Below are 57,671 nucleotides of genomic sequence, written 5' to 3'. Positions count from 1 at the left end.
AACGGCCGGGCCGGGGCCCGTGCTCACCGCAGCTCGTCGAAGACCGTCGCCAGGGCCGCCAGAGCCGTCGCGACCTGCGGAAGTTCCAGCGGCGCGGGCGAGGTCAGCGTCTCCAGCCGGGCCTCCGGGTCGGGCCCGGCGAGCGGCGCGACCGGCAGCCGGGCCCGGAGCGCGCCGAGTTCGTCGCCGAACCGATGACCTCCGGGTACGGAGACCCCCAGGCGGCCTGTCAGATACTCCTCCAGCTCCATCGAGTCGTTGACGCCCCGGGCCGCGAGCCCGGCGCGCAGCGGGCCCAGATCCGCGTACACATGGCGTCCCGCCCGGGGCGGCCGGGCCAGCGCGCCCGCCGCGAGCACCGCGAGATGGGCGGCCTCGGCGAGCCGGCCGTACATCGTGGCGGCGGTCTCCGAGCGGGCCGTGACGGGTGCGGGCTCGTCCAGCGCGACGGCGGCGGCCGCCGCGACCGGCTCGGCGACGGCCGCGCCGAGCGCCGTCAGCACATCGAGCGCCCTGGCCCGGTGGGGGCCCTCCGCCGCCGGGAATCTGGCGACCGCGGCGGGCCAGGCCGACGGCAGCAGGGCACCCGCGAGATCCTGCACCACCGTCACCGCGTCCGGGTACATCTCCGCCGGGCTGACCAGTACGGTCTCCCGCGGTCTGTGCACGGTGTCGCGCCAGGTCTCGTCGCTGACGATGTGCAGCCCCTCCGCCACGGCCGCCTCGCACGCCTCCAGGACCAGTTCGGGCGGCGCGACGGTCGCGGTCGGATCGTCGGCGACCGACAGCAGCAGGAGCCGGGGCACGCCGCCCTCCGCCCGGACCCGGCGCACCGTCTCCAGCAGGGCGTACGGATCCGGTACGCCGCCGCTCTCCGCCGGAGTCGGTACGTGATACGCGCCCCGGCGCAGCATCCGCGCCTGCGGGGTCCACCAGGCGGGGCTCGGCCGGGGCATCAGCACATCGCCGTCGTGCGCGGCGATCAGGGCGCACAGCAGGGCGGGAGCGCCGGGCGCGGCCACGACGTCGGCGGCGCCGGTACGGAGCCCCCGGCGGGTCCAGTACCCGGCGGCGGCCTCCCGCAGCACCGCCGAACCGCCGGTCGGGCCGACGGACGGCCGCTCCGAGGCCGCGACGGCGGCGGCGCGGAGTTCGGGCAGCACGGGGAGAGCGGCGTCGGGCGCGTGCGGGCTGTGCCGCACGGTCCCCGGGCCGTCCGGAGCTGCGCGGTCCGTCACGGGATCCTCCTCGCCCTGGGATTCCCCACCCTTGTACGAACCCCACACTCCCGCCACCCGTGCGCCCGGGTCGCCTCGCCTGTCCGGGCCGCGCCCGGCGCCCTGATGTCGTTTCGCGGTCTGCGACCCGCCTGTGGCTGTTCGCACAGTTCCTCCCCCTATGCCTTCGGCGATGGGGGGACCCCCAGCGCCTTGGCCCTCCGGGTGAGGCCCACAACCCGGGCCGCGCCCGGCGACCTGATGTTGTCGGCGGTCTGCGGACCGCCTGTGGCTGGTCGCGCAGTTCCCCGCGCCCCTAAATGCTCTCCCCAGCGCCGCCCCTGAAAAGGCACCGCCCCACCAATCAAGGGCCTGCCACTTACTGAGGGCGGTCAGGAGGGCAACCCAGGGGCGCGGGGAACTGCGCGACAAGCCACGGACGGGCCGCAGTCGCCCGACAAACATCAGGCCGCTGCTCCTGCTGCGCACCCGGGAGCCCCCTCGGCGAGGGGCTGCAAAGGTGGCGGGCCCCACAGCGGGAGGCGACCACGCGTGAAAGGGAGGCGCCCGGGGTAACCGCGTGGAATGAGTGACGAAACGCGGAGATCCTGGGCAGGCCGACTGGACCGGCGGGTGTTTCATGCCGTCGCGGACCGGGCCTGGCCCGCCGCCGAGCCCGTGTTGCCGAGGCTCAGCCGGGCCGCCGACCACGGTGTGCTGTGGTTCGCGACGGCCGCGGGCATCGCGCTCGCGGGCCGGGACCCGCGGGCCCGCCGGGCCGCCGCCCGGGGTGTGGCGTCGCTCGCCGTGGCCTCCGCGCTGATCAATACCGTGGGCAAGCGGAGCGTCCGCCGGACCCGGCCGGTCCTGGATGCGGTGCCCCAGGTCCGCAGGTTGCGCAGGCAGCCGATCACCTCGTCGTTCCCGTCGGGGCACTCCGCGTCGGCCGCCGCTTTCGCGACGGGGGTGGCGATGGAGTCGAAGGGCTGGGGCGCGGTCGTCGCTCCGGTCGCGTTCTCGGTGGCCTTCTCCAGGATCTATACGGGTGTCCACTACCCGGGTGATGTGGTGGCGGGCGCGGCGCTCGGGGTCGGTGCGGCGCTCGCGGTCCGGGGAATCGTTCCGGCCCGGTCGCAGCTCGTTCCGCCGGTGGCCCGGCCCGTCCGGCCGCCCGTTCTGCCGGACGGCGACGGTCTGGTGGTGGTCGCGAACCGGCGTTCGGGCTCGTCGGCCCTGGTGGGTCTGGTGGGCGCGGCGCTGCCGCGGGCCGAGGTGGTGGAGTGCGAGCCGGGCGATGTGGTCCGGGAGTTGGAGAAGGCGGCGGGCCGGGCCCGGGTGCTCGGGGTCTACGGCGGCGACGGCACGATCAACGCCGCCGCGACGGTCGCGGTGGCGCACAGTCTGCCGCTGGCCGTGTTCCCCGGCGGCACGCTCAACCATTTCGCCCTGGACCTCGGTATCGAGTCCGTCGACGACACGTGCCGGGCGCTGGCGGCCGGGGACGCGGTCAAGGTGGATCTGGGCCGGTTCACCCCCGGTCCGGTCACCCCGGAGGGCGTCCGGGCGCCGTGGGGGTACTTTCTGAACACCTTCAGTCTGGGGGTCTATCCGGAGCTGGTGACGTTCCGGGAGCGCTGGTCGCCACGGGTCGGCGGCTGGACGGCGCAAGTACTTGCCGCGGCGAAGGTACTGCGGCACGGCCGTCCGCTGGAGGCAGAGGTGGCGGGCCGCCGCCGTCCGCTGTGGCTGCTCTTCGCGGGCAACGGCATCTATCAGCGTTCGGGGCCCGCGCCCGGCAACCGGCAGAACCTGGCGGACGGTCTGCTCGATGTCCGGATCGTGCACGGCGGCGCCCATCCGGGGCTGCGGCTGATCGCCGCCGCGCTCGCGGGCCCGCTGAGCCGGTCCCCGGTCCACGCCGCGCAGCAGCGCCGCCGGGTCCGGATCGCGGGTCTCGCGCCGGGGACCCCGCTGGCGTACGACGGTGAGGTCACCGAGGCCCCGGAGGAGTTGCTGATCGACAAGGTGCCGCAGGTCCTCACGGTCTACCGGCCCGGCACGCTGACCTGATCAGCCCCGGCGGCCGAATCGGACCGCCGCGGCCCGATACCGAACAAGTCCATATAGCAAGACGGGTATCCCGCAATACGATACGCGCGCCCTAGGGTTGGAGCATCGAAGGCTCCAGCCCCGGAGGTCCGTATGCGGGAAACCGCCGTCTACACCCATGGCCATCACGAGTCCGTACTGCGCTCGCACTCCTGGCGCACGGCCGCCAACTCCGCCGCCTACCTCATCGCCGAGCTGACACCCGACGCGCGGGTCCTCGACATCGGCTGCGGCCCCGGCACCATCACCGCCGACCTGGCCGAGCTGGTCCCCGACGGCCGGGTCACCGGTGTCGATCTGGCGCCCGGGATCGTGGACCGGGCCCGGGAGTACGCCGCCGGACGCGGGCTGGAGAACACGGACTTCGCCGTCGCCGACGTCAACGCGCTCGACTATCCCGACGGTTCCTTCGACGTGGTCCACGCCCATCAGGTGCTCCAGCATCTGGGCGATCCGGTGGGCGCCCTGCGCGAGATGCGCCGGGTCTGCCGCCCCGGCGGTCTGGTGGCCGTCCGCGACAGCGACTACGCCGCCTTCACCTGGTTCCCCGAGATCCCGGCGCTCGACGACTGGCAGACGCTCTACCGGCGAGTGGCCCGCGCGAACGGCGGCGAGCCCGACGCCGGCCGCAGACTGCTCTCCTGGGCCCGGGAGGCCGGTTTCACCGACATCCGGCCGTCCGCGGGCGTCTGGTGTTTCGCCGAGCCGGACGACCGTGCCTGGTGGAGCGGGCTGTGGGCGGATCGTACGACCGACTCCGAGTACGCGCGGATCGCGGTCGACGGCGGCCATACGACCCCGGAGGGGCTGGCCGCCGTCGCGGACGGCTGGCGCGCCTGGGGCGTGGCGGACGACGCCTGGTTCTCCGTCCTCCACGGCGAGCTGCTCTGCCGGGTGTGACCCCGCCGCCGCCCCGCCCGGGGCGGCGGCGACCACGGCGAAGGCCGCGCGCGGGCCACGGGGGTGTGCCGTTCCCGCCGCGCCCGGCCGCGAACTACCCTCCCCCGTATGGAAATTCTGGGAACGACCCTCCGTATCTGCGTCGACGACCTCGACACCGCGACCACCTTCTACGCCCGGCTGACGGGCGCCACCCCGCAGCGCTTCGACCGGGGCGGGGTGTCGGCGGCGGCCGTGGGCTGCTTTCTGCTGATGAGCGGGCCGGAGCGGGAGCTGGAGGTGTTGCGGAAGGTGACGGCCACGATCGCGGTGGACGACGTGGACCAGACGTACGCCACCCTCTCCGAAGTCGGCGCCCAGGTCCTGGCGGGGCCGGTGGCGACACCCGTGGGCCGTAATCTGCTCGCCGTCCACCCGGACGGCTCGATCTTCGAGTACGCGGACCGCAAGCCCGGCTGACGGGCGGACGGAGACGGCGACAGGCCGGTGCCGGGCGGTACGGCACCGGCCGCCCCGGGCGTCAGTCGCCCGGCCGCATCCGGTACTCGTACGCGTCCGGCAGCGGCTCGTCGCTCAGCCGGGCCCACACCTCGTTCAGCTCCTCCGAGCCCTCCCGCAGATCCGCCACCTCGAACCCCTCGTCGAAGATGGCCCGCGCCTCCTCCAGCAGCCCCTCGGCGACCAGCAGCCGGGCGTGGATCAGCCGGAACCGGCCGCGCCCCCGGACCGTCGGCGTCAGCCGGGCCCAGACCGACCTGGCGTCCGCGACCCGGTCCAGCGCGAGCAGCGCCCGGATCGCCTCCCGGCCGAGCGCGGCGGTGGCCGCCGTCCAGCTCTCGCCGCTGTCCCGGCGCTCCTGGCAGAGGTCGTCGAACGCCTCCAGCCAGCGGTCGGCGGCCCGCAGGGGATGGCCGCCCTCCTGGTCGGCGACGGCGAGACAGCGCAGCAGCGGCCAGCGCGACGGGGCGAGTTCGAGGCCGCGCTCCCAGCTCCGTACCGCCTGCGCCCGGTCGTCGGCCTGCCACTGCGCCACCCCGAGGTGATACTCCGTCAGCGGGTCGGCGGGCGCGGTCTCCAGCATGTCCCGCCAGGCCGGGGCGGTGAGTGAGGGACCGGGCGGGGCGACCCGGCGCGGCTGCGGCAGGGCGCCGGTGGTGAGCAGCTCGCGCCAGGGCGCCTCCTCCTCACCGATGGCCGACTCGTCGAAGGGCGTCCCGGGCAGCTTCGTCCCCGTCCGCAGGGTCTCCAGCGCGCCCCAGCCGGAACCGGTGGCCAGAACGCGTACGGGTTCCGTGTCGGCGGCCGTCAGCCACTCCTCGTACGCCGTGTCGACGTCCGCCCTCGGCAGCGCCCCCTCCAGCCGCCGCTCGACCTCCGCGACGGCGGCGGCCCAGTTGTCGCCGTGTACGGTCCCGGCGTCGGCGGCCAGCGGCCCGTACGCCTCCAGCCAGCTGAACTCGGCGCCCGCCTCCAGGCGGACGTGTTCGAGCTGGGTACGGGCCAGCCCCGCCTGGATCTCCGCGTAGCCCGCGGTCTCCGGCTCCGTCAGCCAGCTCTGCCAGCGCCGCCCCGCCCGGCCCGCGCCCCAGACGAAGAGCTTGCGCCCCCGCAGGGTGTCCGTGGACGTCTGGACCAGGCCGTGCCCGTCCTCGTCCAGGGCAGTGATCCACTTCCGGGCCGCCGTCGGCACCTCGTAGAAGTAGTCGGCGGGATGCTCCCCGCGCAGCGGATACGTACGGTCCTCGTCCCGGTACTCGGGAACGGGGATCCGGCGCAGGGCACGCTCGTAGCCGTAGTACCAGGACTCGTCGGCGGGGGCGAGCACCCGGGTCCTGGGATGCTCCTCGACGGCGATGTTGGACCACCAGTAGACCGGGACCGCGCGCTCGTGCGGATTGCGGATCCGGACCCCCACCCGCAGGAAGTCGGAGTCGGCGGGCAGCCACAGATCGACCTGGAACGGCAGATCGCGCAGCCGCTCCCACTCCCACAGCCGCAGCATCTCCCCGCCGTCGGGCGCCGGGACGACCGCGGCGTGCACCGGCGCGCAGGAGAGCGCCGAATGGCCGGTGGCGCCGATGTTCCACTCGATGCCGCCGGAGAACCAGGCGCCGTTGAGGGCGAAGTCCGCAGGCTGGAAGACGGGATTGCGGTACACCAGCTCACGGCCCGTCGGCTTGTGGCGCAGGGAGTGCACCCGGCCGCCGAACCCGGGCAGGACCGTTGCCCGCAGCCGGTCGTTCTCGATCACGATCGCGTCGAGGTCGGCGGGGGAACGGTCCCGTCCGTAGCCGTCCATGATCCGGACCGGCAGCAGGGTACGCAGCGGCTCGTACCCGATCTGCCGGGCCATCTCGCGCGGCAGCTCCCGCCGGGTGCGTTCGTCGACCGTATGGGTCTCGTCCAGCGGCCGGAGCGCCGGCAGCGGATTGGCGGGACCCACGGGGGCCGCGGGCAGGGTCAGTACGGTGCGCCGCACGGTCGTGGCCAAGGCAACCTCGTTTCGTTCGCGGTCGTACGTGGTCGTTCGCAGTCTTACGCGGCACCGCGGCGCCGACGGGGCGAAGCGCTGCCGCTGTTGGCGACCATCGAACAGCCTCGGGCGCGAGCGGGCCAGATCCCTTGCGCCCCAGATCTTCGTCAAACCGCGCGCTTTCCGGCCGCCCGAGCCGCGCTCCCCCGAAGCGCCGTCCACGATCCGGGCCGCGCCCGGCGACCTGCTGTCGCACGCGGCCTGCGGACCGGATGTGGCTGGTCGCGCAGTTCCGCCCCCTATGCCTTCGGCAATGGGGGGACCCCCAGCGCCCCTGAGCACCTCCACCTGCCCCTGCCTTGTGGAGTAAGCCCGGCTCCGAGGCCAAGGCCCTCCTCGGGAGCGGTGGTCGGGAGGGCCGGGGCGCTGGGATCCGAGCAACCCACGACCGCCTGCGGACCGCGGACGAACTTCAGCCGCCGAGCGTTCCGGGGCCGAGCAACCCCACGGGAAGCCGTCAGCCGGTCGCGGCGGCCCCGAAGCGGCCCGACGTACCGAACGCGTGGACCACTGTGTCCGTCAGGACGTCTCCCGCCGCGCCGTCCGGGTCGCGGTCCGGGTCGTAGATCGTCACGTTCATGCCGACACAGTGCGGCGACGCCAGCAGCGCCGTCAGTACCGGGGCGAGTTCGTCGGGCCGCAGCCCGTCCGGGTCGGCGCTGTCCACCGCGGGCATCACCGCCGGGTCGAGGACGTCGGCGTCGAGGTGGAGCCAGAAGCCGTCGACGACCTCCGTCCCCAGGCTCGTCGCCACGGCCTTCGCCGCGTCGGCCGGGCCCAGTCGGCGCAGTTCGCCGACGGTCAGGGCCGGGATCCTCAGCTCCGCGAACTCCGCCAGGTCCTCGTCGCCGTCCCTGATGCCGATGAACCGGATGTCCTCGTCGCGCAGATAGGGCTTTCGGCCCTCCAGGTCGGCGAGGTCGTCCTGGCCGCGTCCGGTGGCGATGGCGACCTCCTCGCCGCCGGACGCGCCGATGCTGTCGGCGGGCGAGTTGCCGAGGTGCCGGAAGTCCGCGGAGGCGTCGACGGCGACGAGTCCGTAGTGGCCGACCCGGCGCAGCGCGAGGGACGCGCCGAGCTGGATCGAGCAGTCGCCGCCGAGGACGAGGGGGAACCGTCCGGCCCGGATGTGCTGTTCGATCCGGTCGGCGAGGCGGGGGGTGTACTCGGCGACGGCCGCGGCGTTGAACACCCCGTCGCCGGGCCGCCAGTCGCCCAGGTCGTAGCGGGGCGGCACGACGACCCCGCCGTCGGTGGCGCCGATCCGCCGGACGATGCCCCGGTCGCGGAGCGCCCCGGCGAGCTTGTAGCAGCCGGGGACGACTCCCGGCGCGGGCGGCCGGAGACCGAGGTTGGAGGGGGCGTCGATGACCACGATGTCGTCCATCGGGCCATCCTCGTCCGCGCGGGCGCCCGGCTCAAGCCGGTCGCGAAGACCGGCCCGCGTGATCGGCCGCCGTGCGCCAGGCCCGGGTGACGGCCGCGTGGGCTTCCGCCGTGGCCGCCTTCGTATCGGCCGGGAGCCGTAGCGGCGTACCGATGTGGACATGCAGCCGGGGGCGGCGTACCGGCGCCGTGAGCAGGCCCGCGACCTGCTTGGGGACCGTACCGGACGTTACCCGGCGGGCGCCCGCCTGGCCGACGGGGACGACCGGCGCCCCGGTGAGGGCCGCCAGCCGGGCGGGGCCCGAGCGGAACGGGCCCGGTGGCAGCTCCCCCGAATCGGGCCGGTCCGCGATGCCGCCCTCCGCGTAGACCAGCACCACCCGGCCGCTCGCCAGGACCGCCGCCGCGTCCTCCACGGCCCGGGCGGCACGCCGGTCGTGCCGGTAGACGCGGATATGGCCGCCACGGGTGAGCACGGCACCGAGGAGGGGAATCCGCCACAGCCCGGCGGCGGCCATCACGACGGGTTCGACACCCCGGCCCCGCAGGGCGGCGAGGACCACGGCTGGGTCGGCGAGTGACGTGTGGTTGGCGACGACGAGGCTCCCGGGGGCGACGACGGCACCCGGGTCCGTCGTCACGGACAGCCGTCCGACGGCGGGTATCAGGGCGCCCGCGAACCGACTGAGCATGAGGGGTCCTTCCGGGATCCGGCCGGAAACGGCCTGCGGTGACGTCCCTCATCCTGGGGCGGCCGACGGGCGCCGCGCCTGAGTGCGCGTACTCAATCCGCCTCGTCCGCCCGATCGGCCGCCGCGAGGTCGTCAGCGGGCCGGGAGCATGTCCGAGGTGATCGCCCAGCGCTCGTGGTCGCGCCACGCGCCGTCGATGAAGAGGAAGTCGGGCGAATAGCCCTCCAGCCGGAAACCGGCGCCGCGTACCAGGGCGATGGACGCGGTGTTGCCGGGCTGGACGTTGGCCTCCAGACGGTGGAGGTCCAGCGCCGGGCCGAAGGCGTACGCGAGGACGAGGCCGAGGGCCTCCCGCATCAGGCCGCGCCCGGCGGCGTGCGCGAAGGCGCCGTACCCCAGCGCTCCGCTGCGGAACGCGCCGCCGACGATGTTGTTGACGGTGATGAAACCGGTGATCCGCCCGCCGTCGTCCGTGCGGCCGGCCGCCGTGTCCGTGCCGCTCCCGGTGGTCTCCCGGACGAGGAAGCCCGCCCGGCCGGGCTCCTCGGTGAACCGGGCCGCGTACCGCGCGTACTCCTCCGGGGTGCGCGGCGGGAAGAGCCAGGGGTGGTGCAGGGCAGTGGAGGCACGGGCGGCCGCGGTGAACTCGTCGGCGTCCGAGGCGGTGAACGGGCGGAGCGAGACCCGGGGGCCGGTGGCGAGAGAGGGCATCGGGCCACCCTGCGGCCCGCGCCCGGTGCCGGTCAACCGGAATCAGCGGTGGCGCCGGGCGGCGGTACGCGGCCGGGGGTCACCGGGGTGAGCGGCGGCGGAAGAAGAGCGCCCCGCAGAGCGCCCCGATCACAAACATCAGCAGCAGCGCCAGATACAGCGGCATGGTCACCAGCGGGATGATCAGCCGGATCCGGACCTGCTCGGTGTTCTCGGCCATGAAGACGATCGCGAGGACCAGAAGGACGACGACGGCGGTCCGCGCGGGGGTGAACCAGTCGCCGACCCGGCCGCTCCTGCCGCCGCTCCTGCCCCTGCCCCTGCCCCTGGTACGGGGCGCGTCCTTGGGATTCATGGCACCAGAATGGCCGCGAGCCGCCCCGGGGACGCGTCGGCGGAGTCCGAACGGGTGACACGCCGAAGGCGGCACCTCCCCCTCCGCCCGGCCGCTGTCTGACAAGCTGGCGGCTGTCATCATTCCCGATCGAGGAGGAGCAGCGTGACGAGCAGCCGACGGCAGCGCCGCCCCGTCGTCGTCCTGTACGAGCGGATCGCGGAGGCGATCAACCAGGGCGTCTGGCCGCCCGGCTCCACCCTCCCCTCCGAACCCCGGCTCGCCGCCGAGCTGGGCGTCAGCCGCCCCGCCCTGCGGGAGGCGCTGCTGCTGCTCCAGGAGGACGGACTGCTGTCGGTCCGGCGCGGAGTGGGCCGTACGGTGAACGACGCGCCGCCCCGGCGCGGCTACGAACACCTCCAGCCGCTGGAGGAACTGCTCACCCCCGGCACGGCACTCCGGGTTCGCCCGGTCGCCAGGACAGAGGAGGAACCCACCGACTTCTCCACCCAGCATCTGCACGCCCCGGCCGGAACGGAACTGCGATTCTGGGAATCTGTGCTGGTCACGGATGGGGTCTCGGCGGCGCTCAGCCAGGAGTGGGCGGCCCCCGACAGCGTTCTGGAGTCGGCGCACCCCACCTTCGCCCGCGCGCTGCGCGAACCGTCGGCCCCCGAGGGGTCGATGCTCGCGACCCTGCTGGCGGCCTCCCGCGAGACCCCGCTGACCGGCCACAGCGGGGTGACGGCGACGCTTCTCGGCGAACGCAGGGGCGAACAGCTCGACCGCCCGGCGCAGACCCCGGCGGTCCTGGTGACCCAGGTCGTCCGGGCCGGTGACGTCCCCGTACTCGCGGCCAAACACATGCTGCCGACCGGGTCCCCGGCACTGCCCGTACTCCAGTCCGGCTGAGCCGGGGCGCGGCACGGCGGTAGGGCGCTCCGGCCGGTGTGACGTACGCCGGGGCGCCCGGGGTCCGTGTCGCGTACACTCCCACCGCATGCACTTGTCTGACATCCTCCGCGCACCCAAGGTGGTACTCCACGACCACCTCGACGGCGGCCTGCGCCCCGCCACGATCATCGAGCTGGCCCGGGAGTGCGGCTACCGCGAGCTGCCCACCGAGGACCCCGCCGAGCTGGCGGTCTGGTTCCGCGACGCCGCGGACTCCGGCTCCCTGGAGCGCTATCTGGAGACCTTCGCCCACACCTGCGCGGTGATGCAGACCCGGGCCGCACTGGAGCGGGTCGCGACCGAGTGCGCCGAGGACCTGGCCGCCGACGGCGTCGTCTACGCGGAGATCCGCTACGCCCCCGAACAGCACCAGGAAGCCGGACTCACCCTCGACGAGGTCGTCGACGCGGTGAACGCGGGCTTCCGCGAGGGCGAGCGCCGCACTGGCGGCCGGATCACCGTACGGGCGCTGCTCACCGGAATGCGCCACACCGACCGGTCGCTGGAGATCGCCGAACTCACCGTCGCCCACCGCGACCGGGGCGTCGCGGGCTTCGACATCGCGGGCGGCGAGATCGGCAACCCGCCCGCGCGGCACCTCCCCGCGTTCCAGCACCTGCGGCGGCACAACTGCCACTACACCATCCACGCCGGTGAGGCCGTGGGCGCGGAATCCATCCACGAGGCGGTGCAGATCTGCGGCGCGGAACGGATCGGACACGGGGTCAGGATCACCGACGACATCACCGTCCACGACGACGGTACGGCGACCCTCGGCGCGCTCGCGGCATACGTCCGCGACAACCGCATCGCCCTGGAGATCTGCCCCACGTCCAACCTTCAGACCGGCGCGGCCAAGGACTACGCGACCCATCCGATCGACCTGCTGCGGCGGGCGGGCTTCCGGGTCACCCTGAACACGGACAACCGGCTGGTCTCCGGGACCACCATGAGCGACGAGTTCGCCCACATGGTGACGGCGTTCGGCTACGGCCCCGAGGTCTTCGAGGAGTTCACGGTCGCGGCGGCGGAGTCCGCGTTCCTTCCGCTCCCGGAGCGTCGCCGCCTGATCGACGACGTGATCCGGCCGGGCTACGCGGCTCTCGCCTCCCGCTGAGGGTCGCCTTGTCCCTGGGGCCGTGAGTGGTTCCCACCCGCCATCGCCACCCGCGCCCCGGTGGTCGGCTTGTCTCGCAGTTCCCCGAGCCCCTAATTGCCTCTCCCCGGCACCGCCCCTGAAAAGAGGCCCGCCTCTCCGCGAGGGCGAACAGGAGAGCACCCCAGGTGGCGCTGGGGGTCCCCCCATTGCCGAAGGCATAGGGGGTGGAACTCCGAGACAAGCGACCCGCGGTCCGCGAACAACGGCAGGTCGCGGGCCGGGCGGCGGCGGGCACTTCGGGCTACAGGAGCGCCGGGGTGTCCAGGGTCAGGGTGGATGCCTCCGGGTCCGCCGAGAGTGTGGCGGGGACGCCCAGGGGGATCGTCAGGTTCGTCGGGCCGTGGCCGAAGCCGAGTTCCTCGACCACGGGGATACCGAGACCGCCCAGCCGGTCGCGGAGGATCTCGCGGAGGTGGTCGTAGGGGCCGCATTCCGCCCAGGAGCCGAGGGCGATGCCCGTCGCCCCGTCGAGCCATCCGGCGCGCAGGAGTTGGGTGAGGATGCGGTCGATCCGGTAGTCGTCCTCGCCGACGTCCTCCAGGAGGAGGAGTCCGCCGCCGGTGCCGGGGCGGGCGTGCCGGGTGCCGAGGTCGGCGGCGAGGATGCTGGCGCAGCCGCCGAGGGTGATGCCGCGGCCCCGGCCGGGGACGAGCGCGCGGGCGGTCGGCAGGCCGAGGGTGAGCCGGGATTCGGGTTCGAAGAGGGTGGCGCGGAGGGATTCCCGGGTGGCCTCGTCCTTGAGGAAGGTCATCGCGCCGGGCATCGGACCGTGGAGCGTGGCGAATCCGGCGCGTACGGCGATCGCCTCGTGCAGGGCGGTGATGTCGCTGTATCCGGCGAAGACCTTGGGCCCGGCGGCCCGGATCGCGGCCCAGTCGACGAGGTCGGTCATGCGCTGGGCGCCGTAGCCGCCGCGGGCGCAGAACACGGCGGCGTACGACGGGTCGCACCATGCCTGGGTGAGGTCGGCGGCGCGCTGTTCGTCGGTGGCGGAAAGGTAGCCGAACCGGCGGTGGCTACCGCGGACGTGCGGCATCACGACGGGCAGCAGGTCCCAGCCGCGCAGTACGCCGAGGCCCTCGTCGAGTACGTCGTCGGGGACGGGCCCGCTGGGGGCGACGATGGCGACGCGGTCGCCGGGCCGCAGCCGCCGGGCTCGGGCGAGGGGGCGCAGGTCGGGCCCGGCGGCGGGGTGGGCGTGGGGGTTCAGCCCGGTCATGGGGTCAGCTCCAGCGGTGGGACGTCGGGCCGTTCGAAGCCGAAGGTCCGGGCGTACAGCGACAGCTCGGCCTCCAGTGCGCGGATCATGGTCTCGGCGCGCCGGAAGCCGTGGCTCTCGCCGGGGAAGGTGAGGTACGCGTGGGGGACGCCGCGTCCGGCGACCGCGGCCAGCAGCCGTTCGGACTGTTCCGGGGGGCAGATGGCGTCGTCCAGTCCCTGGAGCAGCAGGAAGGGCGCGGTGATCCGGTCGGCCCGGTGCAGGGGCGACTGTTCGCGGTAGCGGTCGGGTTCGGAGTCGTACGGTCCGATCAGGGATTCGAGGTACTGGGATTCGAAGTCGTGGGTGCCGCCGGTGCGCCAGACGACGGGGTCGAGTACGGGGTAGGAGATGGTGGCGCAGGCGTAGGGGAAGGCGTCGGGCCTGCCGAGGGAGGCGGTCGCGGTCCAGCCCCCGGCGCTGCCGCCGCTGATGGCGATCCGGTCGCCGTCGGCGGTTCCATCGTCGGCGAGGGCGTGGGCGACGGCGGCGCAGTCGGCGACGTCGACCAGGCCCCAGGAGGAGCGGAGCCGTTCGCGGTAGGCGCGTCCGTAGCCGGTGGAGCCGCCGTAGTTGACCTCGGCGACGCCGATGCCGCGGGAGGTGAGGTAGGCGACTTCGAGGTCGAGGGCGACGGGGTAGCGGCCGGTGGGTCCGCCGTGGGCCCGTACGACGTAGGGCGGGCGTTCGTCGTCGGGGGCGCGGTGGCCGGGGTTGCGGGGCGGGTGGACGACGGCGTGGATCTCGCGCCCGTCGGGGCCGGTGAAGGTCCGGGGTTCGGGGACGGGGTAGTACGCGGGGTCGACCGGGTCGTGGTGGGCGGCGCCGACGACCCGGGTGTGGCCGGTACGGGTGTCGAGTTCGACGATCTCGTAGCCGCGGCCGGGTCCGGCGGCGACGCCGGTGACCCGTTCGCCCCAGGCGACCAGGTCGGGGGCCCATTCGGTCCAGGGTCCGGGGGTTTCGGCGAGTTCGCCGGTGGCGGGATCGAGGATGCCGAGTCCGGTGGTGCCCCGGCCGTGGACGACGGCGATCAGTCCGTCGTCGAGGGGGGCGAACCAGCGGAGGCCGACCTTCCACAGGGCGCCGCCGAACTCCTCGTCGCGGTCGGCGCAGAGGACGGTGGCGGGTCCTTCGCCGCCTTCGCCGTCGAGGTCGAGCCGGTGGGGCCGCCACCAGCCGCCGCTGTCGGAGGAGTAGAGCAGGGCTCCGTCGGGGGCCCATTCGGCCTGGCAGACGGATTCCTCGGGGCCTCCGGCCACGGTTCGGGTCCCGGTGATCCGGCCGTCGTCGGTGATGTCGCCGACGAGGAGTTCGGTGCCGTCCCAGGGCATCCGGGGGTGGTCCCAGACGAGCCGGGCCAGCCGTCGGCCGTCGGGGGAGAGCCGGGGTCCGGTGGTGAAGCGGTGCCGGTCGTCGGTGAGTTCGCGGACGGCCGTACGGTCGGCGGCGGCGGAGCCGTCGAGGGGGACGGCGGCGACGGTCCGGCGGACGTCGGTGGGCGCGTCGCCGGTGGACTCCTCCAGGACGCACCAGACCTCGCCCCGCGCGGGCAGGATCACGGGGTCGGCCCAGCGCAGTCCGTCGCCGGTGCCGGAGAGGGGCGTGAGGGGGCGCGGTTCGGTGCCGGGCGTGCCGGGGTCGTAGGCGTAGAGCCGCTGGTCGGGATGGTGGACGAAGACGACGAGGGTCCGCCCGTCGGGTCCAGTGGCCCCGGCCCAGGGCCGGCCGCCGTATTCGATGACCCGGCTGCGGACGTTCCACGGGGCGGGGAGGACGGTCTCCTCGGCGCCGTCGTCGGCCCGGCGGCGGACCAGGGCGCGGCGGCCGCCCTCGGCGGGCCGGGGCGCGGTCCACCAGAGTTCGTCGCCGACGGCGCCCAGGTACTCGGGCCGGCCGTCGTGGGCGGCGGCGAGGTCGGCGCCGACGGGGGACGGCCAGCTGCCGTAGGGGGCGGTGGTGACGGTGGTGGCCGGGTCGGGTACGGACGTCATGGCGGGCCCCTTCCTCATGGTCCTCACGCCGACCGGAGGTAGTGGTCGAGGACGTCGACGCCGAAGTGGAGGGCTTCGACGGGGACGCGTTCGTCGACGCCGTGGAAGAGGGCGGCGTAGTCGAAGCCGGGCGGCAGCTTCAGCGGGGAGAAGCCGTAGCCGGTGATGCCGAGCCGGGAGAACTGCTTGGCGTCGGTGCCGCCCGCCATGCAGTAGGGGATGGTGTGGCCGTCGGGGTCGAAGTGTTCGACGGCGGCGCGCAGCTTGGCGAAGGTCGGCGAGTCGACCGGGGCCGTCAGCGGCACTTCGCGGTGCTGGAACCGCCATTCGACGTCGGGTCCGGTGAGCCGGTCGAGGGTGGCGGCGAACTCGTCCTCGCCGCCGGGCAGCATCCGGCCGTCGATATGGGCGGTGGCGTGCCCCGGAATGACGTTGATCTTGTATCCGGCGGAGAGCATCGTCGGATTGGCGCTGTTGCGGACGGTCGGTTCCACGAGGGCGGCGGCCCGGCCGAGCCGGGAGACCAGTTCGTCGGGGTCGAAGCCGTCGGCGTGGGGGTCGGCGTCGATGCCGTAGAGCCGGGCGAGTTCGGCGAGGGCGGCGCGTACGGTCGGGGTGAGCCGGACGGGCCACTCGTGCTCGCCGATCCGGGCGACGGCGGCGGCGAGCCTGCTGACCGCGTTGGACCGGTTGACCTTGGAGCCGTGTCCGGCGCGGCCGTGGGCGGTGAGTTCCAGCCAGGCGGTGCCGCGTTCGCCCGCGCCGATCGGGTAGAGCGTCATGCCGTTGTCGGCGTGGAAGCTGAAGGCGCCCGATTCGCTGATGCCCTCGGTACAGCCCTCGAAGAGGGCGGCGTGCCGGTCGGCGAGGAATCCGGCGCCGTCGACGGCGCTGGCCTCCTCGTCGGCGGTGAAGGCGATCACGATGTCGCGGCGGGGGGTGACCCCGGCCCTGGCCCAGGCCCGGACGACGGCCAGGATCATCGCGTCCATGTTCTTCATGTCGACGGCGCCCCGGCCCCAGACGACACCGTCGGCGACCTCGCCGGAGAAGGGGTGGACGCTCCAGTCGGCGGCTTCGGCGGGGACGACGTCGAGATGGCCGTGGACCAGCAGGGCGTCGGCCGTGGGGTCGCTGCCCGCGATCCGGGCGACGACGTTGGTCCGGCCCGGGACGCGTTCGAGGAGTACGGGTTCGAGTCCGGCGGCGGCGAGCCGCTCGGCCGCGTACTCGGCGGCGGGCCGCTCGCGGCAGTCACCGCCGCCCCGGTTGGTGGTGTCGATCCTGATCAGCTCGGAGGTGAAGGTCACCACCTCGTCGTAGGCGGTGGCGTCCACGGGGGACGCGGTCATGGTGGTGGTGGCCCGGTCAGCCATACTGCTCCTCCGTCGCGGCCGAGACGACGGTCGTGACCGCCTTGAACGTCCTGATGGCCTCGTACATGGTCGGACTGGTGTACGCGACCCTGCGCTCACCGGGCGCGCCGCTGGGCTCGACTCCGGGGACGACGGTCGCGGAGCCCGCGAGATGTTCGGCGTCGAACTCCAGCTCGACGGTGAAGGGCCCGGCGGCGACCGGGTCGCGGCGGACCGCGAGCGCCGTGGCCTCCTTGGCGGCGGCCCGGATGTCGGCGGCGGTCCTGGTGGGTGTCCGGCAGACGGCCGCGTACCGGGATACGTAGTCCTTGACGGCCACGGTACGGGCCTCGGGCGCGTAGCCCCCGGCGTCGACGCAGGTCAGATCGTCGCCGGTGACGAGGACGACGGGGACGCCGTACTCGGCGACGACATGCGCGTTGAGCCAGCCCTCGCTCGCCCGGTCGCCGTTGAGCCAGACCCCGGTGATGGAGTTGGCGAGATAGGTATGGGCGAGGACGCCCTCGGTGCCCGCGCCGGTGTGGTAGCCGATGAAGGCGATACCGTCGACGTCGCCGTGCTGGACGCCCTCGACCATGGCGAGGGCCTTGTGGCGGCCTGTGAGCATCTGGACCCGCTCGTCCAGCCGCTCCAGCAGCAGATTGCGCTGGGTCCAGTGGGCCTCGTTGACGAGGACCTCGTCGGCGCCGCCGTCGAAGAATCCGAGCGCCGCGGCGTTCACGTCCGAGGTGAACATGGAGCGGCAGCGCTCCCACTGGGGCGTGCCGGGCAGTACGTCCGCCGGCCAGGTCACTCCGGTGGCGCCTTCCATATCGGCGCTGATGAGGATCTTCATGGCTCAATCTAACCGCACGGGGTCAAGCCCCGCGGAGCGGTCCCACCGGGCGCGCCCCGGCCGGTCCCGGGCGGCCCGCAGGGCGGGCGCGGGGCCGGTCCGGATCCGGTCCGGGGCTCTTACCAGGCCAGGTCAGCGGGGGCGGCCCACCACCAGCCAGAGGGAGGGCAGTTCGATCCGGGAGCCGTCGGGCTCGTACTCGGTGGTGGTCAGCGGCAGCTCGCCGCCCGCGAGGACGGTCAGCCCGGCGGCCGTGAAGTAGTCGGCGACATCGGAGTCGGCGACGGCACCCGGCACGATGCCGTGGCGGAACACGGGCCGCAGTTTGGGCGGAGGTCCGGCCGGGGACTGGGCGAGCCGGGCCAGCCGTCGGCCCGCGGCCTCGGCGAGTTCCACGACGAAGGCCCGGCCGCGGTCGCCGACGAGCAGGGCGATGCCGTCGGCGAGGGCCCGGCGGTCCTTGGGGTCGGACTGGTGGAGCACTCCGCGCATATAGACATTGCAGTCGCCGGTCTCGGCGCGGAGGGCGGCGACGGCGTCCTGGTCGGTGGCGTCGAGGACCCGGAATCCGGTCTCACCGGCGGGACCGTCACCGGAGCCGTCGCGACCGGCGGACTCGGCGGAATCCGCCGCGGAGTCGGCAGCGGTCCGGGCGGTTTCGGCCAGGGCGATCGCGGCGGGTGAGAGATCGACCCCGAGTACGCGCGGAAAGCGGTCGGCGAGATAGAAGGTCTGGGTCCCGTTGCCGCAGCCCAGGTCGACCAGGGTGAGCCCGGGGGCCTCGATATGCGGCTCGTACAGGGCGAGATGCTGACCCGCGGTCAGGGCCGGGTCGGCGTCCCAGAACACTTCCCCGGGCTCCTCGCCGGGCACCTCGGCCCAGAACCCTTCCCACGCGTCCCTGTATCTGCTCGTCACGCCCATCGAACAGCTCCCCCCATCGTTCCCGGGTCGACCGGTCGGCCCGCGGTCGGCTCGCAGCGCCGGGCGCCGGGGCACGGCGCCATGATCGGTCTATCGCGCCGGGCCGGGCACGGCAAGTACGAAGACCACACTTTCGTACGATTTCTCCGGCGTGACGTGTCCTGGCGGCGGTCGGCCGGATGAACGGACGGCCTATCCCAAGGCGGTCTCGAACCAGACGGTCTTGCCGTCCCGGGTCCGGCTGGCGCCCCACTCCCGGGCCAGAGTGCTGATCACCCGCAGCCCCCGCCCGGCCTCGTCGCCGGGACCGGCGTCCCGGAGCGCCGGGAGGGTGTGGTCCTCGTCGTAGAGTTCGCACAGCAGGGTCCCCGAGCGGACCAGTCGCAGTTCGGCGCGGCGCCCGGAGGCGTACCGCACGGCGTTGGCGACCACCTCGCCGACCAGCAGTTCCACCGTTTCCGTGATGGCGTCGAGGCCCCAGTGGCGGAGCTGGCCTCGGACCAGCCGCCGGGCGCGGGCGGCCTCGCGGGGTTCGAGACCCAGCTCCCAGACGGCGACCGACTCGGCGGGGACGCCGTTGAGCCGGGCCATCAGCAGGGCGACGTCGTCCTTCCGGCCGCCCCGGGTGTTCAGGGCGCGGATGATGGTGTCGCAGGCGTCGTCCATGGACGCGGCGGGATGGGCGGCGGACTCGCAGAGGGTGGCGAGTCCGACGCCGATGTCCTCGCCGCGCACCTCCACCAGGCCGTCGGTGCACATCACCAGCCGGTCCCCGGGCGCGACCCGGATCCGGCGGGACTCGAAGGGCACCCCGCCGACGCCGATCGGCGCGCCGGTGGGCAGCTCCAGCAGCTCGCTGGAGCCGTCGGCGGCGCGGACCAGGACCGGCGGGACATGACCGGCGTTGGCGATCACCAGTTCATGGCCGATGGGGTCGTAGACGGCGTAGAGGCAGGTCGCGAGGTAGTTCTCGCCGAGGCGCTGGGCGAGGTCGTCCAGATTGCGCAGCAGCTGTTCGGGCGGCAGATCGAGGGCGGCCATGGTCTGGACGGCGGTCCGCAGCTGGCCCATCATCGCGGCGGAGTTCAGCCCGTGGCCCATGACGTCGCCGACGACCAGGGCGACCCGGGAGCCGGGGAGTTTCACCGAGTCGAACCAGTCGCCGCCGACCCGGCCGAGGAGGGTGCCGGGCAGATAGCGGGTGGCGATGTCGCATCCGGCCAGCCGGGCCGGGACCTGCGGCAGCATCGAGTCCTGAAGGGTCTCGGCGACATTCTCCTGGTAGGTGTACATCCGGGCGTTGTCGAGGACGAGACCGGCCCGGGCGGCGAGTTCGGCGCCGGTGACCCGGTCCATGTCGTTGAAGACGGTACGTTCGGGATGGCGCAGCAGGATCATGAAGCCGAGCACCACATTGCGCGCCTTCAGCGGGACCACCAGCATCGACCGGCCGTTGATCAGCGGCCGGATGTCCCGCTTCTCGAACTGGGACGCGATGGCCGTCCCCATCTGGTCGCTGATCCTCGGCACCAGCACCGGATGGCCGGTGGTCATGCACTGGAAGAACGGGGTGTGTTCGGGGAAGGGCATGGACTCGCCGACGGGGACGACGTCGTCCCAGCGGCCCGGTTCGTCCACATGCTCGATGGCGACCCGGTGCCAGAGGGTGGTGGCGTCCGGCGGGCCGTCGGGGAAGCCCTCGCCCGCGACGACCTGCTCCCTGAGATAGGTGCCCGCGACATCGGTGAACCGGGGTACGACGGCGGCGCTGACCTCGTGGATCGTCCGGGCCAGATCGAGCGACGAGCCGATCCGGCCGCTGACCTCGTTGAGGAATTCCAGCCGTTCGCGGACGGCGGCGTATTCGAGGTCCTCCGCGAGATCGGCCCTGGCGTCGGCGTCGAGGGTGTGGCCCGCGGCGAAGGCCGCCTCGGCGACCCGGCGGCGGGCCCGGCGCTCGGCCCGCCGGGGCACACCCCAGTCGGGGGTGACGGGTACGCGGTCGTGGTGGCTGAACTCCAGGACCGGATAGCCCAGTTCGAGGATCTGGGAGACGATCCGGGTCGCCTCGGTGACGCTCATGCTGGGCAGAATCTCGGGGAGCCGCCGGGCGAGTTCGTCGGCGCCGGGGAAGTCGGTGTGCCGGGCGAATCCGGGGGAAACCCGATCAACGCCGCCGACGCCGTCACCGCCGCGGTCGTCTTCGGTGAACTGGGCCGCGTCGGCGGCCAGTACGATCATCCGCTCGGGGCCGGGGCCGACCATGGGATAGGCCCACCACAGCACGTCGACGGGGTCCCGGCCCGGGTCCGAGAGCCGGGCCCGGCCCGCGGTGGCGTACGAGGTACCGCCGGTCAGGGACGCGTACAGACCGGGGCCGATCTCGTCGGAGCCGTCGAGATCTTCGAGGCGGTCGGGGTCTTCGGGACCTTCGATTCCGATGGTGGTGTCAGCGGCGTCGGCGATGTCAGCAATGCCGGTGGTGTCGCCGGTGCCCGTACGGGACGGAGCGCCGGGGCCGCCCGGGGTGCCGTCGCCGGGTCGCTGGGCGGGGATCGGTCCGGTCCGCCCCGTACCGCCGTCGCGGACGGCGACCCGCTCGAACGCGCCGGTGCCGCCGAACTCCCCACCGGGGGACAGCGCCGCCCGATACGTGTTCCGGTACGCGTCCGGCGCCAGCGCCCCGCCGACCGGCAGGAGATCGGTCGCGGGCCTGCCGACGGCCTCTTCGCGACCGTGCCCGAACAGCCGTCGCGCACCGGTCGACCAGTGGGAGACCCGGCCGCCGCCGTCCACGACGACCACGGCCAGCGGAATCCGGCCGTCCACGGCGTACTGCCGCGGCGCTGTCGGCGGAACGCCACTGTCCATGGCTGGCTGGCTCCTTCCCCGCCGCGGGGGTACGCGGCCTGTGACCACCGTACGGCGCGTGGCACTCGGTGCGTGGCGCAACGGCCGAATAGGTCGTGCGCCCGCGCGAATCCGGCGGACGACACACCCTTGCGGATCCGTCGTCGCGGGTGGGGGCGGGCGCGCGACGACCCCGCCCGGTCACCGGACGGGGTCGCGAAGGCGGCCGGAACGGGTCAGTCCGCGTGGCCGAGTTGGAGATCGCGTTCGGTCCGGCCACCACCCGCCATCTGGAGGACCGTCGCCACCGGCGGGTACCCGGCGGCAATGACCGTGTACTCGCCGGACGACAGGTCCACGAAGCGGAACGTGCCGTCGGGGCCGGTCGTCAAGGTGTCGACCACGTTCCCGGCCGCGTCCAGCAGGGTGACCCTGGCCTCTTCGACGGGCCGGCCGCCCCCGGCGCGCACGGTGCCCCGCAGTACCGCGCCCCCGGCGAGTTCGACGTCCTGCCGGGTCTCGCGGGACGCCTGCACACTGACCATGAGCGCGGCCGGGCGGTACGCCGGGGCGCTGGCGGCCAGGGTGTACTCCCCCGCCACCAGTTCGGTCATCACATAGCCGCCCTCGCGTCCGCTGCGGGCGGTGGCGACGACGTCCCCGCGGACGTCGGTGAGGGTGACGGTGGCGTCCCGGACCGGAATGCCGTCGGCGGTCCGGACCGCTCCGGCGAGCCGTCCCGCGCCGCCGAGCACCACATCGAGGTCGACCGGGCGCTCCCCGACGGTGACGGTGACGGCCTGCGGCTGGTGCCCGCCCGCAGCGGCGATCATCACATACGACCCCGGCCCCGGCACGCTCAGCGCGTACCGCCCGTCGTCCCCGGAGGCGCCCCGGCCGATCTGCTGCCCGCGGACGTCGATCAGCGTCAGCGCCGCGCGGGGCACGCTGGAGCCGTCGTGGTGCTGGACGGTGCCGCAGACCGGGACGCCGAAGGCGGACGACGACGGTACGGGCGCGCTGCGGGCCGGGGGCACGGCGACGGCGGGGGGCGCGTACGGGAAGCTCTCGGTGATCCCGGCGGGCTCGGTGGTCTCGGCGGTGGGGACGTTCTGGGACACCAGTGGTTTCTCCTTGAGGAAGCAGGCGATGAGGAGGCCGAGCAGCAGGACGGGCACCAGATAGAGGAAGATCCTCGGCATGGCGTCGGCGTAGGCGGCGATATACGCGTCGCGGACCCCGGGCGGCAGACCGTGGACCAATTCGGGGGTAACCGACTCCGGTTCGATCCCGGGCGGCAGGCCGGTACCGCCGGGCAGCCGGTCGGCGAGGGCGTCGGTGAGCCTGGCCGCGAACAGGGTGCCGAAGACGGCGGCCCCGACACTGCCGCCGATCTGCCGGAAGTAGGTACTGGCGCTGGTGGCGGTGCCGAGATCGGCGGGGCGTACCGAGTTCTGGACGGCCAGGATCAGTACCGGGATCACCAGTCCGACGCCGACCCCGAGTACGGCCTGTCCGACGCTGTACTCCAGCCGGGAGGTACCGGCCTCCAGCCGGGACAGCAGCCACATGCCGACGGCCGAGATCAGCCCGCCGAGTACGGGGTACTTGCGGTAGCGGCCGGTACGGCTGGTGAGTTGCCCGGCGACGATCGAGGCGATCACCAGACCGCCCATCATCGGCAGCATCAGCAGCCCCGACTCGGTGGCGGACGCGCCGTCGACCATCTGGAGAAAGGTCGGCAGATAGCTGCCCGCGCCGAACAGGGCGATCCCGATCACCGCGCCGACCAGGCCGGTCACATTGAAGACGGAGTCCCGGAAGAGCCGCAGCGGGATGATCGGTTCGGGGGCGTACGCCTCCACGACGACGAAGAGCAGAGTCGTTACGGCGGCCCCGGCGGCAAGACCCAGGATCGTCGGCGACCCCCAGGCGTACTCGGTACCGCCCCAGCTGGTGAGCAGGACGAGACAGGTCGACGCGGCGGCCAGCAGTACGGTCCCGAGCACGTCGAGCCGGGCCCGGCCGGTCCGTTTCGGCAGCTTCAGTACGACGGTGACGACGAGCAGGGTCACCAGGCCGAACGGGACGTTGAAGTAGAAGCACCAGCGCCAGGAGACATGGTCGGTGAAGAAGCCGCCGAGCAGCGGTCCCGCGACGGAGGCCACGCCGAACACGGCGCCGATCAGCCCCATGTAGCGGCCCCGGTCCCGGGCCGGGACGATATCGGCGATGATCGCCTGGACGCCGATCATCAGACCACCGGCGCCGACGCCCTGGAGGGCACGGAAGGCGATCAGCTGGTCCATCGTGCGGGACCAGCCTGCCAGGGCCGAGCCGATCACGAAGACGACGATGGCGAACTGGAAGACGCCCTTACGGCCGAAGAGGTCGCCCAGCTTGCCGTAGACCGGCAGGGTGATGGTGGAGGTCAGCAGATAGGCCGTCACGGCCCAGGACATCCGGTCCAGACCCTGCAACTCGCCGACGATCTTCGGCAACGCGGTGGCGACGATCATCTGCTCCAGCGCCGCGAGCAGCAGGGCGAGCATCAGCCCGAGGAAGACGAGGCGGATCCGGCGGGGGCTGAGGCCCGGGGCGCCGTCCGGGCCGCCGTCCGGGCCGCCGGGCCCCGGTGGTGGTACGGGCGGCCCGGGCCCGCCGGAGAGAACCGGCGGTACGGCCTGCCCGCCCTTCACCAGAGTGCTGCCGCCCACGTCCTCGCTCCCCTCGATCGGCGCCGCGTTCCGCGCGGGCGCCATTCTGGGGTGGCCGACCGGAGCCGTACGACGCGGTTGACGGGCCGCCCGGCCCCCGCGCCCACGTTCGACGTCCATGTGTCGGGGCGCCGAGCAGGGCCTTTCGAAAAGCGCCCCGGGAGAGGCGGTGCACATCCGTTTCCCCCGAACGGGGGACCCCAGCGCCTCGGCTTTTTCGGGTACCGCCCCGATACCCGGTCCGCGCCCGGCGACCGGGGCGTTGTCGGCGGTCTGCGGACCGTCTGTGGCTGTTCGCGCAGTTCCCCGCGCCCCTAAATGCTCTCCCGAGCACCGCCCCTGAGGAGGGCACCGGCCTCAGGGCTGCCGGGCTCCCTTCACAAGGAAGGGGCAGGCGGAGGTGTTCAAGGGCGCGGGGAACTGCGCGACAAGCCACGGCCGGTCCGCAGACCGCAAACAACATCAGGCCGCCGAGCGAGACCCGGGTTTTCGGGCAGCAACCCGGAGAGCCAAGGCGCTGGGGGTCCCCCCGTCGCCGAAGGCACAGGGGGCGGAACTGCGCGACAAGCCACGGCCGGTCCGCAGACCGCAAACAACAGCAGGTCGCCGGGCGGGACCCGGGTTTTCGGGCGGCAACCCGGAGAGCCAAGGCGCTGGGGTCCCCCGAAAACACCTGCCGCGGAACTGCGCGACCAGCCACAGGCGGGCCGCAGGCCACCCGGCGCGGCGGGGCTCGTAGGGGCGAAAAGGGCCGCGCCCCGGGCCGAGGGGGCTCCGGGGCGCGGCGCGGTCGGTGGGAGATCAGGCGGCGCCGGACTCGGTCTCCGCGGCGAGGCGCTCCAGCACACCGTCGTAGATCCGGGCCAGCCCCTTCGGCGCGAACGTGCGCTCGAAGAAGCCGCCGATCCCGCCCGCGCCGTTCCAGACCGATGTGACGACGGCCTTCGACTTGCCCTCGCCCGCCGGAGTGACGGTCCAGGTCGTCACCATCGAGGAGTTGCGGTCCTTCTCGACCAGCTGGCCGTCCGTGGGCTCGGTGACCTCCAGCAGGCAGTCCCGGACACGCTTGCTGGTCGCCTGGAGCCGCCAGTGGACGAGGGTGCCCTCGCCGTCGCCGCCCTCCCGGACCTCGTACTCGCTGAAGTGCTCGGTCAGAAGCTTGCCGCGGCTGTTCTCGTAGTCGGCCAGGGTGTCGAAGACGGTCTCCGCCTTCGCCGCGATGATCCGTTCCGTGGTGGCCTCGACCTGCGCCATTGCCGTTCCTCCAGCCTTCGGTACTTCCGGGGGTGGCGCTAGCCAACCACCTCGCCCGCGCGGGCCCAAATCCGGGGTCCCGCCGGGGCCGCGCCATCGGGCGCCGGGCGGCGTGCCCCGCGGCCCGCCCCCGGCGATCATGGGAACACATGTTCTATTGTGTTGTTCGAGCACCACCGAGGAGGCCGACCGATGCGCTGGAACCACCTGGCCGAAGAACCCGACCCCGCCGCGGGGGCCGTGAACCCCGCCCTGTTCGGTACGTCCGCGGTGACGACCCGCACCTTCGACACCCCCGAGTTCCGGGGGATCACCTTCCACGAGGTACGGGCGCGTTCGATCGTGAACCGGGTGCCCGGGGCGTCCCGGATGCCGTTCGAATGGACGGTCAACCCGTACCGCGGCTGCTCGCACGCGTGTGTCTACTGTTTCGCCCGCAAGACGCACGGCTATCTCGACCTCGACACCGGGATCGGCTTCGACTCGCAGATCGTGGTGAAGGTCAACGCCCCCGAACTGCTCCGGCGCGAGCTGTCGTCCCGCCAGTGGCGGGGCGCGCATATCGCCATGGGCACCAATGTGGACTGCTACCAGCGGGCGGAGGGCCGGTATCAGTTGATGCCCGGCATCATTGAGGCGCTGACGAACCACGCCAATCCCTTCTCGATCCTCACCAAGGGGACGCTGATCCTCCGCGATCTGGACACGCTCCGGCGCGCCGCCGATGTCACCGAGGTCGGGATATCCGTCTCGGTCGGCTTTCTCGACGCCGAGCTGTGGCGCACCGTCGAACCCGGCACCCCGGCCCCCGAGCGCCGGCTGGACGTGGTCCGGACCCTCACCGCCCGCGGCCTGGGCTGCGGGGTGCTGATGGCGCCGGTGATCCCGTTCCTCGGCGACCGCCCCGAGCAGTTGCGCGCCACGGTCCGGGCCATCGCCGAGGCGGGCGCGGTCTCGGTGACCCCGCTGGTACTGCATCTGCGGCCCGGCGCCCGCGAGTGGTTCATGGCCTGGCTGGCCCGCCACCACCCCGGACTGGTCGCCCGGTACGAGCGGATGTACGCGGCCGGGGCCTACGCCCCCACGTGGTACCAGCGGCGGATCACCCGGCAGGTGCACGAACTGGCCGCCGAATACGGCATCGGGCCCGCCGGACGGGGCGCGTCCCGCCGGATCGCCCCGCCGCGGCCACCGGTCCCCGCCCCGGAGGCCGCGTCCGCCGGGCCGACCCAGCTCACCCTGCTGTGAGACCGCCGCCCGCCCCGCGCCGGGTCCCCTTCCCCGTCCTTCCCGCCGTCCCCGTGCCCCGTCCAGGCCCCGGAACCCCGGTAATCCAGTGGCTCACCCGGCCGCGTCCGCGCGAGGATGCCGGGATGGGTACGAACCTCCTGATCAGGGCACTGACACCGGACGACTGCGGGGCGGTGGCCGAGATCCGGGTCCGGGGCTGGCAGTACGCCTACGCCGGTCTGGTGCCGCAGCCCTACCTCGACTCGATGGACGTCGCCGAGGAGACCGTACGGCTGCGCGGCCTGGTCGCGGGGGCCGCCGACGGCGTCAGCCATCTCGTCGCCGAACGGGACGGCACGGTGGTGGGCTGGGGCTGTACCGGCCCGGCCCGGGACGACGACACTCCACCGGGCGAGAGCGAGCTGTACGCGCTCTACGTCCGCCCGGCCCAGCTCTCCACCGGCGTCGGCCGGGCTCTGCTCACCGAACTCACCGCCCGCGCCGAGGCCGCCGGACACCCCGCGATACGGCTCTGGGTCCTCCGCGACAACGCCCGTGCCCGCCGCTTCTACCAGCGGGCCGGGTTCCGCCCCGACGGCGCCGAGGAGCCGTTCGAAGTGAGCGGGGCCCGGATCCCGGAGGTGCGGTACGTCCGCGATCTCACCCCCGCTACACCGCCCGGGACATCCTGAATACCGGTCAGGAGCCGGGTCGCCGGGCCGGATCCGCGTCGGCGTCGGCGTCGGCGTCTGGACCTTCCGGTCGGCCCGCCGCCGACGACGGGCCGACGGCCGCCGGATCCGGCGTGCCGTCCTGGTCCCCGGCCGGGATCCAGCGCCGGGCCTCCGTGTCGTACTCGTGTACGGGCCGCCCCGCGACCCCGCTGGTACGGAACGGCCGCCCTGCCTCGTCGATCCGTACGACACCCCGGCGCCCGCCGCTCGACCACTCCAGCTCCAGGTACCAGTCGCAGTCGCAGTCCCGCGCGGAGGCCGTGACCAGCAGTACCTCCGGGTCGGACGCCGATACCCGGTACGGGAAGGAGACCGCGGGGATCGGGCCGTTCTCGCCGTACCCCGGCACGGAACGGGCCAGGGGCCGCCGCCGGTCGAGATCCACCGCGAACGTACGGGGCGTCAGCGCTCCCCCACAGCCCCGGTCCATCCGGTACACCCGGCCGGCACCCGGCGGTTCCCGCCGGGCAGCCGTCCGCACCTGGAGGCCGTGCAGGACGACCGCCCGTTCGTCGGTGCCCTGGAGGGTGATCCGCACCCGGGTCTCCCCGCCGTGTACGGCCCCGACCGAGCGGGCCCACTGCGGGGCGTCGGCCTCGACGGGCGGCGGAGGCACGTCCGAGGGCTCCCGGCCCACGAGATAGGCGTGATCGCAGCCGTACGCCCACACGTGCTGCTCGGCCGCCCAGGTGAACGGCGCCCCCTTGACCGGGGTACGCCCTCCGGAGTCGGCGGGCCCGTCAACGGCGCCGCCGCTGTTCGTGCCGGTGCCGGGACCCGGCGATGTGCCCGGAGCGCTCTTCGTACCGCTACCACCGGCACTGCCGACGGCTCCGGACGCCGATCCGGTGGCCGGTGACTTCGACGGGCCCGTCGACGGGTCTGTTGACGGGCTTGTCGACGGCACCGCCGACGGACCCGGACCGCCGCGCACGTCCTCGCCCCGCTCCGCCCCGGCCACGGACCGCTCGTCGGGCCGGTTCCCGTACCCGACGAGCCCGACGACGAGTCCGACCGCCAGCACCATCACGACGACGGCGACCCGGGTCCGGCGTACGACACCCCACGGCCGCCGGGTCCCGGCCCGTGGCGGATCCCCGAGGACGACGGTGGCACCGGCCTCGGTCGCGGGCGCGGTGGTCTCCGGCTCCTCCGACGGGGCCGGTACCGGGACCGGTACGACCGGAGGGACCGCGGCCCGGGGCGCGGATGACGCCGCCTCCTGGCGTCGGGTCCGCTCCTCGTCCGCGAGCACCCAGGCCCGGTGGAGGGCGACCAGTTCGTCCCCCGTACAGCCGCTGAACCGGGCGAGCCGTTCGACCGGGGCGAACTCGGCGGGGACCGTCGCGCCCGAGCAGTAGCGGTGCAGGGTGGAGGCGCTGACACCGATCCGGCGCGCGAGAGAGCCGTAGCTCCGCCCCGATCCGTCGCGCAGCTCCCGCAGCCGCCGGGCCAACTCCCCGGCGGCCGGGCCGTCCGGCGTCCCCACGAGCGCCCCACCCTCCCCGCGCGTGCCGCGTATCGCGTTCCGGGGCGGCGTTCCACCCCTCTGCCTTCTCCCACGTCAGCGGGGGTGGAACGGTTCCAGCGGCGCGGAGACTTGTGAACGGGCCGCCGCACTCCCGAAGCTGATGGTCAATCCACGGCGCACCGGCGGCCCGGCGACCAGGCCGGGCCGGGCCGGACCCTCGCGCCTGCACCGATCGAGCGACCTCGATCGACTTCGAGCAAACGGGGATCATCAGATGAAGACGCTTCGCTCCGCCGCCGTGACCACCGCGGCCGTCGGCCTCACGTTCACCTCGCTCTCCTGGGCGAGCGCCGCCCCCGGCCCGGCGTTCCTCGCCGCGTCCCAGCTGCCGCCGTCGCTCACCGCCTGGGCGGCGGGCCCGGTGACGGCCGGTCTCCCGGACGACTTCTGCACCGGCAACACGGCCCCGAAGGCCGCCAGCAAGTACCGCCTGTTCCACACCGAGCTGGACACCAACGCCCGCCAGACCATCACCGTGGCGGCGAGCGAGGCGAAGGCGAAGCAGCTCGTCACCAACCTCCGCAACCGGATCGAGACCTGCTTCGACCGACTGCGGGCCGAGAACCCGAACCTCGACGGCGAGGCGTTCTACTGGGGCGCCCTGCCGGTGGAAGAGGGCGCCCATGTCTACAGCATCGACACCTTCGACCCGGTGGGCGGTGCGAACGACGTATCGCTGTACTCCGTGGGCCGCGACGGCCGCACGGTGACGGTGGTGGCGTGGGGCCAGCTCGGCGACGCGTCGGACGCGGCGGTCAAGGCGTTCCAGAAGACCACGACGACGGCGGTCAACAAGCTCTACTGACCACGCCCCGAGCAGAGGCGCTGGGGGAACCCCAGCGCCTCGGCCCTCCGGCTGAGGTCTACAGCCCCGGGTCCCACCCGGCGGCCTGGTGTTGTTCGCGGCCCGCGCCACCATCGTGGCTGTTCCCGCAGTTCCGCCCCCTATGCCTTCGGCAATGGAGGGACCCCCAGCGCCTTGGCCCTCCAGGTGAGGCCCACACCCCCGGGCCGCGCCCGGCAGCCTGGTCTAGTTCGCGGTCTGCGGACCGTGGTGGGCTTGTCGCGCAGTTCCCCGCGCCCCTGGGTTGCCCCCCTCGTCGCCCTCGTAGCGAGACGACGCCTTCTCAGGGGCGAGGAGCGGGAGAGCATTTAGGGGCGCGGGGAACTGCGCGAACGGCCCACCTCGGCTCGCAGGCGAAACACCTCCGGAGGAGGCACGCCCCCCTGCCAGGAGGGCGCCCCCCTCCCGAAGGGCGGTCGGGAAAGCAACCCAGGTGGCGCTGGCGGTCCCCCATTGCCGAAGGCATCGGGGCGTGCGACAAGCCACAGGCGGGCGGCGGGCCGCGAACAACACCAGGCGGCCGGGCGCGGCCCGGTTCTTCGGGGCGGTGCCCCGGAGGGCCAGGGCGCTGGGGGGTCTCCCCGTGGAGGCGCCTCAGAACGCGGCGGGCCCCCCGGCGGGAGGCGTCCGCGCCAGGGCCGCCTCTGCCGCCGCCGCCAGGGAGGGGTGCGTGCCCGCCGAGGTGAGGACGTCGCGGGCCCGGGCGTCGCCCAGTGCGCCCAGGCCCTCCACACAGGCCAGGGCGAGGCGCCGGTACGGGTCGCCCGGTGCCAGCCGCCGACGGAGGACGGTGATGAGCGCGGGCGCGGATTCCGGGGCCCGGAGCCGGATCAGGAGCCGTACGGGCACCAGCGCGTACGCGACCCGCAGTTCATTGGTGGCGAGTGCCGCCGCCGCTCTCGCCGTCCTCGGGTCGGCGAGTTCGTGGAGCGCGTGCGCCGCCGACGCGCACCGCTCCGGGTCCCGGTGGTTCAGCAGCAGGACCAGCGCTTCGAATGCCCGCCGGTCCCCCGCGCGGCCGAGCCGGAACGCGGCCAGTTCCCGTGCCCACAGCGGCTGCCCCGGCGCGGTGAGGACGGCCGCCAGCTCTTCCTGGTCCACCGTCACGAGGAGGCGTTCGTACTCCGTCGAGCCGCCCGACTCGCGCCGCAGCCGCCGGGCCAGCGACCGTAACTCGTCGTCCATGGTCGAAAGCGTAGCGACGATCCGTGGCGGTCCGGTCGCGGATCGCGACCCAGATCACACCGGAGGGGGCCGCCCGGGGTCTGGCGCGCTCGTTACCCGCCGGTTAACCTCAACTGAGCGGGGATTCCCCGTGATACGCCCTGCGGCGGCCTGGTGACGCAGCCGCCGCGAGTGCGGTCGGTTCGGCGAACAGCACAGTACGGCGCGTGAGTCGGTCACGCGCCGCGTACGGCACGGCCCGGGACGGGGCCGCCGTTCTCACGCACCCCGCGCGACAACCGGGTGCGCCCCGCACAGCTCTGGGCGGCACCGCGCCGCGCGCCGGTCTCCGCTCGAACGGCGCGCGGACCTCCGCCGCCTTCCGTTGAGTCGTCACTCACCCCTTGGAGTCCCCGGATGGACCCGATGGACATCTCCACCACCCCCCTGCGGACCGTCGCCGTCGTCGGTCTCGGCACCATGGGCACCGGTATCGCGGAGGTGCTCGCCCTGGCCGGCCGTGAGGTCGTCGGTATCGACATCGACGAGTCCGCCGCCCGGCGCGCCGTCGCCGCGGTCGAGGAGTCGACGGCGCGTGCCGTGGCGCGCGGCCGGATCACCGGCGCCGAGCGCCGGGCCGCGCTCGCCCGCCTGCGGACCACCACCACCCTCCGCGCCGCCTCGGACGCCGATCTGGTGATCGAGGTGGTCTCGGAGTCGTACGAGGTGAAACAGCGGGTGATCCGGGAGCTGGACGGCATCGTCCGGCCCACGACGATCCTCGCGACCGGTACCAACGCACTGTCGGTGACCCGGCTCGCGGCGGATTCCCGCCGTCCGGAACGGGTCCTCGGGATGCACTTCTTCAACCCGGCGCCCGCGATGCGGCTGGTCGAGGTCGTCTCCTCGGTACTGACCGCCCCCTGGGCGGTCGCCGCCGTCACCGGGCTCGCCCGGGAACTGGACAAGGAGCCCGTCGAGGTGGGCGACCGGCCCGGTTTCGTCGCCGACGGACTGCTCTTCGGCTACCTCAACCAGGCCGCCGCGATGTACGAGTCGAAGTACGCCTCCCGGGAGGACGTGGACGCCGCGATGCGGCTCGGCTGCGGACTGCCGATGGGCCCGCTGGCGCTGCTCGACCTGATCGGCATCGATACGGCCCGTACCGTCCTCGACGCGCTGTACGCCGAGTCCGGGGACCGGCTGCACGCGCCCGCGCCGATCCTGCGGCAGCTCGACGCGGCCGGACTGACCGGCCGCAAAGCGGGCCGGGGCTTCTATACCTATGCCGGGCCCGGCTCGGCCCAGGTGGTGCCCGACGCGCTGACCCCGTCCCCGCTGGCCGCCGGTGCCGTGCCCCGGGAGATCCGTACGGTCGGCGTGGCCGGGTCCGGGACGATGGCGAGCGGCATCGCCGAGGTCTTCGCCAAGGCCGGGTACGACGTGGTGCTCGCGGCCCGCTCCACCACGAAGGCCGACGCGGCGAAGGAACGCGTCGCGGCGTCGCTCGCCCGCTCCGTCGACCGGGGCCGGACCACGGCGGAGGCCCGCGACGCGGCCCTGGCCCGGATCGGGACCGCCGGGGCCCTCGACGCCCTGGCCGGGGCGGATCTCGTACTGGAGGCGGTCGCCGAGGACCTCGCCGTCAAGCAGGCCCTCTTCACCGCCCTCGACGGGATCTGCAAGCCCGGCGCCGTGCTCGCCACCACGACGTCGTCGCTGCCGGTGGTGGCCTGCGCGCGGGCCACCGCCCGGCCGCAGGACGTGATCGGTATGCACTTCTTCAACCCGGCCCCGGCGATGAAACTGGTCGAGGTCGTGCGGACCGTGCTCACCGGCGACGACGTCCACGCCACCGTCCGGGCCCTGACCGCGACGATCAAGAAGCATCCGGTGGACTGCGGCGACCGGGCCGGGTTCATCGTGAACGCGCTGCTCTTCCCCTATCTCAACAACGCGGTGAAGATGCTGGAGCAGCACTACGCGACCGTGGACGACATCGACGCCGCGATCAAGCTGGGCGGCGGCTATCCGATGGGCCCGTTCGAACTCCTCGACGTCGTCGGACTCGATGTCTCGCTGGCCATCGAGAAGGTGCTCCACGAAGAGTTCCGCGAGCCCGGCCTGGCACCCGCGCCCCTGCTGGAACACCTGGTGGCGGCGGGGTGCCTGGGACGCAAGACGGGGCGCGGCTTCCGCGAATACACCCGGCGGTGAACCCCGCTCCGCCCGTGACCGGGGGCGGGGTCACGGGCGGCGTCGCTCCCCGGGACGGGCGGGCCCGCGCCCCGGGACGAACCCGGCCGCCCGTCCCGGGGTCCACGGAGCCGACCGAAGGCGCGGCGATACGTACCCATGCAGTACGTTCGGGTCATGGCCCAGCCCCCTGATCCCCGCAGTCGTACGAACCGACCGAAGTCCGCCACGGACGCGCCCGAGAGCGCCGCGGGCACCCGGGCGGCGGCACAGCGCCTGAAGATGCGCCGAGAACTGGCGGCGGCGGCGATGGAACTCTTCGCCACCAAGGGGTACGAGGCGACCACCGTCGACGAGATCGCGGCCGCCGCCGGGGTCGCGCGGCGCACCTTCTTCCGCCACTTCCGCTCCAAGGAAGAGGCCATCTTCCCCGACCACGACGACACCCTGGTCCGCGCCGAGGCGGTACTGAACGCGGCGCCCCCGCACGAACACCCGCTGGACACCGTCTGCCGGGGCATCAAAGAAGTCATGCGGATGTACGCGTCGTCCCCGGCCGTCTCCGTCGAACGCTACCGGCTCACCCGCGAGGTCCCGACGCTCCGGGAACGGGAGATCGCGTCCGTCGCGCGGTACGAACGCCTCTTCACCCGCTACCTCCTGGGCCACTTCGACGAACGCGACCACCACGACGGCAACGACGACCCCCTGCTCGCGGAGGTCGCCGCGTCGGCCGTCGTCACCGCGCACAACCACGTCCTGCGGCGGTGGCTCCGGGCGGGCGGACAGGGCGACGTGGAATCCCAGCTGGACCACGCGTTCGCCATCGTCCGGGACACCTTCGGCACCAACATGATGGGCGCCGCCCGCACCCCCGCGGTCGAGACGTCCCTGGTGACGGTCGCCGAACCGCACGAAGAGGTCCTGGTGGCGGTGGCCCGCACGGACGCGCCGCTGCCCGACGTGATGCGCACCATCGAGAAGGCCCTCCAGTCCCACCGGGGCGCCTCCCGCTGAGGGTCCCGCCACGTCCTACGCCCGTCGCCCCCGGGGCCCCCAGCACCTCGGCCCTCCGGGGTGCCGCCCCAAAACCCGGGCCGCGCCCGGCCGCCTGATGTTGTTCGCGGTCCGCGGCCCGGCTGTGGCTTGTCGCGCAGTTCCGCCCCCTATGCCTTCGGCGATGGGGGGACCCCCAGCGCCTTGGCTCTCCGGGGCATCGTCCCAAACCCGGGTCCCGCCCGACAGCCTGATGTTGTCGGCGGTCTGCGGACCGCCTGTGGCTTGTCGCGCAGTTCCCCGCGCCCCTAAATGCTCTCCCCGGCATCGCCCCTGAAAAGGGGGTACCCGGGAAGAGGGGCCGCCTCTTCCCGGGGGCGGCCAGGAGGAGCAACCAGGGGCGCGGGGAACTGCGCGAACAGCCACGGACGGTCAGCAGGCCGCGAACAACACCGGGTCGCCGGGCGCGTGGTGCTCCGGAGGGGGAAGGCATCCGGGCCCGGGGAAAGAAACCTGGCACGGAGTGTCTTGTCAGGCGGCACCCAGTGTCATAACGTAAAAGCGTCCGGGCGGCCGATCCCGAGTCACCAAGCTCACCGGTCCCGTCCCCGCGACCCGCGCGCACCGCGCGCCCCGCGTGCCCGGACGCCTGCGTCACAGGCTTTCCGTCGTGCGACCGCACGAACCCGCTCCACCCGCGCCGAACCGACGGCACACGCACACCTCCACAGCAGCTGCACCGCCCCTCACCCTCTTCGGGGTCCGCGAGGACACCCCGACGCGCTTTGCCGGAGGCAACACCGTGAAGGAAATCCTTGACGCGATCCAGTCGGCGGACGCCACGCCCGCGGACTTCGCGGCGCTGGCCGTCCCCGAGTCCTACCGCGCGGTGACCGTGCACAAGGACGAGACCGAGATGTTCGCGGGCCTCGCGAGCCGGGACAAGGACCCCCGTAGGTCACTGCACGTCGAGGACGTCGCGGTGCCCGAGCTGGGGCCCGGCGAGGCGCTCGTCGCGGTGATGGCGAGTTCCGTGAACTACAACTCGGTCTGGACGTCGATCTTCGAGCCGCTCTCCACCTTTGGTTTCCTGGAGCGGTACGGCCGGGTGAGCGATCTCGCCCGGCGGCACGATCTGCCGTACCACGTCATCGGCTCGGATCTCGCGGGTGTGGTGCTGCGCACCGGGCCCGGGGTGAACGCCTGGCGGCCGGGCGACGAGGTCGTGGCGCACTGTCTCTCCGTGGAGATGGAGTCGTCGGACGGGCACAACGACACGATGCTCGACCCGGAGCAGCGGATCTGGGGTTTCGAGACGAACTTCGGCGGTCTCGCGGAGCTGGCGCTGGTGAAGTCGAACCAGCTGATGCCGAAGCCAGCGCATCTGAGCTGGGAGGAGGCCGCGGCGCCGGGGCTGGTGAACTCGACCGCGTACCGCCAGCTGGTGTCCCGTAACGGCGCCCAGATGAAGCAGGGCGACAATGTGCTGATCTGGGGCGCGAGCGGCGGGCTCGGCTCGTACGCCACACAGTTCGCGCTGGCCGGCGGCGCCCATCCGATCTGTGTGGTGTCGAGCCCGGAGAAGGCGGCGATCTGCCGGGCGATGGGCGCCGACGCGGTCATCGACCGGAACGCGGAGGGGTACCGCTTCTGGAAGGACGAGCGGACCCAGGATCCGCGCGAGTGGAAGCGGTTCGGCGCCCGGATCCGGGAGCTGACGGGCGGCGAGGACGTGGACATCGTCTTCGAGCATCCGGGCCGGGAGACCTTCGGCGCGTCGGTGTACGTGACCCGGAAGGGCGGCACGATCGTCACCTGCGCCTCGACATCGGGCTATCAGCACGAGTACGACAACCGCTATCTGTGGATGTCGCTGAAGCGGATCGTCGGCTCGCACTTCGCCAACTACCGGGAGGCGTGGGAGGCGAACCGGCTGATCGCCAAGGGGAAGATCCATCCCACGCTCTCCAAGGTGTACCCGCTGGCGGAGACCGGGCAGGCGGCGTACGACGTGCACCGCAATCTGCACCAGGGCAAGGTCGGCGTGCTGGCGCTGGCGCCCCGGGAGGGGCTGGGGGTGCGGGACGGGGAGACCCGGGCCCGGCACCTCGACGCCATCAACCGCTTCCGGAACGTCTGAGGCCCGGGGAGATGACGGACTCCGGGCAGGAGACACCGCGGCCGAAGGACCGGCCGTGGCTGATGCGGACGTATGCCGGGCATTCCACGGCGGAGGCGTCCAACGAGTTGTACCGGCGCAATCTCGCGAAGGGTCAGACGGGTCTCTCGATCGCGTTCGACCTGCCGACGCAGACGGGGTACGACCCCGATCACGTACTGGCCCGCGGCGAGGTCGGCCGGGTCGGGGTGCCGGTGGCGCATCTGGGCGATATGCGGCGGCTGCTGCGGGACATCCCGCTGGACCGGATGAACACCTCGATGACGATCAACGCCACCGCGATGTGGCTGCTGGCGCTCTACCAGGTGGTCGCCGAGGAGCAGGGCACCGAGATCACCGCCCTCCAGGGCACCACGCAGAACGACATAGTGAAGGAGTACCTGTCCCGGGGGACGCATGTCTTCCCGCCGGGCCCTTCGCTGCGGCTGACCACGGACATGATCGCCTACACGGTCAACCACATCCCGAAGTGGAATCCGATCAACATCTGCAGCTACCACCTCCAGGAGGCGGGGGCCACCCCGGTTCAGGAGATCAGCTACGCCATGGCGACGGCGATCGCCGTGCTGGACGCGGTCTTCGCCTCCGGGCAGATCCCCGACGACCGCCGGGGCGAGGTGGTGGGCCGGATCTCGTTCTTCGTGAACGCGGGCGTCCGCTTCGTCGAGGAGATGTGCAAGATGCGGGCCTTCGGCCGGATCTGGGACCGGATCACCCGGGAACGGTACGGCGTCGACGACCCCCGGCAGCGCCGGTTCCGCTACGGCGTCCAGGTCAACTCCCTCGGCCTGACCGAGGCCCAGCCGGAGAACAACGTCCAGCGGATCGTGCTGGAGATGCTGGCGGTCACGCTCTCCAAGGACGCCCGGGCCCGGGCCGTACAGCTGCCGGCCTGGAACGAGGCGCTGGGGCTGCCCCGGCCGTGGGACCAGCAGTGGTCGCTGCGGATCCAGCAGGTCCTGGCGCACGAGTCGGATCTGCTGGAGTACGACGACATCTTCGCCGGGTCGCGGGTGATCGAGGCGAAGGTGGCGGAGCTGGTCGAGGCGTCGCTGGCGGAGATCGCCCGGATCGACGAGATGGGCGGCGCGATGGCCGCCGTGGAGTCGGGGTATCTGAAGTCGCGGCTGGTGTCGTCGCACGCGGAGCGCCGGGCGAGGATCGAGGCGGGCGAGGAGAAGATCGTCGGCGTCAATGTCTTCGAGGCCACCGAGGAGAGCCCGCTGACCGCCGATCTGGACGCGGCGATCATGACGGTGGATCCGGCGAACGAGGCACGGGTGGTGGCCGGGCTGCACACCTGGCGGGAGGGACGGGACGAGCCGCGCGCCGTCGAGGCGCTGACCGCGTTGAAGCGGGCGGCGATGGGGACCGCGAATCTGATGGCGGCGACCCTGGAGTGCGCCCGTGCCGGGGTCACCACCGGTGAGTGGAGCTGGGCGCTGCGGGAGGTGTTCGGGGAGTTCCGGGCGCCGACGGGGGTGTCGGGCGCGCCGGTGGCGGTGGCCGCCGAGCCGGGGAGCCCGCTGGCCGCGGTGCGGGAGAAGACCGCGCGTACGGCCGCGGAGCTGGGCGCCGGGCGGCTGCGGCTGCTGGTGGGCAAGCCGGGGCTCGACGGGCACTCCAACGGCGCCGAGCAGATCGCCGTACGGGCCAGGGACGCCGGGTTCGAGGTGGTCTACCAGGGCATCCGGCTGACGCCCGAGCAGATCGTGGCGGCGGCACTGGCGGAGGACGTGCACTGCGTGGGGCTCTCCATTCTCTCCGGTTCGCATGCCGAGCTGGTGCCGGACGTACTGGCGCGGCTGCGGGCGGCCGGAGCGGGTGAGCTGCCGGTGGTGGTCGGCGGGATCATCCCGGGCGCGGACGCGGCCCGGCTGCGGGCGGCCGGGGTGGCCGCCGTCTTCACCCCGAAGGACTTCGGTATCACGGAGATCATCGGCCGTATCGTCGACGAGATCCGGCAAGCACATCTGCTCGACCCTCTGGAGGTTCCCGTATGACCAGCCCCTTCGCCGACCGTCCGTCGCGGCCCCGCCGCTCGTGTCTGGCGGTGCCCGGTTCCAATCCCCGGTTCCTGGAGAAGGCCCAGGGGCTGGCGGCCGACCAGGTCTTCCTGGATCTGGAGGACGCCTGCGCGCCGCTGGCCAAGCCGGAGGCCCGGCACACCATCGTGAAGTTCCTCAACGAGGGCGACTGGGGGAACAAGACCCGGGTGGTCCGGGTGAACGACTGGACCACCGAGTGGACCTACCGCGACGTGGTGACCGTGGTCGAGGGCGCCGGGCCCAATCTGGACTGTGTGATGCTGCCGAAGGTGCAGGACGCCCAGCAGATCGTGGCGCTGGATCTGCTGCTCACCCAGATCGAGAAGACGATGGGCTTCGAGGTCGGCCGGATCGGTATCGAGGCGCAGATCGAGAACGCCCGGGGTCTGGTGAACGTGGACGCCATCGCGGGCGCCTCGCCCCGGCTGGAGACCATCGTCTTCGGCCCGGCGGACTTCATGGCGTCGATCAATATGAGGACGCTGGTGGTGGGCGAGCAGCCGCCGGGCTATCCGGCGGACGCGTACCACTACATCCTGATGCGGATCCTGATGGCCGCCCGCACGCACGACCTCCAGGCGATCGACGGCCCCTATCTCCAGATCCGGAACGTGGACGGCTTCCGCGAGGTCGCCGGGCGGGCCGCGGCGCTGGGGTACGACGGCAAGTGGGTGCTGCACCCGGGCCAGGTGGAGGCGGCGAACGAGGTGTTCTCGCCGTCGCAGGAGGACTACGACCACGCCGAGCTGATTCTCGACGCCTACGCCTACTACACGTCGGAGGCGGGCGGGAAGAAGGGGTCGGCGATGCTCGGCGACGAGATGATCGACGAGGCCAGCCGGAAGATGGCGCTGGTGGTCTCGGGCAAGGGCCGCGCCGCCGGTATGACGCGTACCGGCTCCTTCACACCCCCGGAGGCATGAGCACCATGCAGTTCGGCCGTACCTACGAGGAGTTCGAGGTCGGCGCCGTGTACAAGCACTGGCCCGGCAAGACGGTCACCGAGTACGACGACCATCTGTTCTGTCTGCTGACCATGAACCACCATCCGCTCCATCTGGACGCGCACTACGCGGAGGGGTCGACGGACTTCGGGCGGAATGTGGTGGTGGGGAACTACGTCTACTCGCTGCTGCTGGGGATGTCGGTCCCGGACGTGTCGGGGAAGGCGATCGCCAATCTGGAGATCGAGTCGCTGCGGCATGTGGCGCCGACCTTCCACGGCGACACGGTCTACGGCGAGACGACGGTCCTCGACAAGACGCCGTCCCGTTCGAAGGCGGACCGGGGGATCGTCACGGTGGAGACCCGGGGCCACAAACAGGACGGCACCCTCGTCTGCGTCTTCCGGCGCAAGGTGATGGTGCCGACGAAGGCATATGTCGACGAACGCGGCGGGGAGCAGCCGGGCCGCCCCGAACCGAAGGAGCAGGTGCGGCGATGACGGGACGACTGGCCAGGACCGACGGGCTGACCGAGGTCCAGCGGGAGATCGTGGCGACGGTCAGGGACTTCGTCGACAAGGAGATACTGCCGGTCGCGACCGAGCTGGAACACCGGGACGAGTATCCGGTGGCGATCGTGGACGGTCTGAAGGAACTGGGACTCTTCGGGCTGATGATCCCGGAGGAGTACGGGGGGCTCGGCGAGTCCCTGCTGACGTACGCGCTCTGTGTCGAGGAGCTGTCCCGGGGCTGGATGTCGGTCTCGGGCATCGTGAACACCCATTTCATCGTCGCGTACATGCTCAAGCAGCACGGTACGGCGGAACAGAAGGACGCCTTTCTGCCGAGGATGGCCGCGGGCGAGGTCCGGGGCGCGTTCTCGATGTCGGAGCCGGGGCTCGGCTCGGATGTGTCGGCGATCACGTCGAAGGCGGTCCGGGACGGTGACGAGTACGTCCTGACCGGCCAGAAGATGTGGCTGACCAACGGGGGGACCTCGTCCCTGGTCGCGGTGCTGGTCCGAAGTGACGAAGGACACCCCGAGGGAACCGCCCCGCACAAGTCGATGACGACGTTCCTGATCGAGAAGGAGCCCGGGTTCGGCGAGGTCATGCCGGGTCTCACCATCCCCGGCAAGATCGAGAAGATGGGCTACAAGGGCGTCGACACCACCGAGATGATCATGGAGGGGCTGCGGGTCCCCGCCGACCGGGTACTCGGCGGCGCGACAGGCCGGGGCTTCTACCAGATGATGGACGGCGTCGAGGTGGGCCGGGTCAATGTCGCGGCCCGTGGCTGCGGCGTCGCCCAGCGCGCTTTCGAGCTGGGCATCTCCTACGCCCAGCAGCGCCACACCTTCGGCAAGCCGATCGCCGGCCACCAGGCCGTGCAGTTCAAACTGGCCGAGATGGCTACCAAGGTCGAGGCCGCCCATGCGATGATGGTGAACGCTGCACGCAAAAAGGACTCCGGGGAGCGAAACGACCTGGAGGCCGGGATGGCCAAGTATCTGGCGTCGGAGTACTGCAAGGAGGTCGTCGAGGACGCGTTCCGTATCCACGGCGGTTACGGCTTCTCCAAGGAGTACGAGATCGAGCGCCTGTACCGGGAGGCCCCCATGTTGCTGATCGGTGAAGGCACCGCCGAAATCCAGAAAATGATCATCGGACGCCGACTGCTGGAGGAGTACCGAATCCAGGGTTGATCGTCACGTTCGCCCGGGTTTAAACCTCCCGATGACGCGAAGTGGATCACATCCTGTGCTCGGTATCCCGTCGCCGACTCGGCTTCTGGCTTTCCCAGTTGCTACCCGCAACCGCTAGCATCGCCGGAAAGCCGCCGTCCCCGACAACCGCGGCATTCATCCGCTACGAAGGTCATCCATGCCCCACAGCCAGAACTCTGCACCACGCGACGGATTCCCCAAGGGGCGTCTGGCCCGCGGAGCGTCGCCATGGCTTCTGCCGACCGTCGCCACCGCGGCCGTCAGCCTCGCCCGGGCGCGCCGCTCCCGCAGTGCCGCGATCATCGCCGTACCCGCCACCGCCCTCGCGGCGGGCATGCTGTGGTTCTTCCGCGACCCCGAGCGCGAGATCGCGGAGGGCCGGGTCATCTCGCCCGCCGACGGTGTGGTGCAGAGCATCATGCCGTGGAAGGACGGGCGGACCCGGGTCGCGATCTTCATGAGCCCGCTGAACGTCCATGTGAACCGGGCGCCCCTGGCGGGCACGGTGACCTCCGTCGAGCACGTCCCCGGCGGCTTCGTTCCCGCTTTCAACAAGGAGAGCGAGAACAACGAGCGGGTCGTCTGGCACTTCGACACCGAGCTGGGCGACATCGAGATGGTGCAGATCGCGGGCGCCGTCGCCCGGCGCATCGTGCCCTACATCCCGGAGGGCACCAAGGTCGAGCAGGGCGACCGTATCGGCCTGATCCGCTTCGGCTCCCGAGTCGACCTCTATCTGCCCGAGGGTGTCGAGGTCGCGGTCGAGGTCGGACAGACCACCACCGCGGGGGTGACTCGCATTGACCGTGATTGATCCGGATACCCAGGCCAAGGGCTGGTCCGGGGAGAAGGCCCCGGCCAACCCGGAGGCCGACCCGGACACCGAGGAGATGCCTCTCTCCCTGCGGCTCTCGATAGCGGACACGCTCACCCTGGGTAACGCGACCTGCGGATTCATGGCGGTGTACTTCACCACCACCGGAATCCTCATCCCGCATATGCAGGGCAGCACCGAGTCGGGTATGGCGCGGCACAGCGCCGCGACCGCGGTGATCCTGATGCTGCTCGCCGCGATCTTCGACCTCTGCGACGGTCTGGTCGCGCGCAAGCTGCGCAGCTCGCCGATGGGCGCGGAGCTGGACAACCTCTCCGACCTGATCAGCTTCGGACTGGCCCCGGCCTACTTCGTCCTGGTCTACGGCATGGTCGCGGACGACGCCCATCAGCGGGTCTCGGCGGTGGCCGCGATCGTGGTGCTGCTGGCGGTCGTCCTCAGACTCGCCAGATTCTCCTGCGTCACCATGAAGGACGGCATGTTCCAGGGCATGCCGAGCCCCTTCGGGGCGCTGACGGTCGTCTCCATCGTCCTGCTGGAGCTGCCGTTCATCCCGACCCTGCTGGCGATCATCGGTACGGCCTGGCTGATGGTGAGCCGGGTCGAGTACCCCAAGCCCCGCGGCATTCTCGCGGTGGCGATGCTCGGCTGGATCGTCTCCGCGATGGGGCTCCTGGCGGCCTGGGCGTTCGACGCGCCCGGCGGCCAGCTGCTGCTCCAGACCGGCTGCGCGCTCCAGGTGGTGCTGGGCGCGGTGATCCCGCTGTTCGCCACCGCCCGCCGGGTCAACACCTTCCGCTACAACCGGCGGGAGGCACGGGCGGCGCAGCTGCCCTAGGGCGTTTCTTGTGGATCAGGCCGGATCAGCGAGCGGGTTCTGGTGCGTGCGATCGCAAGGCGGAGGAGGGAGTCCACGCGGTGGGGGTACCACCCGCGCCGCTAGGCGCAGGGGGCCGTAGGCGACCGACGACAACGCGGCGAGCGTGCGTGCCAGGGCACGCGAGCCCGGCAAGATCCGCAAGAGACGCCCTGAGCCGGGGACGGCGACCTTCGTAGCATTCGTAGCAAAAGGGCCGGGGCCGGACGCGATGAGGCGTCCGGCCCCGGCCCCTTTGTGCCGGTCTTCTTCGGCCTGTTGCCCTCTCCCGGCGCGCCGCGACTTCTGGGACCATCGGCGGTCATGGCAGGGGGAACAACACTTCACGAACTGTTCGAGAGGGGGGTACGGGCCGCCGGGAAGGACCGTACCGCCGTGATCACCGACCGTGTCCGGCTGTCCTACGGGCAGCTCGACACCCGGGCCGCCCGGCTGGCCCGTCATCTGACCGAGACCGCGGAGATCGGGCCCGGGGACCTGGTCGCCGTCCGGACGCTCCGCGCCCCCGATGTGGTCGTCGCGGTGCTGGCCGTACTGCGGACCGGGGCCGCGTTCACCGTCGTATCGCCCTCGGGCCGGGAGCCCGCGGAGCTGGCGGACGCCCGGGCGGTGATCAGCCACCGCGTCCACTCGGGACGGCTCACGTCGACGCTCGCCCGGCCGCTGATCCTGCTGGACGGCGACTCGGCCGCGATCGACGCCCGGCCCGACACCCCTCTCGACGCGCCCTCGGGCACCGACGCGGCGCTGCTGTTCACCGCCGGGACCACGGGCGCGCCCCGCGCGGTGCCCGTCCCACATGCCCGGCTGACGGCCGCGTACGCCGCCTGGTCGGAGGTCTTCCGGCTCGGGACGGACGACCGGGTCCTGGTCACCGCGGCGCCCGACACGGCCGCTTTCACGGCCGCCCTGGTCCGGGTCCTGGGGGCGGGCGCGACGCTGGTCCTGGGCGCCGGGGAGCCGTACACCGTCGCCGATACGGACCCCGTGACGGCCGGATTCCTCACCTCCGCCCCGGGAGGACCGCAGGACGGGCTGCGGCTGCTGGTCGTCGGCGGGGAACGGATCCGGCTCGCCGATCATGTCGCCCTGGAGCGGCGGCTCACGCCCGGCACCCGGCTGATCGGGCTGTACGGCCCGGCGGAGGTCGCGGGGTGCGGTACCTGGTTCGAGACGGCCCAGCTCACCGGGCCGGTACGCGAGCCGGCCGGGCACGCCTACCTGGGGCGGCCCTTCACCGGGGTCACGGTCGAGCTGCGCGGCAAACGGATCTGGCTCACCCCGCCCGACGGGGGCGACGCGATCCCCACCGGCGATCAGGGGCGCCGCGACGGCGAGGGGCCGCTGGAGTTCCTGGGCCGGACCGCCGACCGCTTCAAGGTGGGCGGCCGTACGGTCGACCCGTACCGGGTGGAGGCGGCGCTGGTCACCCATCCCGCGATCCGCGACGTCCTGGTCGCCCCCGGCGCGTCGGCGGGGGACCGGCCGGTCGCGCATGTCGTACCCGAGCCGGGCTACGTCCCCGACGAGCCCCTGGTCCGCGCGCATCTCGCGAAGACCGTGCACTCGGCGGAGACCCCGGCCGTGGTGGTAAGGATCGCCGCGCTCCCCCGCACCGCGGCGGGCCGCCTCGACCGCGGCGCCCTCACCCGCCCCGTCGCGACCCGGCCCGGGCCTCGCCCCGGCCGGGTCGTGAGCAGCGGCAAAGGCGCGCCCCTGACCCGGGAGGAGACCCTGCGGACGGTGGCCGCGCCCGCGATGCTGATCGCCCTGGTGCTGTCGATCTCCCTCACGAACGTGCTGTGGCCCGGCTCCACGGACCTGTCGATCGTCCCCGACCCGTGGGCCTGGTACTTCCGCGGCCTCTACATCGCCGAACACCTGGCCTTCGTCGCCGGCGTCGGCTTTCTGATCGCAGGCCGCACCCTGATGCCCCGGGACGCGGCACCCGGCTGGCTGACGACCCTCGCCCATCTGGCGATCGTCTACCTCCTGGCGTCCTGGTGGCCCCAGGACAACTTCTACCGCCTGGCGGCCAAACAGGACTGGGAGCGCCAGGCGGCGCTGGTCTACGCCTTCAACATCCCCCTGATGCTGGCGGCGGCGGTGGTGGCCTGCTGGGCGTGGTGGGTGGGCACGCACGAACGCGAACGCGATTGACGCGGGCGCCGTTGCCCCTCCGGGGTTTCGCCACGCCCCCGGACGGCGCCCGGCGGTCGAAACGGGGGCCGCCGCCTTGGCTCTCCGGGGCACCGCCCCAACGACCCGGGTCCCGCCCGGCGCCCTTCCGTTGTTCGCGGCCTGCGGACCGTGGCTGGCTTGTCGCGCAGTTCCCCGCGCCCCTCAACGCTCTCCCCAGCGCCGACCCTGAAAAAGGCACCGCCCCACCAACGAGGGCCCGCCTCTTACCGAGGGCGGTCAGGAGGGCGACCAGGGGCGCGGGGAACTGCGCGAACAGCCACGATGGTGGCGCGGACCGCGAACAACAGCAGGGCGCCGGGCGAGACCCGGATCTTGGGGCGGTGCCCGGGAGTGCCAAGGCGCTGGGGGTCCCCCCATCGCCGAGGCATAGGTTGGGGGTCCCCCCATTGCCGAGGCATAGGTTGGGGGTCCCCCCATTGCCGAAGGCATAGGGGGAGGAACTGCGCGACAAGCCACAGGCGGTCCGCAGGCAGCCGACGGCATCAGGTCGCCGGGCGCGGGCCGGGGCTCAGGGCGCGGGCATCGCGCACTCCGCGCGGACGAACGCGTCCACCGCCGCCAGATGGTCCGGCGTCGGCGCGGCGATCGCCAGGCCCACGTACGGCGTGGGCGCGTACGCGGCGGTGGGGATCGTCGGGACGAGGACCGTGCCGAGGGTGGCGCAGCGTTCCGCGAGCCGGGCCAGGAACGCGATCAGCTCCGCGTCGGGGAGCCGCGCGCCGAGCGGTACGTGGTCGAGGGTGCGGACGAGCCCCCGTTCCGCGCCGCCGCCGGTCTCCGCGAGCCGCTGGCGGATCATGAAGGCGACCGATGGGCCGGTCAGCCGCAGATTGGTCTCGGCGGGGGCGAGCCGCCCGGTCCCGTCCTCGATGTAGTCCACGTCGAACCAGCCCCGGTAGCCCGTCGCGGCCAGCTCCGTACCGACCGCGTGCCCGAAGCGCGTGGCGCGTTCCGCGGTGGCGTCGCTGACGGCTCCGGGGCCCGCCGTGGCGCCCCGGTAGGCCGTACCGTCCATGGTCATCGCGGCGACGCCGACGTCGTGGACCGTGCCGGACACGTCGACCAGGCCGTCGTAGGTGGGGTGGGTGGCGCCGTCGACGTACTCCTCGAGCAGCAGTGGGCCCCGGGGCAGGGCGCGGGGCCGGGGGCGGGCGGTGTGGATCACGGTGCCGGAGCCGCCCGCGCCGTGCTCGGTCTTGGCGACGGTCCGCCGCCCGGTCCGGGCCCTGGCGGCGATCAGCCGGGCGGCGGCCCTGCGGTTCGCGGGGGTCCAGCGTTCGGGCGGCCGGATCCCGGGGTGGCCGGGTGCCAGCCGGGCGAAGAGTTCGTGGGAGGCGCGCTTGGATTCGTACCGCAGGGCGTCCGGCGGCAGGGCCTGCCCGTCGAGCCGGGCGACGGCCGGGGTACGGCCCCAGGGGACGACGGGGGTGTCGCGCCAGCGGTCCCCGAGGCCGCCCCGGGCGAGCAGGGCGGCCTCGTCGGTCTCGTCGTACAGCTCTACGGACGACCAGCGCAGCCGCTCGGCGACGAGGCCGAGCCAGCCGTCGGGGATCCGGCCCGGGAGGACGACTGCGGCGGGGTGGAGTCCGGTGAAGGCGGCGAGGCAGGCGTAGTGGTCGGCGGCCTCGCGGTGGGCCGGGCCGACGCGCCCGGTCGTCGCCGGTGCGAACTGTGCCTGGAACTCGGCGACGTTCCCGAGGTGGACGGCGCGCCGTCCGCCCGTCCAGGCCCGGGCCCAGCCGGGCCGGGCGGGGATCGGCACGGTGAGGGCGGGCAGCGGGGCGCTCTCCGTACCGGGCACGGGCCGGGCGCCTAGTGCGAGGTAGAACCCGACGGCGTGCGGGTCGGACTCGATGGTGAGCCCGGTGAAGCCGAGTGCTCCGGCCTCTTCGACGGCATGCGCGTACAGGGCGCGGCCGAGCCCGGCCCTCATGGTGTGGGGTGCGACGAACAGCAGCCCGATCCGGCCGTGCGGGGGTGTGCCGTCGAGGCAGACGAGTCCGGCGAGTTCGCCGTCGGGTGCCTCGGCCACGGCGATCCGCCGCCGGGGGATGTCGGCCGCGGTGACGGTCAGCTCGTCCCGGCAGGCGGCCATGAACGCGTCGTCGTACCCCCAGTGGGCCTTGGCGGCGAGTACGAGTGCCGTGGCGGCCCGGGCCTCGGCGTCGGTGGGTCTGGCGGGGCGGATCCACACCCTCGGTGTCCTCCTGTCGGTGGTGGAGTGCCGATGCCGGTCCGGGCCCGGCGGGGCGGCCGGGACGGCTTCGGCGGGCGGCGCCGGCGCTCGGACCAGCCCAGGTCAGGTCAGGTCAGGTCAGGTCAGGTCAGATAGTCGCGGGCGATGTCCTCCGCCACCCGTTCCAGGAGTTCGCCCGCGTGTGTCATAGAGCGTTCCGGGTCGGGTTCCACGGCGGTGAGGGGGTAGGCCCGGCGGATACCGGTCCGGGCGAGTTCCTCCGGCGACAGGGCGAGCCGTCCGCAGACGGCGACCGTGTCGACGCCCCGGGCGCGGGCCGCGGCGGCGACTCCGGCGGGGGCCTTGCCGTACGGGGTCTGGGCGTCGAGGGAGCCCTCGCCGGTGATGACGAGGCCGACACCGTTCAGCGCGCGGTCGAAGCCGAGGACTTCGAGCACGACCTCGATACCGGGGCGGAAGACCGCGCCGAGGACGACGAGGGCGCCGTAGCCGACGCCTCCGGCGGCACCGGCGCCGGGCTCCGCCGACCGTTCGCGGCCGAGGACGTCGGCGTAGTGGGTCAGGGCCGCGTCGAGTACGGCGACTTCGGCGGGCCCGGCGCCTTTCTGCGGCCCGTAGACGGCGGCGGCGCCCCGGGGCCCGGTCAGGGGGTTGGCGACATCGCCCGCGAGGATCAGTCCGGTGTCCCGGAGGCGGGGGTCGAGTCCGGTGAGATCGGCGGTGGCGAGACCGGCGAGGGCCGCGCCGCCGGGCGGCAGGGGCGTACCGTCGGCGGCGAGGAACCGGGCGCCGAGGGCGGTGAGCATTCCGGCGCCGCCGTCGGTGCAGGCGCTGCCGCCGACGCCGAGGACGATGTTCCGGGCGCCGGTGTCGAGGACGGCCCGCAGGATCTCGCCGCAGCCGTGGCTGGTCGCCGTCAGCGGGGCGAGGACTCCGGCGGGCAGCAGCCGGAGCCCGGCGGCTTCGGCCAGTTCGACGACGGCAATGCCGTCCCGCAGGGCGTAGGCCGCGGTGACGGGTTCGCCGAGCGGCCCGGTGACGCGTACCGTACGCCGGTCGAATCCGGCGGCCACCGCGGCCGCGACCGTGCCGTCACCGCCGTCGGCGACGGGCAGGGACACGACGTCGAGGCCGGGGGCGGCCCGGCTCAGCCCCCGTGTCACCCGTTCGGCGACCTGGACCGCCGTGAGGGAGCCTTTGAACTTGTCGGCCGCGACGAGCACCCGGGGGGCTCGCGCGGACCGGTTCACCGCGCCGTCCGTCACCTTGCGTCCTTTGCCGTCGAACAGGCAGTCGCGCCGGGGCGACCCTATCGGGGCGCCGACGCGGCCGACCAGTCGTACGGACGCGACAGGACGCGCGGCGCCGCTTCCGGGTCCGAAGGGGCACGAATCGCCGAACTACCGTGCGGTACGGTCCGGCTGACGGTGGAACATGCCCCCGTCACGGGCCGGACCGGGCCGGAACGGGAGAATCCGTGAACGCTCGTCCGTGAAATTGCACGGGAACCGGAATCCGGGCCCCGGAACCACTGGCTCTGCACCTAGGCTGCGGGGGTGACCACGGATCATGACAGCGACAGCGCTTACAGCGCCTATATCGCCACCCTGCCCCGTGTCCTGTCCGCCGCGGGGATACTGCTCCGGGACGAACTGGGCCGACTGCTCGTCGTCGAGCCCAATTACCGCGACGGCTGGGCACTGCCCGGTGGCACGGTCGAGTCGGACGGCGGCGAGACGCCGAGGGAGGCGGCCCGGCGCGAGACGCTGGAGGAAATCGGGCTCGACGTCGAACCCGGCAGGCTGCTGGCGGTCGACTGGGTACGCGGCCCGCTGCGGCCACCGATCGTGGCCTATCTGTACGACGGCGGGGTGCTCTCGCCCGAAGGGCTGGACGGTATCCGGCTCCAGGAGGACGAACTGCTGTCGTGGCGGCTGATCGACCGCAAGGACGTGCCCGACTATCTGCTGCCGCCCCTTGGTCACCGGGTCGCGGCGGCGCTGGACTCCCTGGACTCGGGTTGCGGGGCGGTCGAGTTGGTGGACGGGCATCCGCTCCACTGAACCGCCGGTCCACCGGCCTTCCGACCCTTTGATCTGATCCGTTGCCCGGGCGGCGGGGCGGGAATCCCCGCCCCGCCGTTCGGTGTTGACATCGGTACGACGGCATCGAGCCGCGTGCGGTCCCGGTGCGGCTCTGCCGGGACGCGATCCGATCCGGGGAGGCATGTCATGGCCGGAGACACGGCGATCATCTTCCGTTCCGAGGAGCCGGAGGACTCGGGCGCCCCGCCGCCCGCGCCGGTCCGGACCGGTCCCGACGGCGCGGCGACCCATATCCTCACCGCGCCCACCCCGGCCGCCGCCGCGGCCCTGGCCGCCGAGTACGCGAAGCGGGGGACGACCACGGTCGAGCTGTGCGGTGCGACGGGCTATCCCTGGGCGGCCGAGGTGGAGGCCGCCGTCCGGGGCCGGGCCCGGGTCGGTACGGTCCTGTTCGGTTTCGAGTCCCTGGTCGACGTCGCCCGGTACAAGCGGCGCGCGACCGCGGGCGAGGCGCAGCGGGAGCTGTTCCTGTACGTCCAGCCGGGCGCGGATCCGGCGAAGGACCGGTTCGTCCGCCCGGCGGGCCCGAGCACTTCGACATTCGTCGCCGTGCCCGAGGCGTCGGCCGGGGCGGCGGTCGCGGCGGAGTTCGCGGACTCCGTCCAGCTGATCGAGTTGTACGGGGGCTGGGACGGGGAGTCGGTGGCGGCGGTGATCCGGGCGGTGGAGGAGCGGGTCCCGGTCGGGGTGGCGGTGCACTCCGCTCCCCCGCCGGCCGCGTTCGACGACTGACGCGACCGTCGGACGGAGCGGGGCCGCCTGTCGGCCCCGACCGCTCCCGGGCGGCCTCCGGTCGGCGGCGACCCGCCGTGGCGTGCGGAAAGCCAGTCGCACGGGGCCGGGTGGCGTGCCTAGGCTCGGGGTATGACTCTCGTCGCCATTCTCAGCGGTGCCGGTATTTCCACCGACTCCGGGATCCCCGACTACCGGGGGCCGAACGGTCTGTGGCGGCGCGATCCCGAGGCCGAGAAGCTCGTCACGTACGACACCTATATGGCCGATCCGGAGATCCGCCGCCGCTCCTGGCTGATGCGCCGGGCCAATGCCGCGCGCGGTGCCGAGCCCAACGCGGCGCACCGGGCGGTCGCCGAGCTGGAGCGGCGGCCGGGGGTGGCGCTCCGGGTGGTCACCCAGAACGTGGACGGGCTGCACCAGGCCGCGGGCCTGCCGGAGCGCAAGGTCCTCGAACTCCACGGCACCACGCACTCCGTGGTCTGTACGGGCTGCGGGGCCCGGTCGGCGATGGCGGATGCGCTGGCCCGGGTCGACGCGGGCGAGCCGGATCCGGCGTGCCGGTCGTGCGGCGGGATTCTGAAGTCCGCGACGGTCATGTTCGGCCAGCCGCTGGACTCGGACGTCCTGGGGCGGGCGATGTCGATCGCGAAGGCGTCCGAGATCTTCATCGCGGTCGGCAGCAGTCTTCAGGTACAGCCCGCGGCGTCGCTGACGGGGATGGCGGCGGAGGCCGGGGCGCGGGTGATCGTGGTGAACGCCGAGCCGACGCCGTACGACGCGATCGCGGACGAGATCGTCCGTGAGCCGATCGGTACGTCGCTGCCGGAGCTGCTGCGCCGGGTGGCCGACGCCGCGGGAGCCGTCTGAGCCGGGGCCGGTACGCCGCCCCGGAGTGTGCGGGCCCGGTGCGCAGGAGCCGCCGGGGAGATACGGAACGTATCCGTCAGGCGTCCGGGTCCCCGGCCATCCCCGAGACCTGGGCGATGCCCTCGACCTCCCGCCGGTCCGCCTGGTGTCCGCTCTCCCGGCCGTCGATCCGGTCGCGCAGATCGCGCAGCCGGTCGGGGTCGTCGGCCACATCGGGCGGGACCAGGGACATCACCTCTTTGGCGTGCTCGCCGTCGCCGAGCCGGGCCACGACGTGCTCGGCGCGGTCCTCGTAGCCAGGGCGCATGGCCCCGATCAACCCGATGAGCTGGAGGAGTTCCTGCCGTACTTCGGCGGTGAACAGTTCCCGCTCCTCGTCGTCCAGGCTGAGCCGGGCCGTACCGCCGCCCTGTTCGGCCCAGAGCCGGACGATCTCCATCAGCAGCCGGAACTGGGGCTCGGGCATCCGGGCCCGCAGGGTGTCGACGTAGAGCAGATAGCGCCGCAGGGCCAGTTGCTCCGGTTCGTTCGCCTCCGCCACGGCCTTCCCCTCTCTCCACCGGTCCACCGACCGGGCCCGTCGGCCCCGTCGATCCGGCCGGTCCCGTGTCCACGGGTGGTGTCTGCCCGGTGAGGCGGTCGCCGACACGGGAGTTCGACGGGGTCCGGCCAGGATCGGACACCCGGGAACCGGCACGGGGCCGAGGGCGTCGTCCCCGGTGGCCGTGGTTCGGCGGGCGGAGGGGCGCGGGATGTATCTGTCCGGGGACGACTGGTGGCTCGTACCGTTCGCCGTGATGATGCTGTGGCTGTTCCTCGGCCCGTTCCTGATGGCGGCCGCGGGTGCCTGGTACGCGTACCGGCCGGGGCGTGGGGCCCTGTTGTGGTCGGTCGTCCCGGCCCTGGTCGCGGTGGCCGCGCCGCTACAGACCCTGGTGCGGTCCCTGGAGTGGGGGCGTCCCGGGGTCCCGGACACCCTCGTGTCCTTTCTCCTCGGGTACGTCGGCCTGATCACGGTGCTGCCCTGGCTGGGCGGTTGGGGTCTGGTCCGTACGGTGCGGGTGCTGCGGGCCCGCCGGGCGCGGAAGGCGGCCCCGGGGGCTCCCCCGGGCTGGAAACGGGGGCTCCCGGGCTAGAAAAGTGCCTCCGGGGTGTCCGTACGGCCCGATTCGAAGGCGAGCAGCCGCTGTTTGCGGTCGAGTCCGCCGCCGTAGCCGATGAGGTTGCCGGTGGAGCCGATCACCCGGTGGCAGGGGACGATGATGCTGATCGGGTTCTTCCCGTTGGCGAGGCCGACCGCGCGGGAGGCGTTGGGGTTGCCCAGCTCCTCGGCGAGTTCGCCGTAGGTGCGGGTCTCGCCGTACGGGATGGTCAGCAGCCGCTCCCAGACGCGGCGCTGGAAGTCGGTGCCGTCCAGCCGCAGCGGCAGGTCGAACACGGTCAGTTCACCGGCGAAGTAGGCGTCGAGCTGGCGGACGGTCTCCGTGAAGGGTTCCGTGGCGGGCTCGCCGAAGGTCTCGTCGGCGGGGCGGTGGCGTTGCCGGGACATGTATACGCCGCTGAGGACGCCGCCGGTGGCCACGAGGGTGAGCGGGCCGTACGGGCTGTCGGTCACCATGTGCTGTCGGTCGGTTCCGGCCGGGCCGGTCGTCGGGGGCGTGCCGGTGGCGCGGGTCTCACGGGTCATGCGGGGGCCTTCTCGTCGGTGGGGAGATGGTTGATGGGGTGGTCGTCGGTTGCCCACAGGTACTGGACGGCGTAGGCGCGCCAGGGCCGCCAGGCGGCGGCGTGGGCGGTGAGCGCGGCCGGGCCGGCGGGCAGGCCGAGGCTCGTGGCGGCCCGGCGCATGCCGAGGTCGGTGGGGAGGAAGGCGTCGGGATCGCCGAGGGCGCGCATGGCGATCACCTCGACGGTCCAGGGGCCGAATCCGGGGAGGGCGGAGAGTCCGGCCCTGGCGTCGTCCCAGTCGCTGTCCACGCCGAGGGCGAGCCGCCCGTCGGCGAGGGCGGTGACGAGGGTGATCAAGGTGGTCCGTCTGCTCCGGGGCAGGGCGAGGGCCTCGGGGTCGAGCCCGGCGAGCGCCTCCGAGGTGGGGAAGAGATGGGTGAGGCCGCCTTCCGGGTCGTCCACGGGGTCGCCGTGGGCGGTGACCAGCCGGGCCGCGTGGGTACGGGCGGCGGCGGTCGACACCTGCTGGCCGAGGACCGCGCGGACGGCGAACTCGGCGGCGTCCACGGTCCTCGGCACCCGCCGTCCGGGGGCCTTCGTCACCAGGGGTTTCAGCAGGGGGTCTGTGGCGAGCTGGCCGTCGACGGCGACCGGGTCGGCGTCGAGGTCGAGCAGCCAGCGGCAGCGGCTGATCGCGATGGTCAGATCGCGGGTGTCGGTGAGCAGGAGTCGGCAGGCGATGTGGTCCGGGCGCGGGGCGAGGGCGACGATTCCGGTGCCGTACGGGAGCCGGAGAGTGCGCCGGTACGCGCCGTCGCGCCACTCCTCGACCCCGGGTACGGCGGTGGCCGCGAGGTGGCCGAAGAGGTTGTCGGGGTTGAGGGGGGCGCGGAACGGCAGCCGGAGTGTGATCGCGCCGGGAGTACCGGTTCCGGCGCCGTTCATGCCGTTCACATTGTTCGCGCCACCGGGGCGGCGGGCGGCCCGGGCCCGCAGCTCCCCCGGGGCGAGGGCGAAGACCTCGCGGACGGTGCCGTTGAAAGTGCGGATCGAGGAGAATCCGGCGGCGAAGGCGATCTCCGCCATCGGCAGTCCGGTGGTCTCGATCAGTACCCGGGCGGTCTGGGCCCGCTGGGCCCGGGCCAGAGCGAGGGGACCGGCGCCCAGCTCGGCGCTGAGCTGCCGTTCGATCTGCCGGGTCGAGTAACCGAGCCGGGCCGCGAGCCCCGGTACGCCGTCGCGGTCGACGACCCCGTCCCGGATCAGCCGCATCGCGCGGGCCACGGTGTCGGCCCGCGCGTTCCACTCCGGGGACCCGGGGCTGGTGTCGGGACGGCACCGCTTGCACGCCCGGAACCCGGCCTGCTGGCAGGCGGCGGCGCTGGGGTAGAACGTCATGTTCTCCGGCTTGGGCGGAACGACCGGGCAGCTGGGACGGCAATAGATCCTGGTGGTCAGTACGGCGGTGAAGAACCAGCCGTCGAAGCGGGCGTCCTTCGACTGCACGGCGCGTACGCACCGCTCGGTGTCGGTGTGCATACGTCCCAGGATCCCCCACGGGGGCGCCTCGGGCTGGCGAGAATCCGACATGGGGGTCCCTCGGGCGTCGCCCCCCGGCGCCTCGGGCCTCCCGGGCCGCGCCCGGCAGCCTGATCTTGTACGCGGTCTGCGGACCGGCCCTGGCTGGTCGCGCAGTTCCGCCCCCTATGCCTTCGGCAATGGGGGGACCCCCAGCGCCTCGGCCCTCCACGGCGTCGCCAAAAGACCCGGGCCGCGCCCGGCGACCTGATGTAGTTCGCGGCCCGCGGCCCGCGGCTGCCTGTTCGCGCAGTTCCCCGCGCCCCTAAAAGCCTCTCCCCGGCCTCGCCCTTGGGAAAGTAGGGGCCCGGCTCCCTCCAAGGGCGACGAGGAGGGCAACCCAGGGGCTCGGGGAACTGCGAGGCAAGCCACCCACCGGGCCGCAGGCGCGCGTGATACAGCGGCCCGGCAAGGCAGACGGCGTCGGCGGTGCCCCGGAGAGCCGAGGCGCTGAGGGTCCCCCACTGGCGAAAGCGTAGGCGGCGGGGGCCCGACCGGTAGGTAGGTCAGAGCGTCGTCGCCGCGAGGACCGAGAGGAACTCCTCGTACGCGTACTCGTCGAAGAGCACGAAGCGCACCTCCGTCACCGGCGGGTACGCCGATTCGCGGACCGTGTGGACCGCGATCCGCGCCGCGTCGTCCATCGGCCAGCCGTAGATGCCCGTGGAGATCGCGGGGAAGGCGACCGTCTTCGCGCCCAGCTCGGCCGCCAGCCGCAGGGATTCCCGGTAGCAGGAGGCGAGCAGCCCGCCACGGTCGTATTCCCGGGACCAGACGGGCCCGGGGGTGTGGATCACATGGTCCGCCGCCAGCCGTCCCGCCGTCGTCGCCACGGCCTGCCCGGTCTTCAGGCCCTTGCCGTAGTGGGAGGCCCGCAGGGCTCGGCAGGCCGCCAGGATCTCGGGGCCGCCCGCCCGGTGGATCGCCCCGTCCACGCCTCCGCCGCCGAGGAGCGAGGTGTTCGCGGGGTTGACGATGACGTCGGCGTGCTGCTCGGTGATGTCACCGCGCACGAGGACGATGGCGGATTGCTGGCTCATAGCGTCATCATCCCACCGGATACCGGCGGTTCGGCCCCCGCCCGGGTCCGGGCAGGGGCCGCAGAGGGGTCGTACGGCGGCACGCGGGGCGTCCGGGCGGGTCGTGGCGTCAGCCCGCCGCGCCCGCCGTGCTCCGCAGCCGCCGCCAGACCGCCTTGGCGGCCCAGTGGCCGGACATGCCGTGGACACCGGGGCCCGGCGGGGTCGCGGACGAGCAGAGGAAGACGGCCGGGTGGGCGGTGGCGTACGGGACGCGGGCCAGTTTGGGGCGGATGACGGTCTGGAGCCCGGCGAAGGCGCCGCAGGCGATGTCGCCGCCGACGTAGTTGGCGTTGTGCGCGGCGAGCTGCGGCGGTCCGGCGACGGCCCGGGCGAGGACGAGGTCCCGGAATCCGGGGGCGAACCGTTCGATCTGGCGCTCGACGGCCTCGGTGGCGTCGCCTTCCCAGCGGGCCGGGACGTGTCCGTACGCCCAGAAGACGTGCTTGCCTTCGGGGGCGCGGGACGGATCGACCAGGGTGGGCTGGGAGGTGATCAGGAACGGGGTCTTCGGGTCGCGGCCGGTGACGGCGGCCTGGAGCGCGGCCTCGATCTCCCCGGCGGTCGGGCCGATGTGGACCGTACCGGCGGTACGGGCCTCCCGCGCGGTCCACGGCACCGGGCCCGACAGCGCGTAGTCGATCTTGAAGACGGAGGCGCCGTAGCGATAGCGGTCGTACGCGCTCCCCAGCCCGGCGATCCTGGCCAGGGCGGTCGGCGAGGTGTCGAAGACGTACGCCCGCGCGGGCGGCAGCTCGTCCAGCCGCTTGACCTCGACACCGGTGTGGATCGTGCCGCCGAGATCACGGATGTATCCGGCGAGGGCGTCGGAGATCGCCTGCGAGCCGCCGCGCGGCAGGGGCCAGCCGCGTTCGTGCGCGGCGAGCGCGAACATCAGGGCGATCCCGGTGGTGGCGACGCCCGAGGTCGAAGCTATCGCGTGCGCGGCGAGCCCGGCGAGCAGTCCGCGCGCCTTGTCGCCCTCGAACCGGCGCATCGTCCAGGTCGCGGGCCGCAGTGCCGAGAGTCCGAACCGGGCGAAGCGGTACGGGTCGCGGGGCAGACCTTCCCACGGGGTGCGCAGGAAGTCGGCGGCGAGATCGTCCCAGTGGCCCGAGTACGGCTCGACCAGCCGCCGGTACGCGCCCGCGTCCCGGGGCCCCAGGGACATGGCGCTCTCCCCCACGGACCGGGTGAGCACGGCGGCGGTGCCGTCCGGGAAGGGATGGGCCAGCGGCAGTTCGGGGTGCAGCCACTCCAGTCCGTAGCGGGCCAGCGGCAGCGCGGAGAACGCGGGCGAGCCGATCCCGAGGGGGTGGACGGCGGAGCACGGATCGTGCCGGAAGCCGGGGAGCGTCGATTCCTCGGTCCTGGCACCGCCGCCGACGGTGTCCCGGGCCTCGAACACGGCGACGGAGAAACCGCGGCGGGCGAGTTCGGCGGCGGCGGTGAGGCCGTTGGGGCCCGCGCCCACGACGACGGTATCGAGCATCGACGGCACCTTCGGACTCCATTCGTCAGCCGACGGCTTGAGCGCTGTCCAGGATATTCCGCGCGCGGGACGGGCGGCGGCGCGGCCCCCGCCGGTTCGGCGCGCCGCCGCCCGCCCCGGGGGCCTTGCCCTCCCGTGCTCCTCGCCGAACGGGGAGCGCCGAGGTGCTGGGGCTCCCCCGTCGCCGAAGGCACAGGGGGCGTGCGGCCCCTGGGAACGGGCTACGCGCGCAGCGCCTCGTGGACGCGGCGGGCCGTCGCCGCGTCGCGGGCCGCCGTGAAGGGCAGCGCGTTGCCGCCGCCGATCCGGAACGGTTCGCCGTCGAGCGTCAGATGCGCCCCGCCCGCCTCGGTGACCAGCAGCAGGCCCGCCGCGTGGTCCCAGGCCGCTTCCCAGGAGAAGGCGACCGCGTCCAGCGCGCCCCGGGCGACGGCCAGGTACTCCAGGCCGGCGGAGCCGCAGGGGCGGGGTTCGAAGCCGGGCGCGTTGAGGCCGAGGAGGGCGTGCTTCTGCGCGTCGGTGGTGTAGTCGGGGTGGGACGTGGCGATGTCGAGGACCGCGTCGGGCCCGGGGTTCCCGGCGCGCAGGAGCGTGCCGTCGAGCCGCGCGCCGCCGCCCCGGGTCGCGGTGGCGAGGGTGTCGAGGGCCGGGGCGTACGTCCACGAGGCCAGCAGCTCGCCCCGGTGGGCGAGCGCCACGAGGGTGCAGAAGCCCTCCTCGCCGCGGACGAACTGGCGGGTGCCGTCGACGGGGTCGACGATCCAGACGGGCGCGTCGCCGGTGACGGCTTCGTAGACGGCCGGATCGGCGTGGACGGCCTCCTCGCCGACGACCACGGAGCCGGGCAGCAGCCGGGTCAGGGCCGCGGTGAGGTGTTCCTCGGCCAGCCGGTCGGCGGTGGTGACCAGGTCGTGGGGGCCGCTCTTCTGGACGACCTCGTCGGCGGCCAGCTGCCGGAACCTCGGCATGATCTCGGCGGCCGCGGCCTTGCGGACCGCCTCCTCGACGTCGGACAGGTCTCCGCTGAGAAAGTGATCGATCATATCTCCAGCTAAGCACGTCCGTGCAGACGCCACGCACGCGATCGGCGGTCCGGCGTCCGGACTTCGCCGCGAATGGGTCACATGTTCGCCACAGGGCCATCGGGGCGGAGGCGTCCGCGCGGGGTGCGGCGCGGACCGGCACTAGGCCGTGTCTTCAAAATGGCGCCGTCCGCCCGTAGGGCGGGGCCCGCGGCGTCC

General features: G+C 73.2%; 46 protein-coding genes. 22 read left to right on the top strand and 24 right to left on the bottom strand.

Translation table 11 applies throughout. From position 1 onward, the window contains the following. Positions 1–23: 23 nt before the first annotated feature. The gene (locus tag AB0G74_RS10395; RefSeq protein WP_361142992.1) at positions 24–1,238 is read right to left on the bottom strand and encodes an aminotransferase class I/II-fold pyridoxal phosphate-dependent enzyme; all 1,215 of its coding nucleotides are present in this window, start codon (positions 1,236–1,238) and stop codon (positions 24–26) included. A gap of 564 nt (positions 1,239–1,802) precedes the next feature. On the opposite strand from AB0G74_RS10395, the gene AB0G74_RS10390 reads away from it, so the two are divergent. The 3 genes from AB0G74_RS10390 (at position 1,803) to AB0G74_RS10380 (ending at position 4,685) form a co-directional block, all read left to right on the top strand. Beyond that, the gene (locus AB0G74_RS10390) at positions 1,803–3,287 is read left to right on the top strand and encodes a phosphatase PAP2 family protein (RefSeq protein ID WP_361142989.1); all 1,485 of its coding nucleotides are present in this window, start codon (positions 1,803–1,805) and stop codon (positions 3,285–3,287) included. Between the two features lie 132 nt (positions 3,288–3,419). Then, positions 3,420–4,226, top strand: a complete 807-nt coding sequence (locus AB0G74_RS10385; RefSeq protein ID WP_361142986.1) for a methyltransferase domain-containing protein — start codon at positions 3,420–3,422, stop codon at positions 4,224–4,226. A 108-nt stretch (positions 4,227–4,334) separates the two neighbouring features. Next, positions 4,335–4,685, top strand: coding sequence for a VOC family protein (locus AB0G74_RS10380; RefSeq protein WP_358828182.1), 351 nt, complete (start codon positions 4,335–4,337; stop codon positions 4,683–4,685). 61 nt (positions 4,686–4,746) lie between these two features. On the opposite strand, the gene AB0G74_RS10375 is transcribed toward AB0G74_RS10380, so the two are convergent. The 5 genes from AB0G74_RS10375 to AB0G74_RS10355 all read right to left on the bottom strand — a co-directional run bounded on the left by AB0G74_RS10375 (position 4,747) and on the right by AB0G74_RS10355 (position 9,903). Further along, positions 4,747–6,717, bottom strand: coding sequence for a DUF5107 domain-containing protein (locus AB0G74_RS10375; RefSeq protein WP_361142982.1), 1,971 nt, complete (start codon positions 6,715–6,717; stop codon positions 4,747–4,749). Positions 6,718–7,216: 499 nt separating this feature from the next. Then, positions 7,217–8,146, bottom strand: a complete 930-nt coding sequence (locus AB0G74_RS10370; protein WP_361142979.1) for an arginase family protein — start codon at positions 8,144–8,146, stop codon at positions 7,217–7,219. Between the two features lie 31 nt (positions 8,147–8,177). Next, positions 8,178–8,837 (bottom strand): lysophospholipid acyltransferase family protein, encoded by a 660-nt coding sequence (locus AB0G74_RS10365; protein ID WP_361142977.1) that lies wholly within the window; start codon positions 8,835–8,837, stop codon positions 8,178–8,180. A gap of 132 nt (positions 8,838–8,969) precedes the next feature. Beyond that, entirely contained in the window at positions 8,970–9,548 is a 579-nt protein-coding gene (locus tag AB0G74_RS10360) for a GNAT family protein (RefSeq protein ID WP_361142974.1), read from the bottom strand. A gap of 79 nt (positions 9,549–9,627) precedes the next feature. Beyond that, a complete protein-coding gene (locus AB0G74_RS10355; RefSeq protein ID WP_361142972.1) occupies positions 9,628–9,903 on the bottom strand; it encodes a LapA family protein in 276 nt (91 codons plus the stop codon). 144 nt (positions 9,904–10,047) lie between these two features. Between AB0G74_RS10355 and AB0G74_RS10350 the strand changes: the two genes are divergently transcribed. Together AB0G74_RS10350 and AB0G74_RS10345 are read left to right on the top strand one after the other, a co-directional pair. Then, on the top strand, positions 10,048–10,794 hold the full coding sequence (locus tag AB0G74_RS10350; RefSeq protein WP_361142969.1) for a GntR family transcriptional regulator: 747 nt from the start codon (positions 10,048–10,050) through the stop codon (positions 10,792–10,794). An 88-nt stretch (positions 10,795–10,882) separates the two neighbouring features. Then, positions 10,883–11,953, top strand: coding sequence for an adenosine deaminase (locus tag AB0G74_RS10345; protein ID WP_361142967.1), 1,071 nt, complete (start codon positions 10,883–10,885; stop codon positions 11,951–11,953). Positions 11,954–12,236: 283 nt separating this feature from the next. Here the strand turns inward: AB0G74_RS10345 and AB0G74_RS10340 are convergent, their stop codons facing one another. From AB0G74_RS10340 to AB0G74_RS10305, 8 genes are all read right to left on the bottom strand, one after another. After that, complete coding sequence (locus tag AB0G74_RS10340; protein WP_361142964.1) at positions 12,237–13,214, bottom strand: LD-carboxypeptidase; 978 nt, start codon at positions 13,212–13,214, stop codon at positions 12,237–12,239. Continuing rightward, positions 13,211–15,247: a prolyl oligopeptidase family serine peptidase gene (locus tag AB0G74_RS10335; protein ID WP_361142961.1), complete on the bottom strand. Its 2,037-nt coding sequence runs from the start codon at positions 15,245–15,247 to the stop codon at positions 13,211–13,213. Before AB0G74_RS10335 ends, AB0G74_RS10340 begins: the two co-directional genes overlap by 4 nt. 23 nt (positions 15,248–15,270) lie before the next feature. Next, entirely contained in the window at positions 15,271–16,623 is a 1,353-nt protein-coding gene (locus AB0G74_RS10330) for a M20/M25/M40 family metallo-hydrolase (RefSeq protein WP_361142959.1), read from the bottom strand. Further along, complete coding sequence (locus AB0G74_RS10325; RefSeq protein WP_361142957.1) at positions 16,616–17,458, bottom strand: M55 family metallopeptidase; 843 nt, start codon at positions 17,456–17,458, stop codon at positions 16,616–16,618. Before AB0G74_RS10325 ends, AB0G74_RS10330 begins: the two co-directional genes overlap by 8 nt. Before the next feature lie 132 nt (positions 17,459–17,590). Beyond that, a complete protein-coding gene (locus tag AB0G74_RS10320; protein WP_361142954.1) occupies positions 17,591–18,382 on the bottom strand; it encodes a class I SAM-dependent methyltransferase in 792 nt (263 codons plus the stop codon). A gap of 192 nt (positions 18,383–18,574) precedes the next feature. Next, positions 18,575–21,253 carry a SpoIIE family protein phosphatase gene (locus AB0G74_RS10315; protein ID WP_361142951.1) on the bottom strand — a complete coding sequence of 893 codons (2,679 nt, stop codon included), beginning with the start codon at positions 21,251–21,253 and terminating at the stop codon, positions 18,575–18,577. Positions 21,254–21,468: 215 nt separating this feature from the next. After that, on the bottom strand, positions 21,469–23,949 hold the full coding sequence (locus tag AB0G74_RS10310; RefSeq protein WP_361142948.1) for an MFS transporter: 2,481 nt from the start codon (positions 23,947–23,949) through the stop codon (positions 21,469–21,471). 801 nt (positions 23,950–24,750) lie between these two features. Then, the gene (locus tag AB0G74_RS10305; protein WP_361142945.1) at positions 24,751–25,203 is read right to left on the bottom strand and encodes an SRPBCC family protein; all 453 of its coding nucleotides are present in this window, start codon (positions 25,201–25,203) and stop codon (positions 24,751–24,753) included. A 192-nt stretch (positions 25,204–25,395) separates the two neighbouring features. Here AB0G74_RS10305 and AB0G74_RS10300 point away from each other — a divergent pair, with 192 nt between their 5' ends. Next, a complete protein-coding gene (locus AB0G74_RS10300) occupies positions 25,396–26,451 on the top strand; it encodes an Rv2578c family radical SAM protein (RefSeq protein WP_361142943.1) in 1,056 nt (351 codons plus the stop codon). Between the two features lie 125 nt (positions 26,452–26,576). Further along, on the top strand, positions 26,577–27,125 hold the full coding sequence (locus AB0G74_RS10295) for a GNAT family N-acetyltransferase (protein ID WP_361142940.1): 549 nt from the start codon (positions 26,577–26,579) through the stop codon (positions 27,123–27,125). Between the two features lie 7 nt (positions 27,126–27,132). Here AB0G74_RS10295 and AB0G74_RS10290 read toward each other — a convergent pair whose 3' ends face one another. Continuing rightward, positions 27,133–28,656: a helix-turn-helix transcriptional regulator gene (locus AB0G74_RS10290; RefSeq protein ID WP_361142937.1), complete on the bottom strand. Its 1,524-nt coding sequence runs from the start codon at positions 28,654–28,656 to the stop codon at positions 27,133–27,135. Positions 28,657–28,912: 256 nt separating this feature from the next. Between AB0G74_RS10290 and AB0G74_RS10285 the strand changes: the two genes are divergently transcribed. Next, a complete protein-coding gene (locus AB0G74_RS10285) occupies positions 28,913–29,503 on the top strand; it encodes a hypothetical protein (protein ID WP_361142934.1) in 591 nt (196 codons plus the stop codon). A gap of 633 nt (positions 29,504–30,136) precedes the next feature. Here the strand turns inward: AB0G74_RS10285 and AB0G74_RS10280 are convergent. Then, entirely contained in the window at positions 30,137–30,727 is a 591-nt protein-coding gene (locus tag AB0G74_RS10280) for an adenylosuccinate lyase (RefSeq protein ID WP_361142932.1), read from the bottom strand. A gap of 405 nt (positions 30,728–31,132) precedes the next feature. On the opposite strand from AB0G74_RS10280, the gene AB0G74_RS10275 reads away from it, so the two are divergent. The 10 genes from AB0G74_RS10275 to AB0G74_RS10230 all read left to right on the top strand — a co-directional run bounded on the left by AB0G74_RS10275 (position 31,133) and on the right by AB0G74_RS10230 (position 44,667). After that, positions 31,133–32,923: a 3-hydroxybutyryl-CoA dehydrogenase gene (locus AB0G74_RS10275; protein ID WP_361143197.1), complete on the top strand. Its 1,791-nt coding sequence runs from the start codon at positions 31,133–31,135 to the stop codon at positions 32,921–32,923. 156 nt (positions 32,924–33,079) lie between these two features. Beyond that, on the top strand, positions 33,080–33,919 hold the full coding sequence (locus AB0G74_RS10270; RefSeq protein ID WP_361142929.1) for a TetR family transcriptional regulator: 840 nt from the start codon (positions 33,080–33,082) through the stop codon (positions 33,917–33,919). A 781-nt stretch (positions 33,920–34,700) separates the two neighbouring features. After that, a complete protein-coding gene (ccrA, locus tag AB0G74_RS10265; protein ID WP_361142927.1) occupies positions 34,701–36,038 on the top strand; it encodes a crotonyl-CoA carboxylase/reductase in 1,338 nt (445 codons plus the stop codon). An 11-nt stretch (positions 36,039–36,049) separates the two neighbouring features. Then, positions 36,050–38,080 (top strand): protein meaA, encoded by a 2,031-nt coding sequence (locus tag AB0G74_RS10260; RefSeq protein ID WP_361142924.1) that lies wholly within the window; start codon positions 36,050–36,052, stop codon positions 38,078–38,080. Further along, complete coding sequence (locus AB0G74_RS10255; protein WP_361142922.1) at positions 38,077–39,048, top strand: CoA ester lyase; 972 nt, start codon at positions 38,077–38,079, stop codon at positions 39,046–39,048. The genes AB0G74_RS10260 and AB0G74_RS10255 overlap by 4 nt, the downstream gene beginning before the upstream one ends. Before the next feature lie 5 nt (positions 39,049–39,053). Continuing rightward, on the top strand, positions 39,054–39,569 hold the full coding sequence (locus tag AB0G74_RS10250) for a MaoC family dehydratase (protein ID WP_361143194.1): 516 nt from the start codon (positions 39,054–39,056) through the stop codon (positions 39,567–39,569). Next, positions 39,566–40,774 (top strand): acyl-CoA dehydrogenase family protein, encoded by a 1,209-nt coding sequence (locus AB0G74_RS10245; RefSeq protein ID WP_361142915.1) that lies wholly within the window; start codon positions 39,566–39,568, stop codon positions 40,772–40,774. The genes AB0G74_RS10250 and AB0G74_RS10245 overlap by 4 nt, the downstream gene beginning before the upstream one ends. Before the next feature lie 178 nt (positions 40,775–40,952). After that, on the top strand, positions 40,953–41,609 hold the full coding sequence (locus tag AB0G74_RS10240) for a phosphatidylserine decarboxylase (RefSeq protein ID WP_361142912.1): 657 nt from the start codon (positions 40,953–40,955) through the stop codon (positions 41,607–41,609). Then, positions 41,602–42,468 (top strand): CDP-diacylglycerol--serine O-phosphatidyltransferase, encoded by an 867-nt coding sequence (gene pssA, locus AB0G74_RS10235; protein ID WP_361142909.1) that lies wholly within the window; start codon positions 41,602–41,604, stop codon positions 42,466–42,468. Before AB0G74_RS10240 ends, pssA begins: the two co-directional genes overlap by 8 nt. Before the next feature lie 342 nt (positions 42,469–42,810). Next, positions 42,811–44,667, top strand: coding sequence for an AMP-binding protein (locus AB0G74_RS10230; protein ID WP_361142906.1), 1,857 nt, complete (start codon positions 42,811–42,813; stop codon positions 44,665–44,667). A 550-nt stretch (positions 44,668–45,217) separates the two neighbouring features. Here the strand turns inward: AB0G74_RS10230 and AB0G74_RS10225 are convergent. Further along, a complete protein-coding gene (locus tag AB0G74_RS10225; RefSeq protein WP_361142903.1) occupies positions 45,218–46,903 on the bottom strand; it encodes a GNAT family N-acetyltransferase in 1,686 nt (561 codons plus the stop codon). Positions 46,904–47,028: 125 nt separating this feature from the next. Continuing rightward, a complete protein-coding gene (locus tag AB0G74_RS10220; protein WP_361142900.1) occupies positions 47,029–48,171 on the bottom strand; it encodes a glycerate kinase in 1,143 nt (380 codons plus the stop codon). A gap of 291 nt (positions 48,172–48,462) precedes the next feature. On the opposite strand from AB0G74_RS10220, the gene AB0G74_RS10215 reads away from it, so the two are divergent. The 3 genes from AB0G74_RS10215 to AB0G74_RS10205 all read left to right on the top strand — a co-directional run bounded on the left by AB0G74_RS10215 (position 48,463) and on the right by AB0G74_RS10205 (position 50,613). Continuing rightward, a complete protein-coding gene (locus AB0G74_RS10215) occupies positions 48,463–48,969 on the top strand; it encodes an NUDIX hydrolase (RefSeq protein ID WP_361142897.1) in 507 nt (168 codons plus the stop codon). A gap of 168 nt (positions 48,970–49,137) precedes the next feature. Further along, positions 49,138–49,743 (top strand): DUF6506 family protein, encoded by a 606-nt coding sequence (locus AB0G74_RS10210; RefSeq protein WP_361142894.1) that lies wholly within the window; start codon positions 49,138–49,140, stop codon positions 49,741–49,743. Between the two features lie 132 nt (positions 49,744–49,875). Next, positions 49,876–50,613: a Sir2 family NAD-dependent protein deacetylase gene (locus AB0G74_RS10205; RefSeq protein WP_361142891.1), complete on the top strand. Its 738-nt coding sequence runs from the start codon at positions 49,876–49,878 to the stop codon at positions 50,611–50,613. A gap of 76 nt (positions 50,614–50,689) precedes the next feature. Here AB0G74_RS10205 and AB0G74_RS10200 read toward each other — a convergent pair whose 3' ends face one another. Then, positions 50,690–51,154, bottom strand: coding sequence for a hypothetical protein (locus tag AB0G74_RS10200; RefSeq protein WP_361142888.1), 465 nt, complete (start codon positions 51,152–51,154; stop codon positions 50,690–50,692). A gap of 211 nt (positions 51,155–51,365) precedes the next feature. Here AB0G74_RS10200 and AB0G74_RS10195 point away from each other — a divergent pair, with 211 nt between their 5' ends. Next, complete coding sequence (locus AB0G74_RS10195; RefSeq protein ID WP_361142885.1) at positions 51,366–51,749, top strand: hypothetical protein; 384 nt, start codon at positions 51,366–51,368, stop codon at positions 51,747–51,749. Here AB0G74_RS10195 and AB0G74_RS10190 read toward each other — a convergent pair. From AB0G74_RS10190 to AB0G74_RS10170, 5 genes are all read right to left on the bottom strand, one after another. After that, the gene (locus AB0G74_RS10190; RefSeq protein WP_361142881.1) at positions 51,746–52,300 is read right to left on the bottom strand and encodes a methylated-DNA--[protein]-cysteine S-methyltransferase; all 555 of its coding nucleotides are present in this window, start codon (positions 52,298–52,300) and stop codon (positions 51,746–51,748) included. The genes AB0G74_RS10195 and AB0G74_RS10190 overlap by 4 nt on opposite strands. Then, complete coding sequence (locus AB0G74_RS10185; protein WP_361142878.1) at positions 52,297–53,820, bottom strand: AlkA N-terminal domain-containing protein; 1,524 nt, start codon at positions 53,818–53,820, stop codon at positions 52,297–52,299. Before AB0G74_RS10185 ends, AB0G74_RS10190 begins: the two co-directional genes overlap by 4 nt. A gap of 545 nt (positions 53,821–54,365) precedes the next feature. Beyond that, positions 54,366–54,899 (bottom strand): O-acetyl-ADP-ribose deacetylase, encoded by a 534-nt coding sequence (locus AB0G74_RS10180; protein WP_361142875.1) that lies wholly within the window; start codon positions 54,897–54,899, stop codon positions 54,366–54,368. A 109-nt stretch (positions 54,900–55,008) separates the two neighbouring features. Continuing rightward, positions 55,009–56,430, bottom strand: a complete 1,422-nt coding sequence (locus tag AB0G74_RS10175) for an NAD(P)/FAD-dependent oxidoreductase (RefSeq protein WP_361142872.1) — start codon at positions 56,428–56,430, stop codon at positions 55,009–55,011. 221 nt (positions 56,431–56,651) lie between these two features. Continuing rightward, positions 56,652–57,473 carry an inositol monophosphatase family protein gene (locus AB0G74_RS10170; protein ID WP_361142869.1) on the bottom strand — a complete coding sequence of 274 codons (822 nt, stop codon included), beginning with the start codon at positions 57,471–57,473 and terminating at the stop codon, positions 56,652–56,654. Positions 57,474–57,671 lie beyond the last annotated feature (198 nt).

It is taken from the genome of Streptomyces sp. NPDC020875, assembly GCF_040641415.1.
In the GTDB taxonomy this organism is placed as follows: domain Bacteria; phylum Actinomycetota; class Actinomycetes; order Streptomycetales; family Streptomycetaceae; genus Streptomyces.
The sequence above is the reverse complement of the archived record's forward strand: the minus strand, read 5'-3'. Positions and strand labels throughout refer to the sequence as shown.

Coding starts and splice junctions, on each gene's coding strand:
- AB0G74_RS10390 (WP_361142989.1), top strand. CDS start 1,803: ATGAGTGACGAAACGCGGAGATCCTGGGCAGGCCGACTGGACCGGCGG.
- AB0G74_RS10385 (WP_361142986.1), top strand. CDS start 3,420: ATGCGGGAAACCGCCGTCTACACCCATGGCCATCACGAGTCCGTACTG.
- AB0G74_RS10380 (WP_358828182.1), top strand. CDS start 4,335: ATGGAAATTCTGGGAACGACCCTCCGTATCTGCGTCGACGACCTCGAC.
- AB0G74_RS10370 (WP_361142979.1), bottom strand. CDS start 8,146: ATGGACGACATCGTGGTCATCGACGCCCCCTCCAACCTCGGTCTCCGG.
- AB0G74_RS10365 (WP_361142977.1), bottom strand. CDS start 8,837: ATGCTCAGTCGGTTCGCGGGCGCCCTGATACCCGCCGTCGGACGGCTG.
- AB0G74_RS10360 (WP_361142974.1), bottom strand. CDS start 9,548: ATGCCCTCTCTCGCCACCGGCCCCCGGGTCTCGCTCCGCCCGTTCACC.
- AB0G74_RS10355 (WP_361142972.1), bottom strand. CDS start 9,903: ATGAATCCCAAGGACGCGCCCCGTACCAGGGGCAGGGGCAGGGGCAGG.
- AB0G74_RS10345 (WP_361142967.1), top strand. CDS start 10,883: ATGCACTTGTCTGACATCCTCCGCGCACCCAAGGTGGTACTCCACGAC.
- AB0G74_RS10340 (WP_361142964.1), bottom strand. CDS start 13,214: ATGACCGGGCTGAACCCCCACGCCCACCCCGCCGCCGGGCCCGACCTG.
- AB0G74_RS10335 (WP_361142961.1), bottom strand. CDS start 15,247: ATGACGTCCGTACCCGACCCGGCCACCACCGTCACCACCGCCCCCTAC.
- AB0G74_RS10330 (WP_361142959.1), bottom strand. CDS start 16,623: ATGGCTGACCGGGCCACCACCACCATGACCGCGTCCCCCGTGGACGCC.
- AB0G74_RS10325 (WP_361142957.1), bottom strand. CDS start 17,458: ATGAAGATCCTCATCAGCGCCGATATGGAAGGCGCCACCGGAGTGACC.
- AB0G74_RS10320 (WP_361142954.1), bottom strand. CDS start 18,382: ATGGGCGTGACGAGCAGATACAGGGACGCGTGGGAAGGGTTCTGGGCC.
- AB0G74_RS10315 (WP_361142951.1), bottom strand. CDS start 21,253: ATGGACAGTGGCGTTCCGCCGACAGCGCCGCGGCAGTACGCCGTGGAC.
- AB0G74_RS10305 (WP_361142945.1), bottom strand. CDS start 25,203: ATGGCGCAGGTCGAGGCCACCACGGAACGGATCATCGCGGCGAAGGCG.
- AB0G74_RS10300 (WP_361142943.1), top strand. CDS start 25,396: ATGCGCTGGAACCACCTGGCCGAAGAACCCGACCCCGCCGCGGGGGCC.
- AB0G74_RS10295 (WP_361142940.1), top strand. CDS start 26,577: ATGGGTACGAACCTCCTGATCAGGGCACTGACACCGGACGACTGCGGG.
- AB0G74_RS10285 (WP_361142934.1), top strand. CDS start 28,913: ATGAAGACGCTTCGCTCCGCCGCCGTGACCACCGCGGCCGTCGGCCTC.
- AB0G74_RS10280 (WP_361142932.1), bottom strand. CDS start 30,727: ATGGACGACGAGTTACGGTCGCTGGCCCGGCGGCTGCGGCGCGAGTCG.
- AB0G74_RS10275 (WP_361143197.1), top strand. CDS start 31,133: ATGGACATCTCCACCACCCCCCTGCGGACCGTCGCCGTCGTCGGTCTC.
- AB0G74_RS10270 (WP_361142929.1), top strand. CDS start 33,080: ATGGCCCAGCCCCCTGATCCCCGCAGTCGTACGAACCGACCGAAGTCC.
- AB0G74_RS10260 (WP_361142924.1), top strand. CDS start 36,050: ATGACGGACTCCGGGCAGGAGACACCGCGGCCGAAGGACCGGCCGTGG.
- AB0G74_RS10255 (WP_361142922.1), top strand. CDS start 38,077: ATGACCAGCCCCTTCGCCGACCGTCCGTCGCGGCCCCGCCGCTCGTGT.
- AB0G74_RS10250 (WP_361143194.1), top strand. CDS start 39,054: ATGCAGTTCGGCCGTACCTACGAGGAGTTCGAGGTCGGCGCCGTGTAC.
- AB0G74_RS10245 (WP_361142915.1), top strand. CDS start 39,566: ATGACGGGACGACTGGCCAGGACCGACGGGCTGACCGAGGTCCAGCGG.
- AB0G74_RS10240 (WP_361142912.1), top strand. CDS start 40,953: ATGCCCCACAGCCAGAACTCTGCACCACGCGACGGATTCCCCAAGGGG.
- AB0G74_RS10230 (WP_361142906.1), top strand. CDS start 42,811: ATGGCAGGGGGAACAACACTTCACGAACTGTTCGAGAGGGGGGTACGG.
- AB0G74_RS10210 (WP_361142894.1), top strand. CDS start 49,138: ATGGCCGGAGACACGGCGATCATCTTCCGTTCCGAGGAGCCGGAGGAC.
- AB0G74_RS10205 (WP_361142891.1), top strand. CDS start 49,876: ATGACTCTCGTCGCCATTCTCAGCGGTGCCGGTATTTCCACCGACTCC.
- AB0G74_RS10195 (WP_361142885.1), top strand. CDS start 51,366: ATGTATCTGTCCGGGGACGACTGGTGGCTCGTACCGTTCGCCGTGATG.
- AB0G74_RS10190 (WP_361142881.1), bottom strand. CDS start 52,300: ATGACCCGTGAGACCCGCGCCACCGGCACGCCCCCGACGACCGGCCCG.
- AB0G74_RS10185 (WP_361142878.1), bottom strand. CDS start 53,820: ATGCACACCGACACCGAGCGGTGCGTACGCGCCGTGCAGTCGAAGGAC.
- AB0G74_RS10180 (WP_361142875.1), bottom strand. CDS start 54,899: ATGAGCCAGCAATCCGCCATCGTCCTCGTGCGCGGTGACATCACCGAG.
- AB0G74_RS10175 (WP_361142872.1), bottom strand. CDS start 56,430: ATGCTCGATACCGTCGTCGTGGGCGCGGGCCCCAACGGCCTCACCGCC.
- AB0G74_RS10170 (WP_361142869.1), bottom strand. CDS start 57,473: ATGATCGATCACTTTCTCAGCGGAGACCTGTCCGACGTCGAGGAGGCG.